This window comes from Microbacterium aoyamense (assembly GCF_023155855.1).
GTDB lineage: Bacteria > Actinomycetota > Actinomycetes > Actinomycetales > Microbacteriaceae > Microbacterium > Microbacterium aoyamense.
The window spans coordinates 284,671-342,341 of record NZ_JAKNUT010000002.1; the positions used below are offsets into that span (position 1 = coordinate 284,671).

The 57,671-nt window shown below is 69.4% G+C and carries 54 protein-coding genes (2 of these 54 only partly in view); 42 read left to right on the forward strand and 12 right to left on the reverse strand.

Annotated features, from left to right (window positions below; all coding sequences use genetic code 11):
• Together ftsR and MA876_RS08150 are read left to right on the forward strand one after the other, a co-directional pair.
• Positions 1-683: the 3' portion of a transcriptional regulator FtsR gene (ftsR, locus tag MA876_RS08145; protein WP_248147652.1), read on the forward strand. It extends 4 nt beyond the left edge of the window; 683 of the gene's 687 nt are visible here — the last part of the coding sequence; its start codon lies beyond the left edge, outside the window; its stop codon occupies positions 681-683.
• A 94-nt stretch (positions 684-777) separates the two neighbouring features.
• Positions 778-1,323 (forward strand): MerR family transcriptional regulator, encoded by a 546-nt coding sequence (locus MA876_RS08150; protein ID WP_275562319.1) that lies wholly within the window; start codon positions 778-780, stop codon positions 1,321-1,323.
• A 174-nt stretch (positions 1,324-1,497) separates the two neighbouring features.
• On the opposite strand, the gene MA876_RS08155 is transcribed toward MA876_RS08150, so the two are convergent.
• On the reverse strand, positions 1,498-2,298 hold the full coding sequence (locus MA876_RS08155) for a ParA family protein (protein ID WP_248147653.1): 801 nt from the start codon (positions 2,296-2,298) through the stop codon (positions 1,498-1,500).
• 72 nt (positions 2,299-2,370) lie between these two features.
• Between MA876_RS08155 and MA876_RS08160 the strand changes: the two genes are divergently transcribed.
• From MA876_RS08160 to def, 3 genes are all read left to right on the forward strand, one after another.
• Positions 2,371-5,778: a pyruvate carboxylase gene (locus MA876_RS08160; protein ID WP_248147654.1), complete on the forward strand. Its 3,408-nt coding sequence runs from the start codon at positions 2,371-2,373 to the stop codon at positions 5,776-5,778.
• 80 nt (positions 5,779-5,858) lie between these two features.
• Complete coding sequence (locus MA876_RS08165) at positions 5,859-7,274, forward strand: MinD/ParA family ATP-binding protein (RefSeq protein ID WP_248147655.1); 1,416 nt, start codon at positions 5,859-5,861, stop codon at positions 7,272-7,274.
• 1 nt (position 7,275) lies between these two features.
• Positions 7,276-7,767, forward strand: coding sequence for a peptide deformylase (gene def, locus MA876_RS08170; protein WP_248147656.1), 492 nt, complete (start codon positions 7,276-7,278; stop codon positions 7,765-7,767).
• A gap of 322 nt (positions 7,768-8,089) precedes the next feature.
• On the opposite strand, the gene MA876_RS08175 is transcribed toward def, so the two are convergent.
• The gene (locus tag MA876_RS08175; protein ID WP_248147657.1) at positions 8,090-9,916 is read right to left on the reverse strand and encodes an AMP-dependent synthetase/ligase; all 1,827 of its coding nucleotides are present in this window, start codon (positions 9,914-9,916) and stop codon (positions 8,090-8,092) included.
• A gap of 229 nt (positions 9,917-10,145) precedes the next feature.
• Here MA876_RS08175 and MA876_RS08180 point away from each other — a divergent pair, with 229 nt between their 5' ends.
• From MA876_RS08180 to MA876_RS08190, 3 genes are read left to right on the forward strand one after another with little or no spacing between them, the layout of a single operon-like run.
• Positions 10,146-11,090: an ROK family glucokinase gene (locus MA876_RS08180; RefSeq protein WP_248147658.1), complete on the forward strand. Its 945-nt coding sequence runs from the start codon at positions 10,146-10,148 to the stop codon at positions 11,088-11,090.
• 3 nt (positions 11,091-11,093) lie between these two features.
• Positions 11,094-11,780, forward strand: coding sequence for a lysophospholipid acyltransferase family protein (locus MA876_RS08185; protein WP_248147660.1), 687 nt, complete (start codon positions 11,094-11,096; stop codon positions 11,778-11,780).
• A gap of 49 nt (positions 11,781-11,829) precedes the next feature.
• Positions 11,830-13,167: a class II 3-deoxy-7-phosphoheptulonate synthase gene (locus MA876_RS08190; protein ID WP_248147662.1), complete on the forward strand. Its 1,338-nt coding sequence runs from the start codon at positions 11,830-11,832 to the stop codon at positions 13,165-13,167.
• Positions 13,168-13,197: 30 nt separating this feature from the next.
• On the opposite strand, the gene pknB is transcribed toward MA876_RS08190, so the two are convergent.
• Positions 13,198-15,138, reverse strand: a complete 1,941-nt coding sequence (pknB, locus tag MA876_RS08195) for a Stk1 family PASTA domain-containing Ser/Thr kinase (protein ID WP_248147664.1) — start codon at positions 15,136-15,138, stop codon at positions 13,198-13,200.
• A 69-nt stretch (positions 15,139-15,207) separates the two neighbouring features.
• The gene (locus tag MA876_RS08200) at positions 15,208-16,392 is read right to left on the reverse strand and encodes a lytic transglycosylase (protein ID WP_248147666.1); all 1,185 of its coding nucleotides are present in this window, start codon (positions 16,390-16,392) and stop codon (positions 15,208-15,210) included.
• A gap of 147 nt (positions 16,393-16,539) precedes the next feature.
• On the opposite strand from MA876_RS08200, the gene MA876_RS08205 reads away from it, so the two are divergent.
• Entirely contained in the window at positions 16,540-16,890 is a 351-nt protein-coding gene (locus MA876_RS08205) for an Rv2175c family DNA-binding protein (RefSeq protein ID WP_248147668.1), read from the forward strand.
• A 4-nt stretch (positions 16,891-16,894) separates the two neighbouring features.
• Here the strand turns inward: MA876_RS08205 and MA876_RS08210 are convergent, their stop codons facing one another.
• On the reverse strand, positions 16,895-17,989 hold the full coding sequence (locus MA876_RS08210; RefSeq protein WP_248147670.1) for a polyprenyl synthetase family protein: 1,095 nt from the start codon (positions 17,987-17,989) through the stop codon (positions 16,895-16,897).
• Positions 17,990-18,054: 65 nt separating this feature from the next.
• Between MA876_RS08210 and MA876_RS08215 the strand changes: the two genes are divergently transcribed.
• The 10 genes from MA876_RS08215 (at position 18,055) to murG (ending at position 28,841) form a co-directional block, all read left to right on the forward strand.
• Entirely contained in the window at positions 18,055-18,423 is a 369-nt protein-coding gene (locus tag MA876_RS08215; protein ID WP_248147672.1) for an SCO2097 family morphological protein, read from the forward strand.
• Positions 18,424-18,599: 176 nt separating this feature from the next.
• On the forward strand, positions 18,600-19,031 hold the full coding sequence (mraZ, locus tag MA876_RS08220) for a division/cell wall cluster transcriptional repressor MraZ (protein ID WP_248147674.1): 432 nt from the start codon (positions 18,600-18,602) through the stop codon (positions 19,029-19,031).
• 108 nt (positions 19,032-19,139) lie between these two features.
• On the forward strand, positions 19,140-20,093 hold the full coding sequence (gene rsmH, locus MA876_RS08225; protein ID WP_248147675.1) for a 16S rRNA (cytosine(1402)-N(4))-methyltransferase RsmH: 954 nt from the start codon (positions 19,140-19,142) through the stop codon (positions 20,091-20,093).
• A complete protein-coding gene (gene ftsL, locus MA876_RS08230; RefSeq protein ID WP_248147678.1) occupies positions 20,090-20,665 on the forward strand; it encodes a cell division protein FtsL in 576 nt (191 codons plus the stop codon). The genes rsmH and ftsL overlap by 4 nt, the downstream gene beginning before the upstream one ends.
• A 4-nt stretch (positions 20,666-20,669) precedes the next feature.
• Positions 20,670-22,454 carry a peptidoglycan D,D-transpeptidase FtsI family protein gene (locus MA876_RS08235; RefSeq protein ID WP_248147680.1) on the forward strand — a complete coding sequence of 595 codons (1,785 nt, stop codon included), beginning with the start codon at positions 20,670-20,672 and terminating at the stop codon, positions 22,452-22,454.
• A gap of 29 nt (positions 22,455-22,483) precedes the next feature.
• Positions 22,484-23,896, forward strand: a complete 1,413-nt coding sequence (locus MA876_RS08240) for a UDP-N-acetylmuramoyl-tripeptide--D-alanyl-D-alanine ligase (RefSeq protein WP_248147682.1) — start codon at positions 22,484-22,486, stop codon at positions 23,894-23,896.
• The gene (mraY, locus tag MA876_RS08245; protein WP_248147684.1) at positions 23,893-25,002 is read left to right on the forward strand and encodes a phospho-N-acetylmuramoyl-pentapeptide-transferase; all 1,110 of its coding nucleotides are present in this window, start codon (positions 23,893-23,895) and stop codon (positions 25,000-25,002) included. The genes MA876_RS08240 and mraY overlap by 4 nt, the downstream gene beginning before the upstream one ends.
• The gene (gene murD / locus MA876_RS08250) at positions 24,984-26,543 is read left to right on the forward strand and encodes a UDP-N-acetylmuramoyl-L-alanine--D-glutamate ligase (protein WP_248147686.1); all 1,560 of its coding nucleotides are present in this window, start codon (positions 24,984-24,986) and stop codon (positions 26,541-26,543) included. Before mraY ends, murD begins: the two co-directional genes overlap by 19 nt.
• Positions 26,500-27,759, forward strand: coding sequence for a putative lipid II flippase FtsW (gene ftsW / locus MA876_RS08255; protein ID WP_248147687.1), 1,260 nt, complete (start codon positions 26,500-26,502; stop codon positions 27,757-27,759). The genes murD and ftsW overlap by 44 nt, the downstream gene beginning before the upstream one ends.
• Positions 27,756-28,841, forward strand: coding sequence for an undecaprenyldiphospho-muramoylpentapeptide beta-N-acetylglucosaminyltransferase (gene murG, locus MA876_RS08260; RefSeq protein WP_248147688.1), 1,086 nt, complete (start codon positions 27,756-27,758; stop codon positions 28,839-28,841). The genes ftsW and murG overlap by 4 nt, the downstream gene beginning before the upstream one ends.
• A 25-nt stretch (positions 28,842-28,866) precedes the next feature.
• On the opposite strand, the gene MA876_RS08265 is transcribed toward murG, so the two are convergent.
• Positions 28,867-29,112: a helix-turn-helix domain-containing protein gene (locus tag MA876_RS08265; RefSeq protein ID WP_248147689.1), complete on the reverse strand. Its 246-nt coding sequence runs from the start codon at positions 29,110-29,112 to the stop codon at positions 28,867-28,869.
• A 144-nt stretch (positions 29,113-29,256) separates the two neighbouring features.
• Between MA876_RS08265 and MA876_RS19305 the strand changes: the two genes are divergently transcribed.
• Positions 29,257-31,893, forward strand: a complete 2,637-nt coding sequence (locus MA876_RS19305) for a LuxR family transcriptional regulator (RefSeq protein WP_248147690.1) — start codon at positions 29,257-29,259, stop codon at positions 31,891-31,893.
• A 138-nt stretch (positions 31,894-32,031) separates the two neighbouring features.
• Positions 32,032-32,448 carry a hypothetical protein gene (locus MA876_RS08275; protein ID WP_248147691.1) on the forward strand — a complete coding sequence of 139 codons (417 nt, stop codon included), beginning with the start codon at positions 32,032-32,034 and terminating at the stop codon, positions 32,446-32,448.
• Here MA876_RS08275 and MA876_RS08280 read toward each other — a convergent pair.
• The gene (locus tag MA876_RS08280) at positions 32,445-32,810 is read right to left on the reverse strand and encodes a GntR family transcriptional regulator (RefSeq protein WP_248147692.1); all 366 of its coding nucleotides are present in this window, start codon (positions 32,808-32,810) and stop codon (positions 32,445-32,447) included. The two genes, MA876_RS08275 and MA876_RS08280, sit on opposite strands and share 4 nt — an antisense overlap.
• Positions 32,807-33,730 (reverse strand): hypothetical protein, encoded by a 924-nt coding sequence (locus MA876_RS08285; protein WP_248147693.1) that lies wholly within the window; start codon positions 33,728-33,730, stop codon positions 32,807-32,809. Before MA876_RS08285 ends, MA876_RS08280 begins: the two co-directional genes overlap by 4 nt.
• A gap of 97 nt (positions 33,731-33,827) precedes the next feature.
• Here MA876_RS08285 and murC point away from each other — a divergent pair, with 97 nt between their 5' ends.
• From murC to MA876_RS08335, 10 genes are all read left to right on the forward strand, one after another.
• A complete protein-coding gene (gene murC / locus MA876_RS08290) occupies positions 33,828-35,237 on the forward strand; it encodes a UDP-N-acetylmuramate--L-alanine ligase (RefSeq protein WP_248147695.1) in 1,410 nt (469 codons plus the stop codon).
• Positions 35,238-35,241: 4 nt separating this feature from the next.
• A complete protein-coding gene (locus MA876_RS08295) occupies positions 35,242-36,288 on the forward strand; it encodes a cell division protein FtsQ/DivIB (RefSeq protein ID WP_248147697.1) in 1,047 nt (348 codons plus the stop codon).
• A 140-nt stretch (positions 36,289-36,428) separates the two neighbouring features.
• The gene (ftsZ, locus tag MA876_RS08300; protein ID WP_248147699.1) at positions 36,429-37,574 is read left to right on the forward strand and encodes a cell division protein FtsZ; all 1,146 of its coding nucleotides are present in this window, start codon (positions 36,429-36,431) and stop codon (positions 37,572-37,574) included.
• 6 nt (positions 37,575-37,580) lie between these two features.
• Positions 37,581-38,267 (forward strand): YggS family pyridoxal phosphate-dependent enzyme, encoded by a 687-nt coding sequence (locus MA876_RS08305; RefSeq protein WP_248147701.1) that lies wholly within the window; start codon positions 37,581-37,583, stop codon positions 38,265-38,267.
• Between the two features lie 32 nt (positions 38,268-38,299).
• Positions 38,300-38,761, forward strand: coding sequence for a cell division protein SepF (locus tag MA876_RS08310; protein WP_248147703.1), 462 nt, complete (start codon positions 38,300-38,302; stop codon positions 38,759-38,761).
• Between the two features lie 3 nt (positions 38,762-38,764).
• Positions 38,765-39,067: a YggT family protein gene (locus MA876_RS08315; protein ID WP_248147705.1), complete on the forward strand. Its 303-nt coding sequence runs from the start codon at positions 38,765-38,767 to the stop codon at positions 39,065-39,067.
• Between the two features lie 124 nt (positions 39,068-39,191).
• Positions 39,192-39,794 (forward strand): DivIVA domain-containing protein, encoded by a 603-nt coding sequence (locus MA876_RS08320; protein ID WP_248147707.1) that lies wholly within the window; start codon positions 39,192-39,194, stop codon positions 39,792-39,794.
• 7 nt (positions 39,795-39,801) lie between these two features.
• Positions 39,802-40,536, forward strand: coding sequence for a signal peptidase II (gene lspA, locus MA876_RS08325; RefSeq protein ID WP_308221648.1), 735 nt, complete (start codon positions 39,802-39,804; stop codon positions 40,534-40,536).
• 1 nt (position 40,537) lies between these two features.
• A complete protein-coding gene (locus tag MA876_RS08330) occupies positions 40,538-41,458 on the forward strand; it encodes an RluA family pseudouridine synthase (RefSeq protein WP_248147708.1) in 921 nt (306 codons plus the stop codon).
• A gap of 32 nt (positions 41,459-41,490) precedes the next feature.
• Complete coding sequence (locus tag MA876_RS08335; protein ID WP_248147710.1) at positions 41,491-42,057, forward strand: GNAT family N-acetyltransferase; 567 nt, start codon at positions 41,491-41,493, stop codon at positions 42,055-42,057.
• A gap of 163 nt (positions 42,058-42,220) precedes the next feature.
• On the opposite strand, the gene MA876_RS08340 is transcribed toward MA876_RS08335, so the two are convergent.
• Positions 42,221-42,706, reverse strand: a complete 486-nt coding sequence (locus tag MA876_RS08340; protein WP_248147712.1) for an NUDIX hydrolase — start codon at positions 42,704-42,706, stop codon at positions 42,221-42,223.
• Positions 42,707-42,876: 170 nt separating this feature from the next.
• Here MA876_RS08340 and dnaE point away from each other — a divergent pair, with 170 nt between their 5' ends.
• The 5 genes from dnaE (at position 42,877) to MA876_RS08365 (ending at position 50,343) form a co-directional block, all read left to right on the forward strand.
• Positions 42,877-46,347, forward strand: a complete 3,471-nt coding sequence (gene dnaE, locus MA876_RS08345) for a DNA polymerase III subunit alpha (RefSeq protein WP_248148017.1) — start codon at positions 42,877-42,879, stop codon at positions 46,345-46,347.
• A 119-nt stretch (positions 46,348-46,466) separates the two neighbouring features.
• Positions 46,467-47,504, forward strand: a complete 1,038-nt coding sequence (locus MA876_RS08350) for an ECF transporter S component family protein (RefSeq protein WP_248147714.1) — start codon at positions 46,467-46,469, stop codon at positions 47,502-47,504.
• A 3-nt stretch (positions 47,505-47,507) separates the two neighbouring features.
• Positions 47,508-48,818, forward strand: coding sequence for a histidinol dehydrogenase (gene hisD, locus MA876_RS08355; RefSeq protein WP_248147716.1), 1,311 nt, complete (start codon positions 47,508-47,510; stop codon positions 48,816-48,818).
• Between the two features lie 12 nt (positions 48,819-48,830).
• On the forward strand, positions 48,831-49,307 hold the full coding sequence (gene nrdR / locus MA876_RS08360; protein ID WP_248147718.1) for a transcriptional regulator NrdR: 477 nt from the start codon (positions 48,831-48,833) through the stop codon (positions 49,305-49,307).
• 10 nt (positions 49,308-49,317) lie between these two features.
• Complete coding sequence (locus tag MA876_RS08365; protein WP_248147720.1) at positions 49,318-50,343, forward strand: quinone-dependent dihydroorotate dehydrogenase; 1,026 nt, start codon at positions 49,318-49,320, stop codon at positions 50,341-50,343.
• A gap of 18 nt (positions 50,344-50,361) precedes the next feature.
• Here the strand turns inward: MA876_RS08365 and MA876_RS08370 are convergent, their stop codons facing one another.
• Positions 50,362-50,952, reverse strand: a complete 591-nt coding sequence (locus MA876_RS08370) for a DUF3043 domain-containing protein (protein ID WP_248147722.1) — start codon at positions 50,950-50,952, stop codon at positions 50,362-50,364.
• 47 nt (positions 50,953-50,999) lie between these two features.
• On the opposite strand from MA876_RS08370, the gene MA876_RS08375 reads away from it, so the two are divergent.
• From MA876_RS08375 to MA876_RS08400, 6 genes are all read left to right on the forward strand, one after another.
• Positions 51,000-52,394: a dipeptidase gene (locus tag MA876_RS08375; protein WP_248147724.1), complete on the forward strand. Its 1,395-nt coding sequence runs from the start codon at positions 51,000-51,002 to the stop codon at positions 52,392-52,394.
• Between the two features lie 67 nt (positions 52,395-52,461).
• Complete coding sequence (gene erpA / locus MA876_RS08380) at positions 52,462-52,827, forward strand: iron-sulfur cluster insertion protein ErpA (protein WP_248147726.1); 366 nt, start codon at positions 52,462-52,464, stop codon at positions 52,825-52,827.
• Between the two features lie 159 nt (positions 52,828-52,986).
• A complete protein-coding gene (gene ctaC, locus MA876_RS08385; protein ID WP_248147728.1) occupies positions 52,987-53,874 on the forward strand; it encodes an aa3-type cytochrome oxidase subunit II in 888 nt (295 codons plus the stop codon).
• 2 nt (positions 53,875-53,876) lie between these two features.
• Positions 53,877-55,640 (forward strand): aa3-type cytochrome oxidase subunit I, encoded by a 1,764-nt coding sequence (gene ctaD / locus MA876_RS08390; RefSeq protein WP_248147730.1) that lies wholly within the window; start codon positions 53,877-53,879, stop codon positions 55,638-55,640.
• Positions 55,641-56,105, forward strand: coding sequence for a cytochrome c oxidase subunit 4 (locus tag MA876_RS08395; RefSeq protein ID WP_248147732.1), 465 nt, complete (start codon positions 55,641-55,643; stop codon positions 56,103-56,105).
• Between the two features lie 4 nt (positions 56,106-56,109).
• On the forward strand, positions 56,110-56,898 hold the full coding sequence (locus MA876_RS08400; protein ID WP_248147734.1) for a PP2C family protein-serine/threonine phosphatase: 789 nt from the start codon (positions 56,110-56,112) through the stop codon (positions 56,896-56,898).
• A 3-nt stretch (positions 56,899-56,901) separates the two neighbouring features.
• On the opposite strand, the gene MA876_RS08405 is transcribed toward MA876_RS08400, so the two are convergent.
• Positions 56,902-57,309 (reverse strand): rhodanese-like domain-containing protein, encoded by a 408-nt coding sequence (locus MA876_RS08405; protein WP_248147736.1) that lies wholly within the window; start codon positions 57,307-57,309, stop codon positions 56,902-56,904.
• Positions 57,310-57,383: 74 nt separating this feature from the next.
• Positions 57,384-57,671, reverse strand: the 3' end of a protein-coding gene (gene qcrB / locus MA876_RS08410) for a cytochrome bc1 complex cytochrome b subunit (RefSeq protein WP_248147738.1). Its footprint extends 1,554 nt past the window's final position; the window shows 288 of its 1,842 coding nt (coding positions 1,555-1,842); its start codon lies off the right edge, out of view — the gene reads right to left on this strand; it ends in the stop codon at positions 57,384-57,386.

The following is a 57,671-nucleotide window of genomic DNA, read 5'->3' on the forward strand; positions in this document are numbered from 1 at the left end:
CGGCGGTTTCACCCGGCGAACGGTCTTCGTCCGCCGGTCTCTTGAGCATCGGTCAGGTCCTCGCGCGGCTCTCGCCGGACTTTCCGGGGCTGTCGGCGAGCAAGCTGCGCTTCCTCGAGGTGCAGGGCATCATCAGCCCGACCCGGACCGAGTCGGGCTACCGCAAGTTCTCGCCCGCCGACCTCGACCGTCTGCGCCTCGCGCTCACCCTGCAGCGCGACCACTTCATGCCGCACAGCGTCATCCGCGACTACCTCGCCGACCTCGACGCGGGCCGCGATCCCGTGCAGCCCTCGGCCGTGCCCTCCATCGTCCCCGCGCCGCGTCGCTATCGCCGCGAAGAGCTCCTCGCCGCGGCAGGCGCCGCGCCTCAGCTGCTCAACGACGCGATCAGCACGGGCGTCATGGTGGGCACCGACGCCTACACCGACGAGTCCGTCGCGCTCCTGCGCGCCCTCGTCGCGCTCGATCGGCACGGCATCGAGCCGCGCCACGTGCGGGCGCTGCGCCAGAGCGCGGAACGCGACGTCGCCCTCGTCGAGTCGGCGCTCTCGCCCCTGCTGCGGCGGACGGATGCATCGTCTCGCGGCCGGGCGGCCGAACTCGCTCCCGAGCTCGCGAAGCGGCTCGAAGACGTGCGAGGGATCTTCGCCCGCGCGGCGATCGAGAAGCTGCTCGGCTGAACAACTCGGCGCGACACGCCCGAAGCGGATGTCGTTGCCGCGAGGTCGGTGCTGATCTAGCGTTGAGGTGTCCGATGTCGGAAGGGGGATGAGCATGAATGCTCGTGAAGTGACAGGCGAGGCATCCTTCGCCGACGACCTCCTGTTCACCGACGGTATGCCGCAGATGGATGACGAGGTCGGCTACCGCGGCGCGGTAGCCGCGCGCGCCGCCGGGATCACCTACCGTCAGCTCGACTACTGGGCACGCACCGAGCTCGTGGTGCCGACGGTGCGCGGCGCATCCGGATCCGGCTCGCAGCGCCTGTACGGCTTCCGCGACATCCTTGTCCTCAAGCTGGTCAAGCGACTCCTCGACACCGGCATCTCGCTGCAGCAGATCCGCACGGCCGTCGAGCAGCTGCGTGCCGCCGGCATCCGTGATCTCGCCGGCACGACGCTCATGAGCGATGGGGCATCGGTCTACCTCTGCACGTCGAACGACGAGGTCATCGACCTCGTGAGCCGCGGTCAGGGCGTCTTCGGCATCGCGGTCGGCAAGGTGTTGCGCGAAGTCGAGACGACGCTGGTCGAGTTCGACCCGCAGGCGCCCGATGTGCAGGACGAGCTCTCGGCTCGCCGCGCGGCGCGCTCCGCCTGACGTTCCGACGCTCCGTCTCTTCCGCTCTTCCGCGTGGGCGGAATGCGTTTCGGTCGGAGAATCGCTCTTCGGTCGGAGCATCCCGTCGACGATCTTCCGACACCGGTGACATTCTCCGACCGAAGATGTCAGGGCGCGGGGTCGGGACGACGGGTGAGCGTGGGGCGCAGCGGGTCAGGCGCCGGGCGTGGGGATGCGGCCGGTGCGCATGACGCGGTCGAGCAGCGCGTCGAAGTCGGCCGCGAGCTCCTGAGCGGAGTCGCCGGGCCAGATGTGCAGGGGCTTCGCGGCGCCCTGCGCCTGCTGGAGAGAGGTGCGCTCGGGCAGCTGCGGCGAAAGCACGAGCGGGCCGAACATGTCGCGGAGCTCCTTGATGCGGAACTGGTGCTCGATGGACTGAGGCCGCACACGGTTCACGACGATGCCGAGCGGCTGCAGACGCGGGGAGAGGCCACGACGGATCTCTTCGATCGCGCGCAGCGCGCGGTCGGCGGCGGCGACGGAGAAGAGCCCGGGCTCGGTGACGACGATCACGCGGTCGCTGGCCGCCCACGCCGTGCGGGTGAGGGCGTTGAGTGACGGAGCGCAGTCGATCAGGACGAGGTCGTAGTCGGGTTCGATCGTGGCGAGCGCCTCTTCGAGCTTCCACACGTCGCGCACGCTGGGGTGCGGACCGTCGAAGTTGATGGCCGACGGGCTGCCGATCATGACGTCGATCGTGCCCGGATGCACCTTCGCCCATCCGCTCGAGGTGATCGCCTGGCGGACGACCTTCTCTTTGGGGTTGGCGAGGACGTCGGCGACATTGAGCCGGCCGGCGACCTGGATGTCCATGCCTGTCGAGACATCCGACTGGGGGTCGAGATCCACCACGAGGGTCCGGACGCCCCGCGCAAAAGCCGCGGATGCGAGCCCCAGCGTCACGGTCGTCTTGCCGACCCCGCCTTTGAGCGAGCTGACGGAGAGTACGTGCACAAGCGACTACGTTACCGTCCAATAGGCTGTGTTCACACTCAGCCCCGCCGGTGGGCCTGTCTGCGAGGTGTCATGTTCCGCAAGATCCTGGTCGCCAATCGGGGCGAGATCGCCATCAGGGCCTTCCGCGCCGCATACGAACTCGGTGCCAAGACGGTCGCCGTCTTCCCGTTCGAGGATCGCGGTTCGCTGCACCGCCAGAAGGCCGACGAGTCCTACGCGATCGGCGAGCCGGGGCATCCCGTCCGCGCCTATCTCGACGTCGAGGAGATCATCCGCGTCGCCCTCGAGTCGGGCGCCGACGCGATCTACCCGGGTTACGGATTCCTCTCCGAGAATCCGCAGCTCGCCGCGCGAGCGGCCGAAGAGGGCATCACGTTCATCGGACCGCCGTCCCGGGCGCTCGAGATGGCGGGCAACAAGGTCACCGCGAAGGAGCACGCGATCGCGGCGGGTGTTCCCGTGCTGAAGTCGACGGATGCCTCGGACGACGTCGACACGCTCGTCGCGCAGGCGGCGGACATCGGCTTCCCGATCTTCGTGAAGGCCGTCGCCGGCGGTGGCGGTCGCGGTATGCGCCGGGTCGAGACGCCCGGCGACCTGCCGCCCGCGATCGCCGAGGCGATGCGCGAGGCGGGCGCCGCCTTCGGCGACTCCCGCGTGTTCCTCGAGCAGGCAGTGGTGCGTCCGCGGCACATCGAGGTGCAGATCCTGGCGGATGCCACGGGCCACACGGTCCACCTGTTCGAGCGCGACTGCTCCGTGCAGCGCCGCCACCAGAAGGTCATCGAGATCGCGCCCGCGCCCAACATCTCGGAAGAGCTGCGCGCCGCGCTGCATCGCGATGCCGTCGCGTTCGCCGAGTCGATCGGCTACGTCAACGCCGGCACGGTCGAGTTCCTCGTCGACACCGCGGGCGAGCGCGCCGGCGAGCACGTCTTCATCGAGATGAACCCCCGCATCCAGGTCGAGCACACGGTGACCGAGGAGGTCACCGACGTCGACCTCGTGCAGTCGCAGATGCGCATCGCGGCGGGCGAGACCCTCGACGACCTCGGTCTCGCGCAGGACCGGATCGTGCTGCGCGGCGCGGCCCTGCAGTGCCGCATCACGACCGAGGATCCGTCGCAGGGCTTCCGTCCCGACACGGGGCGCATCACGACGTACCGCTCGCCGGGTGGCGCCGGCATCCGTCTCGACGGCGGCACGACGGCCGCGGGCTCGCAGATCAGCCCCCACTTCGACTCGATGCTGGCCAAGCTCACGTGCCGCGGGCGCGACTTCCCGGCAGCCGTCGCCCGTGCCAAGCGCGCTCTCGCCGAGTTCCGCATCCGCGGCGTCGCGACGAACATCCCGTTCCTGCGTGCCGTGCTGGATGACCCCTCGTTCGTCGAGGGCGACCTCTCGACCGCGTTCATCGAGGAGCGTCCGAAGCTGCTGACGGCCAACCCTTCGCGCGACCGCGCGACGAAGCTGCTCAACTGGCTCGCCGACGTGACCGTCAACCGCCCCTACGGCGAGAAGCCGCTGTCGGTCTCGCCGGGCAGCAAGCTCCCCGAGATCGACCTCGCGGCCGCGCCGCCGGCGGGCAACGTGCAGCGGCTGCGCGAACTCGGCCCGGAGGGCTTCGCGAAGGCGCTGAGGGTGCAGACCGCTCTCGCCGTGACCGAGACGACCTTCCGCGATGCGCACCAGTCGCTGCTCGCCACCCGAGTGCGCACTCGTGACCTCGTGCGGGTCGGCCCGCACGTCGCCCGCATGACGCCCGAGCTCCTCTCGGTCGAGGCCTGGGGTGGTGCGACCTACGACGTCGCGCTCCGCTTCCTCGCGGAGGACCCGTGGGAGCGCCTGGCCGCCGTCCGCGAGGCGATCCCCAACATCCCGATCCAGATGCTGCTGCGCGGCCGCAACACCGTCGGCTACACGCCGCGACCCGTCGAGGTCACCGACGCGTTCGTGCGGGAAGCGGCGGCGACCGGCGTCGACATCTTCCGCATCTTCGACGCGCTCAACGACGTCGACCAGATGCGGCCCGCGATCGCATCGGTGCTCGAGACCGGAACGGCCGTGGCCGAGGTCGCGCTCTGCTACACGTCCGACCTCCTCGACCCGAACGAGAAGCTCTACACGCTCGACTACTACCTGCGCCTCGCCGACGACATCGTCTCGTCGGGTGCGCACATCCTCGCGATCAAGGACATGGCGGGCCTGCTGCGTCCCGCAGCCGCCGCGAAGCTCGTGACGGCGCTGCGCGAGCGGTTCGATGTGCCGGTGCACCTGCACACCCACGACACCGCGGGCGGGCAGCTCGCGACGCTGCTCGCCGCGAGCGCGGCGGGAGTGGATGCGGTGGATGCCGCGGCCGCGCCGCTGTCGGGCACGACCAGCCAGCCCTCGCTCTCGGCACTCGTCGCAGCCCTCGCGCACACCGACCGCGACACGGGAATCGACCTGCAGGCGGTGAGCGACCTCGAGCCCTACTGGGAGGCCGTGCGCCACCTCTACCGGCCGTTCGAGTCCGGTCTCCCGGGCCCCACGGGCCGCGTCTACCACCACGAGATCCCGGGCGGGCAGCTGTCGAACCTGCGCCAGCAGGCGATCGCGCTGGGCATGGCCGACGACTTCGAGCGCATCGAGGACATGTACGCCGCAGCCGACCGCATCCTGGGTCGCATCCCCAAGGTCACGCCGTCGTCGAAGGTCGTCGGCGACCTCGCTCTCGCGCTGGTCGCAGCGAAGGCCGACCCGGCGGACTTCGCCGAGAACCCGCAGAACTACGACATCCCGGACTCTGTCGTCGGCTTCATGGCGGGCGAGCTGGGCGATCTGCCCGGGGGGTGGCCCGAGCCGTTCCGCACGAAGGTGCTCGCGGGCAAGCAGATCTCCATCGAGATCCCTCCGCTCACCGCTGAGGAGGCCGAGGGCATCGCGGGCGATGCCGCGACCCGTCGCCGGACGCTCAACCGGCTGCTCTTCCCCGGACCGGCGAAGGAGTTCGAGAAGAACCGGGAGACGTACGGCGACCTCTCGGCGCTCGGCACGCCGGACTACCTGTACGGCCTGAAGCCGGGGGAGGAGCACGTCGCCGAGATCGACCCGGGCGTGCAGCTCTACGTGGGCCTCGAGGCGATCGGCGAGGCCGATGCGAAGGGCATCCGCACGGTCATGGCGATCCTCAACGGACAGCTTCGGCCGGTGTACGTGCGCGACCGGAGCATCAAGGTCGAGTCGAAGCAGGTCGAGAAGGCGGACACCTCGAAGCCCGGTCAGGTCGCAGCCCCGTTCTCGGGCGTCGTGACCGTCAAGACCGCGGTCGGCGACACCGTCACGGCCGGGCAGCCCGTCGCATCCATCGAAGCCATGAAGATGGAGGCGGCCATCACCGCCCCCGTCGACGGGGTCGTCGAACGGCTGGCGATCGGCGCGACCCAGCAGGTGGATGCGGGCGATCTTTTGGTCGTCATCCGCCCTGCCCATTAGCCTGGGGGCGGCCCACTGCGCGCCGCGAACGAGTTCGCGGGCGACGTGAGCCGCCCTCGAACCGCTTGGAGTACCCCGCAGTGACGCCCGATCGCCCCGAAAAGCCGCTCGACGACGACGCCGAGAACGGCGTGCTCGCCGACACCGGAAGCCTCGACACGACGGGGCTCGGGATCATCGGCAACGCGACCGCGCAGGTGAGCGTCTCCCTCCCCGAGGAGTCGGAGGACGACTTCTCGGACGACGACGTCGTCGACGACGAGGTGCCCTACTCCGATGTCGCCGCCAGCCAGCCGTTCGTCGTGACGATCGACACGGCCGAGGCCGAGGTCGTAGAACCGGTCGACGACGTCTCCGTGAGCGTGGATGACGATGTCGTGACGGTCGAGCCGATCACCGAGCCCGCTCCGGCGCCGGCACCCGCGTTTCGTCGCGAACCGGCCCCGCGGCCCGAGCCCGTCACGCGACCCGCCGCCGTCGAGCGCTCCGCGTATCCCGTGGCGGAGGTTGCGCTCACGTCGAAGCGCATCGGCGAGTTCGAGCCCGACCGCGAGACGGCGGACCTCCTGACGGCGGACCGTCTGCTCGACCCGCACCAGGTCGTCAAGCCCGAGCCCGAGGGTGCGTGGCAGCACTTCGTCTACTCGATCAGCGGACGCCGCATCAACCTCGGCGACGGGAAGCGCGCCAAGGCGCGCAAGGAGCTCGATCGCCGCATCGCCGCCCCGCTCGCGGGCGGTGCCCGATTCGTGCCGGTGCTCTCGCGCAAGGGCGGCGTCGGCAAGACGACGATCACGACCCTGCTCGGCATGGCCCTCGCCGACGCGCGTGACGACCGTGTGATCGCCGTCGACGCGAACCCCGACCGCGGGACGCTCGCCGAGCGCGTCGCGCGCCCGAGCGGCAAGACCGTCCGCGATCTGGTCCGCATCCACGGCGATGTCGTGGGGTTCAACGACCTGTCGGCCATCGTCGCGCGGGACGAGACCCGTCTCGATGTCGTCGCATCGGACTCCGATCCCCGGGTGTCCGAGGCGTTCAGCGACCAGGACTACGAGGACGTGGCATCCATCGCCGCGCACTACTACTCGATCGTGCTCACCGACACCGGCACGGGCATCGTGCACTCCGTCATGGGCGCGACGCTCGCGCGTGCGAACGAGCTCGTCATCGTGTCGGGTCTCAGCGTCGACGAGGCGCGTCTCGCGTCCGAGACGCTCACCTGGCTCGAGACGAACGGATACGCGGATGCCGTGCGCGGCGCTGTCGTCGTGCTCAACAATGCGCGCCCCGGTGTGCCGCTCGTGAAGCCCGAAGAGCTCGACGCGCACTTCCGCACGCGCGTACGCTCGGTCGTGCGGATGCCCTACGACCCGCACATCGCGGCCGGCAGCGCGATCACGTTCCGTGACCTCCAGCCCGAGACGCGGCAGGCCGCTCGCGAACTCGCGGCGGCGGTCGTGGAAGGGCTGCGCGCCCTCGCGCCGGCGGCCTGACGTGGCTGTCAGGCCCATCCGGGTCTTCGGCGACCCGGTCCTGCGCTCGGCGTGCGCGCACGTCGGGACGATCGACGAGGGGACCCGCGCACTCGTGCAGGACCTCATCGACACCGTCGAGCTGCCCGGCCGCGCCGGCGTCGCAGCGAATCAGATCGGTGTGGGCGTCCGCGTCTTCAGCTACAACATCGACGGCGACATCGGGTACCTCATCAACCCCGAGCTCGTCGAGGTCTCGGGCGAGCCCGAAGCCATCGGCGAGGGATGCCTGTCGGTTCCGGGTCTGTGGCACGACACCGTGCGCTACCCCCGTGCGACGGCGCGCGGCATCGATCTCGACGGCAACGAGGTCGTGCTCGAGGGCGAGGGGCTGCTCGCCCAGGCGCTGCAGCACGAGATCGACCACCTCGACGGCAAGCTCTACATCGACCGCCTCACCCCCGAGACGCGCCGGATCGCGATGCGCGAGATCCGCGAGTCCAGCTGGTTCTGACGGCAGGGTCGAGGGCTTCGCTCGAGCCGTCGCGATGGGTCGGATGGATGCCGTTCGGGTGGCCGTTCGCGACGGTTCGCTGCGACGGTGCCCGTCGTGGGGTGCTCGAGCCGTCGCGATGGGTCGGATGGATGCCGTGCGGGTGGCCGTTCGCGACGGTTCGCTGTGACGGTGCCCGTCGTGGGGTGCTCGAGCCGTCGCGATGGGTCGGATGGATGCCGTGCGGGTGGCCGTTCGCGACGGTTCGCGGCCAGCGCGTGGATGACGGAACGACGAAGCCCGGACCTCCGTAGAGGCCCGGGCTTCCGGCATCCGTCCGCTCTTACGAAAGCGAGACGTTCGTCGTATTGACGGGCACCGCGTAGATCTCCTCCACGTCGCCGGCGAAGTCGTCCATGATGACGTTGCGCTTGATGCTCATCTTGGGCGTCAGGTGGCCGCTCGCCTCGGTCCACTCCGTCGGGAGGATCGTGAACTTGCGGATCGACTCGGCGCGCGAGACGTTCTTGTTGGCGATGTCGATCGCGCGCTGGACTTCGGCGCGCACGGCGGGGTTCTTGGCGGCATCCGCGAGTGACATGTCGCCGGGCAGCTCATTGTTCGCGAGCCACGTCGGGAGCATCTCGGAGTCGAGAGTGACGAGTGCCGCGATGAACGGCTTCTGGTCACCGACGACGACGACCTGGCCGACGATCGGGTTCGCGCGGATCGGGTCTTCGAGCGCGGCGGGGGCGACGTTCTTGCCGCCGGCCGTGACGATGATCTCCTTCTTGCGGCCCGTGATCTTGAGGAAGCCCTCATCGTCGAACGTGCCGATGTCGCCCGTCTTGAACCAGTCACCGTCGAACGCCGCGGCCGTGGCCTCGGGGTTGCGCCAGTACTCCTTGAAGACGTTGATGCCGCGGACCTCGACCTCGCCGTCGTCCCCCAGACGGACGCCCACACCGGGGAGCGCGGGGCCGACGGTGCCGATCTTCGACTTCTTGGCGAGGTTGACCGTCGCGGGAGCGGTCGTCTCGGTGAGGCCGTAGCCCTCGAGGATCACGACGCCGAGGCTGTGGAAGAAGTGGCCGAGGCGCGGCCCCAGCGGCGCCGAGCCCGAGATCGCGTAGACGACACGGCCGCCCATGGCCTCGCGCAGCTTGCTGTAGACGAGCTTGTCGAACAGCGCGAACTTGATCTTCGTGCCGAACGGGACCTTCTTGCCCTCTTCGAGGAGCTTCGAGTGCTCGATGGCGGTCGCGGCGGCGGCGCGGAAGATCTTGCCCTTGCCGCCGGCTTCGGCCTTCTGCTCCGCCGAGTTGTAGACCTTCTCGAACACGCGCGGGACCGCGAGGAGGAAGGTCGGCTTGAACGAGCCGAGAGCGGGGAGCAGCTGCTTCGTGTCGGGCTGGTGGCCCGTCTTGACGCCGGCGTGGATGTCGAGGATCGAGATGAAGCGCGCGAAGATGTGCGCCGTCGTGATGAACAGCAGCGTCGACGCATCGGGGACCGTGAGGACCTCTTCGAGCGACTTGGACGAGTTGCGCACGAGCTCGACGAAGTTGCTGTGCGTCAGCACGCAGCCCTTGGGTCGACCTGTCGAACCGGAGGTGTAGATGAGGGTCGCGATGTCGGCGCCGTTCGCGATGCTGCGTCGGCGCTCGATCTCTTCGTCGGTGACGTCCTTGCCCTGCGCGACGAGCTTCTCGAGGTCGCCGGTGTGCATCGCCCACACGGAGCGGATGAGGGGGACCTCGTCGCGGATCTCGTCCAGTCGGGCGGAGTGGTCGGCGGATTCGACGATGCAGGCGACGGCGCCCGAGTCGGTGAGGTTCCAGGCGATCTGGGCGGGGGAGCTGGTCTCGTAGATCGGGACCATCACGGCGCCGGCGAAGAAGAGCGCCATGTCGACGAGCGTCCACTCGTACGTCGTGCGCGCGATGAAGCCGACCTTGTCGCCGGGTTCGATGCCGCCTGCCGTGAAGCCCTTCGCGAGGGCGATGACCTGCTTGTGGAACTCGGCGGCGGTGATGTCGCGCCAGCCTGCGCCGTCCGGCACGGCGAAGAGGGCCAGGTTCGGCGTCTTCTTCACGCGCTCCACGAGCAAGTCGGTCACGTTCGCCTGCGGGTCGGCAGGCACGATGGCGGGGACTTCGAACTGAACCACGGCAGCTCCTTCGGTGTCGGGTAACGATCCTTTTCGAGTCTAACCCGGCACGGTCTTCGTCGACGGGCCGATCTGCTGAGACTCGATCCCAGTGTACGTGACCCTCCGTGCCACTCCGCGCGGAGCTTCGGCGCCGGGGACTGCGCGCGGATAGACTGCAAGGCGCCGTCGCGCGCATGTCGACCGGCCCCGGCGCCGGAGTCGTGCGCCTACGAGAGGACACCAGGCAGTGCTCAAGGTCGGCATCGACATCGGCGGAACCAAGATCGCCGGAGGCGTCGTCGACGCCGACGGCCGCATCGTCGAGAAGCTCCGCGTCGATACCCCCACTGACACCGGCGAACTCGCGCGGGCCGTCATCGACATGGCGAAGCACTTCATCGCCGAGCACGACGTCAGCGCCGTGGGCGTCGCGGCGGCCGGCTTCGTCGACGCCGACCGCGCGACCATCATCCACGCGCCGAACATCGCGTGGCGCAACGAACCGCTCAAGGCCGTGCTCGAGGCCGGCATCGGCATCCCCGTCACGATCGAGAACGACGCCAACGCGGCAGGCTGGGCCGAGTTCCGCTTCGGCGCCGGCCGCGATGCCGAGCACATGATCATGCTCACGATGGGTACGGGAGTCGGCGGCGCCGTCGTGCTCAGCGGTGAGCTCTACCGGGGCGGGCACGGCATCGCGGCCGAGCTCGGCCACACTCGTTTCACCCGCGACGGACTGCCCTGCGGCTGCGGGCAGAACGGATGCATCGAGCAGTACGCCTCGGGTCGTGCCCTGCAACGCGAGGCGAACGCGATCGCCGACGGCGGGGGCATCGGTGAAGGCCTCGCTGCTCTGCGGGCGGAGAAGGGCACGATCAAGGGCCCTGCGATCTCGCGGCTCGTCCTCGCGGGTGATCCGGGAGCCGTCGAGGCGCTGCGTCGGGTGGCGACGGCCCTCGGCGAGGCGTGCGGCGGGTTCCAGGCGATCCTCGATCCCGAGCTCTTCGTCATCGGCGGGGGCGTGGCGCAGCTCGGCGAAGAGCTGCTCGCGCCGGTTCGCATCGCCTACGAGACCTCGCTGCCCGGCTACGGCGATCGGCCGACGGCATCCTTCGCCATCGCGGAGCTCGGCAACGACGCGGGACTCATCGGGGTCGCCGACCTCGCGGTGCCGTCCGGAGAGGTGGCGTAGCCGATGTTCTACTGGCTCATGAAGTACGTCGTGATCGGGCCGATCGTCAAGGCGATCTGGCGCCCGTGGATCATCGGGCGTCGCAACGTCCCCGCCGAGGGCGCGGCGATCCTCGCGAGCAATCACCTGTCCGTCATGGACTCGGTCTTCCTCCCGCTCATGATCGATCGCCGCATGTCGTTCCTCGCCAAGAGCGACTACTTCACGGGCAGGGGCATCAAAGGCTGGTCGACCCGCATGTTCATGAAGGCGACGGGGCAGATCCCCATCGACCGGTCGGGCGGCAAGGCATCCGAAGCATCGCTCAACACGGGGCTCCAGGTGCTCGGCCGCGGCGACCTGCTCGGCATCTATCCCGAGGGCACGCGGAGTCCGGACGGACGGCTGTATCGCGGACGCACGGGACTTGCGCGGATGGCGCTCGAAGCGCGTGTGCCCGTCGTGCCGGTCGTCATGGTCGACACCGAGACGATGCTTCCCATCGGGCACACGATCCCGCGCGTCGTGCGCATCGGTGTCGTGATCGGCGAGCCCCTCGACTTCTCGCGCTTCGCCGGCATGGAGGGCGATCGCTACATCCTTCGCTCGGTGACCGACGAGATCATGGTCGCGCTCCAGCGACTCGGCGAGCAGCAGTACGACGACGTGTACGCGTCGACCGTGAAGGACCGGCTTCCCGCGAAGGCGTGACGGCCGCAACACGGCCAGCGAGGCATCCTGACGCCGATAGACTTGGCGGATGCTTCAGCACCTCGACGCGCTCGACCACTGGCGGACTCTGCCGATCAAGCAGCAGCCCTCGTGGCCCGACGCCGATGCGGTGGCCGCCGTCTCCGACGAGATCAGCAGCCTCCCCCCGCTCGTCTTCGCGGGCGAGGTCGACAACCTGCGCGATCGGCTCGCACGCGCCGCGTCCGGCCAGGCCTTCCTGCTGCAGGGCGGCGACTGCGCCGAGACCTTCGCGGGTGCGACCGCCGAGCAGATCCGCAACCGCATCAAGACGATCCTGCAGATGGCGGTCGTCCTGACGTACGGAGCGTCGATGCCCGTCGTCAAGATGGGCCGGATGGCGGGCCAGTTCGCCAAGCCCCGGTCGAGCGACTCCGAGACGCGCGGCGACGTCACACTCCCGGCCTACCGCGGGGACATCGTCAACGGCTACGACTTCACCGAACTCTCGCGCCAGGCCGACCCGCAGCGACTGCTGAAGGGCTACCACACCGCGGCATCCACCATCAATCTCATCCGCGCGTTCACACAGGGCGGTTTCGCCGACCTGCGCGAAGTCCACTCGTGGAACAAAGGCTTCGCCCAGAACCCGGCCAACCAGCAGTACGAGCGGCTCGCGACCGAGATCGACCGCGCCATCAAGTTCATGGAGGCGGCGGGCGCCGACTTCGACGAGCTCAAGCGCGTCGAGTTCTACACGGGCCACGAGGGCCTGCTGATGGACTACGAGCGTCCCATGACCCGCATCGACTCGCGCACGGCGACGCCGTACAACACGTCGGCGCACTTCCTGTGGATCGGCGAGCGCACGCGCGATCTCGACGGCGCTCACGTCGACTACTTCTCGAAGATCCGCAACCCCATCGGGGTCAAGCTCGGACCCACCACGTCGACCGACACGGCTCTCGCGCTCATCGACAAGCTCGATCCCGAGCGCGAGCCCGGCCGCCTGACGTTCATCACGCGCATGGGTGCGGGCAAGATCCGCGACGCGCTTCCGCCGCTCCTCGAGGCCGTGCGCGACTCGGGCGCGACCCCGCTGTGGGTCACCGACCCGATGCACGGCAACGGCATCACGACGCCGACGGGGTACAAGACCCGCCGCTTCGACGACGTCGTCGACGAGGTGCGCGGCTTCTTCGAGGCGCACCGGGCGGTCGGAACGTTCCCCGGCGGCATCCACGTCGAACTCACGGGCGACGACGTCACCGAGTGCCTCGGCGGCTCGGAGGAGATCGACGAGGCCGCACTGGCGACGCGCTACGAGTCGCTGTGCGACCCGCGCCTGAACCACATGCAGAGCCTCGAGCTCGCGTTCCTCGTGGCCGAGGAGCTCGAGAAGCTCTGACGCGTCGAGCGCCCACGCGATCGCGTCAGGTCAGTTCGACTCGATCGCGAGGGAGACGACCGTGCCTTTGACGCGCATCGCATTCGCTCCCGGATCCTGCGCCTCGACGCGGGTCGCGCCGTTCGGGAAGAGGTCCCACGCGGTGAAGTAGGACACCTTGAATCCGGCATCGGCCAGCTTCTGCTTCGCCTCGTCGCGCGTGAGTCCGACGACGTTCGGCACGGCGAAGAGCGGAGGGCCGGACGAGACGATGAGCGGCACGCTGTTGCCCGGGCTCCACGACGTCCCCTCGGGGGGAGCGCCGATCCCGATGACGCGCCCCTCCTCGATCGACTCGCTGGCTTCCTGGCTCGTGCCCGATACCGTCAGCTCGACGGCGGCGAGAGCCGCGGTCGCGTCTTCGACGCTGGCGCCCGCGACATCCGGCAGCTGCCCCGCCGAGACCGTCAGTGTCGCCGTGTCGCCCTGGTGGACCGTGCACGCGACCGTGCAGTCGATCGGGTCGCCGCCGGCTGCGGGGACGATGGATGCCGTGAGCACGACATCCACCGCGACGTCGGCCGAGAAGACGCGGGACGCGTCATCCTCCACCGAGACGCTGTTCTCCTGCAGATACGTGCGCGCCTGATCCTCGCTCATGCCGGCGAGCGGGTTGAGGGACACCTCGGCCGGGCCGAGTGAGACGTACACCTCGACCGGTGCGTTCTTGTCGACGCGCGTGCCGGCTTCGGGCACGGTGCGGATGACAGTGCCCGCCGCGACTTCGAGGCTGTTCTCGCTCTTCTCGACGGCCACCAGCGTGTCCTGCAGCAGACGATCCGAGGCCTGCTGGAAGGTCCCGCCCGAAACGTCGGCGACCGCCACCATGGAGCCCGGCCCGGAGCCGAACCACCAGCCGGCTCCGCCGGCGGCGCCGGCGAGCAGCAGCACGAGCACCAGCATCCACCAGCCGCGCACCGACCGCTTCTTCGTCGCCCGACGCAGGCGCGTCGCGTTGTCCGCGGCATCGAGCGGAGCTGTGGCGGTCGAGCCCGTGACGGGGAGGACCTGCGTGAGCTCGCCCGACGGGATGCCCTCGTCGCGGATCGTGCCGACGGGCGGGGTGCGGGTGATCTGGGGCGAGATGCCGAGCTCGCGCTCGATCTCGCGCAGTCGGTCGAGCATCACGCGCGCATCGAGCGGGCGGTCGTCGGGGGAGCGTTCGGTCGCCCACAGGACCAGCTCGTCGAGCTGCTCGGGGACGCCGGGGTTCTTGACGCTCGGCCGCGGCACCGAGTCGGTCGCATGCTGGAAGGCGATCTGCATCGGCTGCTCGCCCTTGTAGGGCTGCTCGCCCGTGAGCATCTCGTACAGCATGATTCCGAGCGCGTAGATGTCGCTGCGGGCATCGGCCGTGCCGCGGGTGACGAGCTCCGGGGCGAGGTAGGCGATCGTGCCGAGGAGCTGGGCCCCGGTGGCGGTGTTCGCGGTCGTGGCGCGCGCGAGTCCGAAGTCGCCGATCTTGACGCGGCCGTCCTCGGCGAGCAGGACGTTCTCGGGCTTGACGTCGCGATGGACGATGCCGGCGCGGTGGGCGGCGGCAAGACCCGAGAGGATCGCGTCCATGATCGTCACGGCCTGCGGCACCGTGAGCCGCCGCTGTTCGCGCAGCAGGTCGCGCAGCGTCACGCCGGGCAGGTACTCCATGACGAGGTACGCCATCTCGCCGTCCTGGCCCTGGTCGAAGACGTTGACGACGTGCGGGTCGGCCAGTCGCGCCGCGGCACGGGCCTCCTGGATGAAGCGGCTCTGGAACACGGAGTCGTCGCTCAAGTGGCCGTGCATGACCTTGAGGGCGACGCGACGCTCGAGGCGCAGATCGGTCGCGACGTAGACGGTCGCCATCCCTCCGCGAGCGATGCGGGCGCGCACGCGGTATCGGCCGTCCACCAGACGGCCGATCAGCGGGTCTGCCTGCTGACTCGTGCTCACGACGAAAGTCTACGGAGCGGAAGGGGCGACTCCTGGCAGCGGCTCACCTGCACGGCAGGCCCGCGTGACTCAACCGAGGGCTGCGAGCCAGGCGTACGCGGGCTGCTCCCAGCGCGCATAACGATCCGGGAACGCCGAGATCTGCACGGCTTGGGCGGCCTGCGCGAACGACATGCCCTCCCAGCCGGGAATGTCGAGGAGGCCGCGCGTCCGCGAGCCGTTGGGGTCGGATGCCCCACCGAAGAACACCTTCGTCGCGCGCACGGGGTCGAGGATCTCGCCCGGCGTCCCCCAGCCGGTGCTCGGACGCTGCTGGAAGAGGCCCAGCGAGTCCCTGTCGCCCCAATCGAGGTTGCGGATCCAGGACTCCTGCATCGCTGCGCCGAGCGCGATCGCGATGCCGCGATCGGAGACGCCGAGCTCGCGTCCGACCTGGATGATGATGCGGGCGTTGGCGACCTGCTCGGCGTCGAGACCGTCGACCGAGGCGGCGGGTGCGGCAGCCGGCGCTGCCGCGAGCGCCGCGGCGCCCGGGATCGCGAGGGTCTGCCCGGGGTAGATGATCGACGACCAGCCGAGTCCGTTGGCGTCGAAGACGGCCTTCAGGGTGACGCCGTACTTCTGCGCGATGCCGCTCAGGGTGTCGCCGCCGCCGACGGTGTGGGTCGTGGATGCCGCGGGAGCCGCCGGTGCCGAAACGGGCGCGGGGGCCGGCGCAGCCGCCGGCGCGGAGCCGCCGGGGATCGCGATCGTCTGTCCGGGGTAGATGACGGAGCTGTACCCGAGCCCGTTGGCGTCGAAGAGGGCCTTGAGCGTCACGCCGTGACGCTGCGCGATGCCGATGAGCGTGTCGCCTCCGCGGACCGCATAGGTGGATGCCGCGGCCGGCGCCGGCGCGGGGGCGGCGGCACCGACGAGGGTGAGGGTCTGCCCGGGGTAGATGACCGATGACCATGACAGACGGTTGAGTGCGAGCACGTCGGCCGTCCGCAGACCGAATCGCTGCGCGATCGTGCTGATGGTGTCGCCGGCGACGACGGTATACGTCGCGGGTGCAGCGGTCGCCTTGACGGCGCCGTGGAGGACGGATGCCGGGATCGCCGCGAGCGTGAGGCCGCGCGTGCTCTCGGGCTCGGCCGGGACCGCCTGCGCGGGCGCCGCACTCATCATGAGCGCGATGGAGCCCGCGAGCGCCGCGGGCACGGTGAGCGTGCGCGCCGGCTGCGACGAGCGGAACACGGTGTCGAACGGCATAAGGTCCCCCCTTTTCCGACTCACACACCGTGTCACGGAAGTGAATAGGAGTCAACAGATGCTATGAGAAGTGACTCATGTGATCTGTGTGACGAATGTGACTCGATCGACCGTGCTGCGCGCGGCGCCGAGTGGGATAGTGGGGGAGTGACCGATGACCTCGCGCGGCAGCATCCGACCGCCTGGCTCTCCCTCCCCGAACTCGCCGATGTGCTCGACGAACCCGTAGGCCGCGTCAGGCGGCTCATCGAAGACCTCCATCTGGTCGGCTCGCGCCGCCACGGCGCGATCAGCGTGCCCGCGGTGTTCATCAAGGACGGCGAGCCACTGACGTCGCTGCGCGGGACCGTGATCGTCCTGCACGATGCGGGCTTCAGCGATGACGAGGCGATCGACTGGCTGCTCTCGCCCGACGACTCGATCGGGATGCCGCCTATCGACGCCCTGGTAGCGGGGCGCAAGGCCGAGGTCCGGCGCGTGGCGGCGACCCTCGCCTGAGAGCTCAGGTCGTGCGCACCGTCGCGGCGCGCGCGAGGTCGCGAAGTTCGCCGACGGCGGCGTTGCCGAGCCGGGCGCCCGACAGGGCGCGCTCGGCCTGTCGGGCGTAGTCGGCGATGAGCGCTTCGACGCGCTCGAGGGCTCCTGACTCGACGATCGTCCGCTGCAGCGACGCGATCTGGTCCGCGTCCAGGAGCGGATCGCCCACGAGCTCGTCGACGATCCGGCGCGCCGGCAGGGGAAGAGCCTCGCGCGTGTACGCGATGAGCACGGTGCGCTTGCCCTCGCGCAGATCGTCACCGGAGGGCTTGCCCGTCGCGCTCTCGTCGCCGAAGACGCCGAGGACGTCGTCGCGCAGCTGGAACGCCATCCCGACCGGATGACCGAATGCGCGAAGCGCGTCGACCTGCGCCGCATCCGCCCCCGCCAAGGCCGCACCGATCGCGAGCGGCTGCTCGATCGAGTAGCGCGCCGACTTGAGCGAGGCGACGCGCAGTGCGCGCTCGGCGTGACGTTCGTCGGGTTCCGTGAGGAATGCGGACTCCTCGGCGATGTCGAGGAACTGGCCGATCGTGACTTCGCGGCGCATGATCGCGTACTGCGCGCGGGCCGCGGAGGCGATGGATGCTTCGCCTCCCGACAGGGCGTCCTCGAGCAGATCGTCGCTCCAGGCGACGAGCAGATCGCCGAGCAGGATCGCGCCGGACCGCCCGAACGCCTCGGCATCGCCCGTCCAGCGCGCCGCGCGGTGTGCGGCCTCGAGGGAGCGGTGGGCGGCGGGACGACCGCGACGGGTGTCGGAGTTGTCGATGACGTCGTCGTGCACGAGCGCGGCCGCGTGGAAGACCTCGAGCGCTGCGGCTGCGCCGACGACGGAGTCGGCCAGCGGGGCGTGCGTGCCCGTGGCATCCTCCACTGCCCTCCACCCGCCGATCAGGAAGCGGCCGCGCAGTCGTTTTCCGCCCCGCAGAGCCTCGGCGGCGGCGTCGACGAAGAGCGCTGCTTCGGGGCCGAAACCCCGGGTTTCGGACTTCTGAACCGTGACGAAGTTGTCGAGTCGCTGGGAAACCGCTTCGATCGCATCCGAGGAGGGTGACACGGGCCTAGCCTAGTGATCGACGCGAGACGTAGAATCGTGCAAGACATAGCACCAGAGGGGGATGCATGCCACTCTCCGAACAGGAGCAGCGCCTGCTGGACGAGATGGAACGCCATCTCATGCGCAACGACGCGGACGTCGTGAGCGCGCCCAGGGACGGCCGCACTCTCAGCTATCGCAACATCGTGTACGGCACGGTCCTCGTGCTCCTCGGTCTCGGCGGCCTGATCGTCGGCGTCGCAGCCCCGCTCATCGTCGTCGGGGTCATCGGCTTCGTCGTGATGCTCGGCGGCGTCATCCTCGCCGTCACTCCGACGCGGGGCCTCGGCAAGATCCCGACGGCTGAGCCGGACCGACCGGCAAAGGCGAAGACCAACACCTCGTTCATGGATCGCATGAACGACCGGTGGGACAAGCGCCAGGGCGACCACTGATCTCTGCCGCTCTCCGCGGCCACCACTGAAAAGCACCGACCTCCGGGTCGGTGCTTTTTTGCGTGCCCGGGGCGCGCAGGGGAGAAGTTCGACGGCATTTCGATAGCGATGTGGAGGAAAGTGGAGTAGCGTGGAGCCATATCCCGCGGGGGCCGGACGAAGGGGGGTGGCGACCGATGCTGTTGGGCACGCACACTCCCAAGCTCGACGACAAGGGCCGCGTCATCCTTCCGTCGAAGTTCCGCGACGACCTCGGCGCCGGCGTCGTCATCACCCGCGGGCAGGACCGCTGCCTCTACGTCTTCAGCACGCAGGAGTTCGAGCGCGTGCACGAGCGCATCCGCGAGGCCCCCCTCGCGAACAAGCAGGCCCGCGACTTCCTGCGCATGTTCCTCTCGGGCGCGAGCGCCGAGAAGCCCGACAGCCAGAACCGCGTCACGATCCCGCCGCCCCTGCGCGCCTACGCGGGGCTCGAGAAGGAACTCGTCGTGACGGGCGTCGGCGCCCACGCCGAGATCTGGGACGCGGAGGCCTGGAACGCCTACGCCGCCGCCAACGAAGAGAGCTATGCCGAACTGGAGCAGGAGGTGATCCCGGGCCTGTTCTGAGGCCCTTCGGTCCTGACTCCCAGCCGCTCACCCCTGGCGCACCTTCCCCGGTGCCAGGTCGGAGCGGATGGGGATCAGGACCGAAGGACCACCGGATCCCGCAGCACCATGAGCCTCCGCGACATCCACACTCCCGTTCTGCTCGAGCGCTGCCTCGAGCTGCTGGCGCCTGCGCTCGAGCGCGACGGCGCCGTCTTCGTCGACGCGACGCTCGGCATGGGCGGCCACTCCGAGGCGTTCCTCGAGCGTTTCCCGGGTCTGCGCCTCGTCGGCCTCGACCGCGACACCGACGCTCTGCGGATCGCGGGGGAGCGTCTCGCGCGCTTCGGCGACCGCGTGACGCTCGTGCACACGGTGTACGACGGCATCGCCGAGGCGGTTGCATCGGCGGGATTCGCCGCGGCCGACGGCATCCTCTTCGATCTCGGCGTGTCGTCGCTGCAGCTCGACGAGGCGGAGCGCGGCTTCGCGTACTCGAAGGATGCGCCGCTCGACATGCGCATGGACCAGACGGCCGGCACGACGGCCGCCGACATCCTCGCGAGCTACGGCGAGGGCGACCTGCGGCGCATCTTCGAGCGGTACGGCGAAGAGAAGCTCGCAGGACGCTACGCGAGGGCCATCATCGCGGCCCGCGACGACGCCGCGATCGAACGTTCGGGACGGCTCGTCGAGATCCTGATCGCGGCGACGCCGTACGCCGCCCAGCGGTCGGGGCACCCTGCCAAGCGCGTCTTCCAGGCGCTGCGCATCGAGGTCAACCGCGAGCTGTCGGTGCTCGAGCGCGCCGTTCCGGCTGCTCTCGGCATCCTTCCCGTCGGCGGTCGCATCGTCGTGCTCGCTTATCAGTCGCTCGAGGACCGCCTCGTCAAGCGCGAGTTCGCCGACGCAGCGGCCTCCACGACGCCGCCCGGTCTGCCGGTCGAGCTCGAGGAGCACGCGCCGCGCTTCCGGCTGCTTGTCAAGGGCGCCGAGCTCGCGTCCGACGAGGAGCGCGAACGCAACCCGCGCGCGACGCCTGTGCGGCTGCGCGCCGCCGAGCGCATCAGGGAGGCGCGATGAGCGCCGTCCCCGCCGTCGCGCCGGCTCCGGCGAAGAAGAGCGCCCCGCGCCGGCGCTTCGGACTCGCACCCGTCGCGAAGAAGCGCCGTCGCCCGCGCCTGATGTACGGCATCATCGCGGTCGCGGGTGCGTTCGCGATCGGTGCGGCGCAGATGTCGCTCTCGATCCTCACGACGCAGACGTCGTACGAACTGACGAAGCTCACCAGCCAGCAGCGCGAGCTCACGTGGCAGAAGCAGATCCTGGCCGACGACGTCGCGGGTCTCGGTTCGCCGCAGTACCTCGCGGCGAACGCCGCGGCCCTGGGCATGGTCATCAACGAGTCGCCCAGCTACCTGCGGCTCAGCGACAACGCACTCCTCGGCTCGGGGCAGGCTGCGGCGTGGACGTCGTCCGTCGACGCGATCGGCCGCGGAGCGGTCGCCAACTCCCTCATCACCTCGACTCCGCTCGTCACCGTCGAGGACGCCACGATCGAGGGCGTCACGCCGCCGCCCGCGGATCTGACGACCGGAGACCCCAACACACCGCCGCCGATCACCGACGGACTGCCCACTCCGAGCACACACTGAGTACATGACGACGAGAGCAACCCGAAGCCCGCGCCGTCGGACGGTCGTGGCCCTGACCGTCGTGCTCGCCGTCCTGGCGGCGTTCTTCGTGCGACTCGTCGACATCCAGGTCGTCAACGCCGACGATCACGTCGCGGACTCGCTCGACAAGGCGCTCGCGGGCTCGCAGCCGCTATACGGCACACGCGGGTCGATCGTCGACGAATCGGGCCAGACGCTCGCCGGCAGCATCCTGCTCTACGACTGCCAGCTGAGCCCGCTGCTCATCACGCAGATCGACGCCGACATCGCGAACGGGACGTCGGAAGCCGAGCCCTGGTCGCAGGTGTCGACCGAGATCGCGTCGATCACCGGCTCGACCCCCGAAGACGTGCAGGCGATCGTGTCGACGGCTCTCGCCGAAGACGCGTCGTCGCAGTACGCGAAGCTCGGCAGCGGACTGTCGACCGAGCAGTTCCGAGCCCTCGCCGACCTCGACGCCCCGTACCTCGCGTGCTTCTCGCATCCGGCGCGGACGTATCCCGACGGCGCCGTCGCCGGCAACCTCATCGGCTTCGTCGGATCCGACGGCGAACCGCTCGAGGGCATCGAGTCCATGGAGGACTCGTGCCTCGCGGCGACCGACGGCTCGCTGTCGTACCAGAAGGGCAAGGACGGCGTCATCATCCCGGGCACCGAGCGCGAGGTGCCCGCCGTCGACGGCGGCACGCTGCAGCTCACGATCAACCGCGACCTCAACTGGTACCTGCAGCAGCTCATCGCCGAGCAGACGCAGGACATGGGCGCGCAGAGCGGGTCCATCCTCGTGGTCGAGACCAAGACGGGCAAGATCCGCGCGGCGGCCGAATACCCGACCGTCGACCCCAACAACGTCGACGGCGCCGGGCCGAACGATCGCTCGAGCCGCATCTTCCGCGCGACGTTCGAGCCCGGGTCGACCTTCAAGACGCTGACGGCGGCGACGGTGATGGATGCCGCGGGCCAGAACCCCCTGTCGACCGTCGTCGCCTCGGGGCGCGAGACGTTCGCCAACGGCGCGCGCGTCAACGACGCCTTCGGCCACCCCGCGTACACCTACACGCTCGCGGGGGTGCTGATGGACTCGTCCAACGCCGGCATCTCGAAGTTCAGCGAGCGCGCCGACGTGCCGACGCGGCAGAAGTACCTCGAGAACTTCGGCATCGGCGCGGGCACGGCCGTCGGGTTCCCCGGCGAGGCGAAGGGCGATCTGCCGCCGCTCGACCGCGACAACCAGACGATCTACAACACCGCGTACGGCCAGGGCCTCACCACGACGATGGCGGAACTCGCCGGCGCGTACGCCGCGATCGGCAACGATGGACTGCGGATGCCGCTCTCGCTCATCGAGTCGTGCACGAAGGCCGACGGCACGGTCGTCACACCCGATCTGCCCGACCCCGTACAGGTCGTGAGCGCCGACACCGCCGCCAAGACGCGGGAGATCCTCGAGAGCGTGTTCCTGCAGAGCGGCGTGTCGAAGCCGCTCCTGGACGCGGGATACCGCGTGGGCGGCAAGACGGGAACGGGTGAGAAGCCCGACCCCGCGACCGGTGGCTACAAGAACGGCGTGTATTACACGACGATGATCGGCCTCGCGCCGATCGAGGACCCGGAGTTCGTCGTCGTCGCCACCCTCGACGAGCCGCTGAAGGTAAAGTCGTCTGCGGCCAACGCGACCGCGTTCCAGAAGGCCGTCGCCCAGGTGCTCAAGACCTACCGGGTGCTGCCTTCCACGACGGCGCCGACGCTGCTCCCCAAGTTCGGCTGAGCGGCGCCCGATCCGGCCACGGAGACCTGATGATCGCCCTGACCCTCGAACACCTCGCCGACGCCGTGCGCGGCGCCCTGCATCCGTTCGGCGACGACACCGCCGACACGATCGTCGAGGGCGCCGTCGACACCGACTCGCGCCTCATCGAGCCCGGCGGTGTGTTCGTCGCCAAGCCCGGCGACGAGACCGACGGCCACCTCTTCGTCGGCGCGGCGATCGAGCGGGGCGCCGTCGTCGCGATCGTCGAGCGTCTCGTCGAGGCCCCCGTCTCCCAGATCGTGGTTGCGGATGCCGTGGCCGCGCTCTCGGACCTCGCGCGCGTCGTCGTGGCCGAGGTGCGCGCCGCGGGCGTCCTGCGGATCGTCGGGATCACGGGGTCCAACGGCAAGACCACGACGAAGAACCTGCTGGCCCGCATCCTCGAGGGCGAGGGCGAGACCATCGCGCCGAAGGCGTCGTTCAACAACGAGGTCGGCGCACCGCTCACGATGCTGCGGGTCACGGCCGACACGCAGTACCTCGTGAGCGAGTTCGGTGCGAGCGGCCCCGGCGCGATCGCGCATCTCGCGGGTCTCGTCGAGCCCGATGTCGGTGTCGTTCTCATGGTCGGCATGGCCCACGCCGGGGGCTTCGGTGGACTCGAGGGCACGTTCGAGGCGAAGTCCGAACTCGTGCGCGCACTGCGCCCCGGCGGCGTCGCGGTTCTGAACGCCGATGACGCGCGCGTCGCGGCGATGGCGCCGATCGCGGCGGAGCGCGGCGTCGCCGTGCGCTGGTTCGGGCGCGGCCCCGAAGCGGCCGTGCGCGCCGACGACGTCGTGGTGACGGCATCCGGCACCTCCTGCGTCATCACGGTCGACGGCGCGTCGCTGCCCCTGCACCTCAAGGTCCTCGGCGAGCACCACGTCATGAACGCACTCGCGGCGATCGCGGCCGCCACGACGCTCGGCGTGTCGCTCGCCGATGCCGTCGGGCGCCTCGAGACGGTCGAGATCGCGGAGCGCTGGCGCATGCAGCCGATGGGCTCCGATCGCGTGCGCATCATCAACGACGCCTACAACGCCTCGCCCGACTCGATGGCGGCGGCGCTGCGCACACTCGCGCAGATCACGGGGCCCGATGAGCGCATGGTCGCCGTGCTCGGCGCGATGAGCGAACTGGGGGAGTACGCGGGAGAAGAGCACGACCGCGTGGGCGAGCTCGCCGTGCGCCTGCGCATTCCGCGCATCGTCGTGATCGGTGCCGAAGCCCGTCGCATGTTCCTCGCCGCCGTCGCGCAGGGGTCATGGGACGACGAAGCGGTCTTCTTCGCGACGGCGGACGAAGCGTACGACTACCTCGTGGACGAGTTGCGCGACGGCGACCGCGTGCTCGTGAAGTCATCGAACGCGTCGGGTCTGCGTTTCCTGGGCGATCGTCTGGGAGAATCGTTCTCGTGAGATCACTCCTGACGGCAGCCGCGATCTCGCTGGCCTTCACGCTCTTCCTCACCCCCGTGTTCCTGCGGCTCTTCCGCAAGTGGGGCTGGGGTCAGGTCATCCGCACGCCCGAGAACGTGCACAACCCGAGCCATGGTGAGAAGCGCGGCACTCCGACGATGGGCGGCACGATCTTCATCGTCGGCACGCTCGTCGGCTACCTCGTCGGCACCTACACGGGCAACAACCCGCCGACGATCTCGGGGTGGCTGGTCATCTGGATGATGGTGGGGCTCGGAGTCGTGGGCTTCATCGACGACTTCATGAAGGTGCGCAGCCAGCGCAGCCTAGGGCTCACCGGCTGGCGCAAGGTGCTCGGACAGGTGCTCGTGACGGTGCCCTTCGGCATCGCCGCCCTCATGTTCCCCGACGCGGCCGGGCAGACGCCCGCATCGCCCTACATCTCGATCTTCCGCGACGTTCCGTGGCTCGGCTTCATGACGCTCGGCCTCGTGATCGGGTGGATCCTCTACCTCCTCTGGGTGACGTTCATCGGGGTGGCGTTCTCGAACAGCGTCAATGTCACCGACGGCCTCGACGGTCTCGCCGCCGGCTGCGCCATCTTCGTCGTCGGCGCCTACAGCCTGATCGCGTTCTGGCAGTTCAACCAGGCATGCAGCGGCGGCGCGCTCTCACCCGATCTCGACTCCGCGTGCTACCAGGTGCGCGACCCGTTCGACCTCGCGATCATCGCCGCGGCGTTCGTCGGCGCGCTGGTCGGGTTCCTGTGGTGGAACGCTCCCAAGGCCGAGGTCTTCATGGGGGATGTCGGTTCCCTCTCGATCGGCGGCGTCATCGCGGCGCTCGCGATCCTCACCCGCACCGAGCTGCTCGCGGTGCTCGTGGCCGGTGCCTTCATCATCGGGCCGGGGTCGGTCATCCTCCAGCGCATGTACTTCAAGGCCACGCGCGGAAGGCGGCTGTTCCTGATGAGCCCGTTCCACCACCATCTCGAGATGCGCGGGTGGTCCGAGATCTCGATCGTGATCCGGATGTGGATCATCGCCGGCCTCCTGGCCGTCTCGGGCATCGGATTCTTCTACGTCGAGTGGCTGTCGCGCACGTGAGTGCCGCGCGCCTCGACGGCCTCACGAGCTGGCACGCGGACTGGAAGGGTCTGCGCGTCGCCGTGCTGGGCCTCTCGGTCACGGGCTTCTCCGCCGCCGACACGCTCGCCGAGCTCGGCGCCGACGTCGCCGTCTTCACGGAAGAGGCGAGCGAGGAGTACGCGGGACTCGTTCCCGTCATCGGTGCGACGCTGTGGACGGGATCGCTCGCGCAGCCGCCCGCCGCGCTCGTCGAGTTCGCGCCCGACGTCGTCGTCGCCTCGCCGGGGTTCGCGCCGCATCATCCCGTCATCTCGTGGGCGCTCGATGCGGGCATCGCGCTGTGGGGTGACGTCGAGCTGGCGTGGCGTGTCCGAGACAAGGTCGTGCGGGACGACGGCACGCCCGCCGACTGGATCCTCGTGACCGGGACGAACGGCAAGACCACGACGACGCGGCTGACGGCGACGATGCTCGTGGCCGGCGGCCTGCGAGCCGCGCCGGTCGGGAACATCGGCACGCCGGTGCTCGACGCCGTCCGGGACCCGGCGGGCTTCGACGCCCTCGTCGTCGAACTGTCGAGCCATCAGCTCTGGTACCTCGGGCTGCAGACCGGGCCCGAGCCGCTGTCGCCCCATGCGGCCGTGTGCCTCAACCTCGCCGACGACCATCTCGAATGGCACGGATCGCCCGACGCCTATCGCGCCGCGAAGGCCCACGTCTACGACAACACCCGCGTCGCCTGCGTCTACAACAAGGCGGATGCCGCGACGCGCGAAATGGTCGAGGACGCCGAGGTCGTCGAGGGCGCGCGGGCCATCGGCTTCGATCTCGGGGTGCCCGGGCCGAGCGATCTCGGCCTCGTCGACGGCATCCTCGTCGACCGCGCCTTCCTCGAGGACCGCCGCACCAGCGCCCTCGAGCTCACGACACTCGCAGACCTCGCCGCGCGCGGGCTCGCAGCCCCGCACATCGTCGCGAACATCCTGGCGGCGGCGGCGCTCGCGCGCTCGCTCGACGTTCCCCCCGAGGCGATCCGCGAGGCGCTGGACGGATTCCGTCTCGACCCGCATCGCATCGAAGTCGTCGCCGTCGCTTCGGGTGTGACGTGGGTGGATGACTCGAAGGCGACGAATCCGCATGCCGCCGCGTCCTCACTCGCCGCGTACCCGGGTGCCGTGTGGGTCGTCGGCGGGCTGCTCAAGGGCGTCGACATCGCGGACCTCGTGGCCTCGCGCGGATCGAGCGCGAAGGCGGCGATCGTCATCGGCTCCGACCGGTCGGCCGTCGTCGCGGCGTTCTCGCGACACGCGCCCGAGGTGCCGCTGTTCGAGGTCGACGGCGCTCAGACTGAAGACGTCATGGCGCAGGTCGTCGAGACGGCGATGAGTGTCGTGCAGGACGGAGACGTGGTGCTCCTGGCGCCTGCCGCGGCATCCTTCGATCAGTTCTCGTCGTACTCGGACCGTGGCCGGCGCTTCGCCGCAGCAGTGAACGATCGTCTCGGGAGGGGGAGCGATGGCGGGAACGACCGCGACACGCACCCCCCGGCCGACGCCTGACCCCGCTCCGGAGACCAAACGCGGCCTCGCCGCGCGCGTCTCGCTGGGGCGGGTCTTCGCCCCCGTGCCGAGCGAATTTTTGCTGATCGCCTCGACGGCACTGCTGCTGACGGTGTTCGGACTCGTCATGGTGCTGTCCGCGACGTCGGCGACGGCGACGGCCGCGGGCGAGCCTCCGTACGAGGCCATGATCAAGCAGGGCGTCTTCGCAGTCATCGGCGTGCCGCTCATGTTCGTCGCGAGCCGCCTGCCGATCACGTTCTGGAAGCGGGTCGCCTGGCCGTCGCTCATCCTCGCGACGCTGTTCCAGCTGCTCGTCTTCGTACCCGGCCTCGGCGTCGAAGCCCACGGAAATCGCAACTGGGTGCAGATCGCGGGCTTCCAGTTCCAGCCCGCCGAGTTCCTGAAGCTGACCCTCGCACTGTGGCTCGGCTACGTGCTCTTCCGCAAACAGACGCTGCTCGCCTCGTGGAAGCACGTCGCGATCCCGATCGTGCCCGTCGCCTTCCTCGTCATCCTGACCGTGCTGATGGGCGGTGACCTCGGCACGGCGATGGTGCTCGTGCTCATCGCGCTGGGCGCGCTGTTCTTCTCGGGCGTCAAGCTGCGGATCTTCCTGGTGCCGCTGATCCTCGGCGGCATCCTCGTCGCGGTCTACGCCATCACGAGCCCCAACCGCATGGCGCGCATCATGAGCCTGTTCAACGAGAACTGCCTCGACGACTACCTGACGAGCTGCTACCAGCCGCTGCACGGCATGTGGGCGCTCGCGAGCGGGGGCATCTTCGGGCTGGGTCTGGGCAACTCGCGCGAGAAATACGACTGGCTGCCCGCGGCGGCGAACGACTACATCTTCGCGATCGTGGGCGAAGAGCTCGGGCTCATCGGCTGCGTCGTCGTCCTGGCCCTCTTCGCCCTGTTCGCCGTCGGCGCGTTCCACGTCATCCGCAAGACGAACGACCCCTTCGTGCGCATCGTGTCGGGCGGCATCACGGTGTGGATCGTCGGTCAGGCGCTGATCAACGTCGGCGTCGTGTTGCGCGTCTTCCCCGTGCTGGGTGTGCCGCTGCCGTTCATGTCGCAGGGCGGCACGTCGCTGCTGTCGGTGCTCGTCGCGTGCGGTGTGCTCCTGTCGTTCGCCCGCTCGCTTCCGGCGCCGCGCACCCCCGGCTCGCCGCGGGCATCCACGCGCACGCGTGCGAAGATCGCTGAGTGAGTTCTCCCCGCACGTACCTTCTCGCCGGCGGTGGCACCGCGGGTCACGTCAATCCGCTGCTCGCTGTCGCAGACGCGCTGCGTGAGCGCGAGCCCGATGCCCTCGTGCTGGTGCTCGGCACCCGTGAGGGACTCGAGGCGCGCCTCGTCCCCGAGCGCGGCTACGAGCTCGTGTTCGTCGACAAGGTCCCCTTCCCGCGGCGTCCGAATCGGGATGCCGCGGGCTTCCCCGCGCGCTTCCGGCGCGCTATCGCGCAGGTGCGGACGATCATCGCGGAGCGCGGGGTCGACGTCGTCGTGGGGTTCGGCGGCTACGCCTCGGCCCCCGCGTACGTCGCGGCGCGCCGCGCGAGGGTGCCGTTCGTCGTGCACGAGGCCAACGCCAAGCCCGGGCTCGCGAACATCCTCGGTGCGCGGTGGGCAGCGGCATCCGGCGTCGCTTTCGACGGCACATCGCTGCGCGGCTCGCGCGTCGTGGGCATGCCCCTGCGGCGGGAGCTGATGGAGCTCGACCGCGCCGCGGTGCGCGCCGAGGGCGCCGCCCACTTCGGCCTCGACCCCGCGAAGCCCACGCTGCTCGTGTTCGGGGGTTCGCTCGGCGCCGCGCGGCTCAACGCCGCGTTCGAGGGCGCGTGGCAGGACGTCCTCGACGCGGGGTGGCAGCTGCTGCACGTCACGGGGGAGAGGTCGGAGCTCGAGGATCCGGATGCCGCGGGCTACGCCCTGCGTCGCTACGTCGACCGCATGGACCTCGCCTTCGCCGCGGCCGACTTCGTCGTCTCGCGCGCGGGAGCCGCGACCGTGAGCGAGATCAGCGCCCTCGGCATCCCCGCGGTCTACGTGCCGTACGCCGTCGGCAACGGCGAGCAGGCGCAGAACGCGGCCTCGGCCGTCCGCGCGGGGGCCGCGCGTCTCATCCCCGATGCCGAGTTCACGAGCGATCGCGTCCGGAGCGAGATCGTGCCGCTGCTGACCGACTCCGGCGCACGCGACCAGATGGCGGAGGCCGCGGCATCCATCGGCGAACGGCACGGCACCGAGAACGTCGTCGCCCTCGTCGACGAGGCGCTGAGCGCAGGGTAGGTCGACCGAGAGGCCGCACGTCTCCTCAGGACAGCGGCGTGGCACCGACGAAGGCGAGGACGGCGAGGACGCGTCGATGGGCGTCTGCGCCCGCTGAGATGGCGAGTTTGGCGAAGACGCTCGTCACATGGCTCTCGACTGTCCGCTCCGAGACCCAGAGCCGTCGCGCGATCGCGCGGTTGGTGAGACCGTGCGCCATCAGCGACAGCACGTCCCGCTCACGAGCGGTCAGGTGCGCGGCGCTCAGGACTGGTTGGTCGACCGTGGACATCTCCCTCTCCTCACGTCGGTGCGTCGGAAGCCCAGCTTCCCCCGGGAGCCCGCAGCCCGCACGCGTAGTCACTACTCGTTCTCGCCGATCGCACGCAGGTCGCGGACGATTGCAGGTGTGACCGCCCCGCGGTAGCTTGCCAAGGTGGACCTCCGCGCGGCGGCATCTGCCTCTCTCAGGGCTTGGACGGTCGCAGGTCGCGAGTCCGAACTCGGCCGCATGGACGACGCGCTCTCCGTCGCCGGCGGCGGTGTCATGCTGGTCGGCGCACCCGGGGTCGGCAAGACCCGTCTCGCTCGAGAGGCACTGGAGCGACTCTCGTCGCGAGGCGTGCCGACCGCCTGGGCGGTCGGCTCCGAGTCCTCCCGTGAACTGCCGCTGGGAGCGTTCGCCGGGATGCTGTCACGGTGGGAGGACGCGGCGCCGTCTCAGAGCGTGACAGAGCGCCTGGCCGAAGCGATCCGCAACCTCGCACCGCGCCAGGGCGCGCTCGTGCTCGGCGTCGACGACGTGAACCTGCTCGACCAGGCCTCGGTGGTGCTCGTCCACCAACTCGCCACCCAGGGGGTCATTCGGGTGGTGATGACGCAGAGGGCGTGCACACCGTCCCCCGATGCCGTGTCCGCGCTCCTGCGGAGCGAGCGCATGATCCGGATCGACCTGGCCGAGATCCCGTCGGACATCGCAGACGGTCTGATCGACGCGTCGTTGGACGCGCCCGTCGATCGCGCCGCGCGGCGTGCGCTGCGTCGAGCTGCGGGCGGGAATCCCCTCTATCTCCGAGAGCTGCTCCGAGGGGGTCTCGAAGAGGGGTGGCTCGCGTACGCGGACGGCCTGTGGCAGCTCACGAGACCACTTCGGCTGCCGTCCAGTCTCGTCGAGCTCGTCTCGGATCGCATCGGAGCAGTCGAGGGCGACGTCGGCGAACTGCTCGACATCCTTGCACTCGCGGAGCCTCTCTCGATCGACCTCTCCGAGCACCTCGTCGGCGGCGACGTCGTCGAACTCGTCGAGACGCACGGCCTCGTGAGCATCCAGCGATCCGCGGACGATCGTGACTTCGTCCGACTTGCGCACCCGCTGTTCGGTGAAGCGCGTCGGGCTGTACTCGGCGCGGCGCGGGCGAGGCGTCTGCGGCGTCGGGCCGCGGGCGCGATGGCCGACCCGGCGCTCGGTCACTCCGGCGACGTCATGCGCCGCGCCGTGCTGGAGCTCGACGCCGGCGACCGGCCTCAGCTCGAGCTGCTGCTCGCGGCAGTCGACCGCGCCGCCGACCTGGTCGACGTGCCGCTCGCGCACCGGCTCGCCACCGCGGCGATCGGGGCCGGTGCCGGTTTCGAGACGCAGGCCTACGTCGCGAACCTCGCTGCTCTGGTGCCCGGCGAAGACCCGGTGGCCGAGCTCGACCGGCTCGAAGCTCTGGCCGGCGACGAGGTCGAACGCGCACGAGCCGCGGCGATGCGCATCGCGCACATCGCCTGGGAGCGCAATGGTCCGCAGGAGGCCGAGGCCGAGCTCCGCCGTGCGCGGAGCGCTCTGAGCGATCCGATCGCGATCGCCCACATCGATGCGATCGGCGCACTCTTCGCCGAGCGGCTCGCGCGATCCGCTGAGGCGAGTGCGACCGCCGAGCGATTGCTCGCCATGCCGGGGCTCGATCGGGACAGCGTCGCGCTCGCCACCTCCGCACTCGTCGCGGCGCGCGCGGGATCCGGCCGGGTCGAGGGACTCGCTCCCTTCATCGAGCGAGCACTCGCGGACAGTTCGACTCTCGCGCGAGGAGCCTTCCGGACGCCGCTCATAGCGTCGTACGCGCTCGGACTCGAGTGGGCGGGGCGTCTGGATGCAGCCGAGCAGACGAAACGCGACCTGGTCGGCGGCCTGCGCGACAGCGGCCCGGTGAGCGCGGTCGCCGCCTATCTGCTGGGCGCCAACGAGCTGGCACGCGGACGGCCCCGCTCGGCTGTCGCGCTGCTGCGGGAGGCCAAGGCGGGGTTGATCTATTTCGGCGGCTGGAAGTACGCGACTCAGATCGCCGTGACGCGCGCTCTCGCGCTGTGCGGCACGCCCGGGGAGGCCGTCGCAGCGCGCGATGAGCTCAACGCCCGGGTACTGGAATCCATGCGTCATTGGGAGCCGGATCGGCTCCTGGCGAACGCGATGGTCGAGGCCCGCCTCGGAGCGGTCGCTGCGGCGATCGCGCTCATCCATCAGGCGGCCCGGTTCGCGAGAGAGCACGGACTGTTCGCCAACGAGGTCATCGCGCTGCAGATGCGGGTGATGCTGGGACGATCCGGCGCAGACCGAAGGCTGTCGGAACTCGCCGGGATCGTGGACGGCCCCCGGGTCGGTCTGGCACTCGCGCACGATCGCGCGCTCTCCACCTCCGACCCGGGAGCACTGCTGAGCGTGTCGGACGCGTGGGACGAGATGGGTGATCAGCTCGCTGCGGCGACGGCGAGTGCACAGTCGTTCCGTCTCGCATCACGTGGGCGGCAGTCGGCCGCCGATCGACGGCATGTTGCTCGGGCCCGCATCCGCACGATGGAGCTCCTCCTGCGTTGCGAGGAGGCCAACACGCCGGAACTGGATCGCTTCGCGCGGCCGTCGCCCCTCACGGACCGGGAGCGGGAAGTGGTGCACCTCGCTGCGACCGGCAAGTCGAACCGACAGATCGCCGGACAGCTGGGCGTCTCCGTCCGAACCATCGAAGGCCACGTCTACCGAGCGACGGACAAGCTGGGGCTCACGCGCGCCGAGTTCTCCCAGTATCACGGCTGACACGGATGCGCGGCGAGGAGCATCGGCCCTAGGTTGTGCTCCAGTCGTCGGCTGCAGCACAGGAGAACCATGTCGGGTTCGTACACGCACGAAACACCCTCCGTCCCTCCGCGCGCGCTGGCGTTCGGGACACCCGAGATGGGAAGGACGCTCCGTCGGGAACGCGAAGCTTTCCGTCGTGGGGGCGACGCGAGCGCCACGCTGCGAAGCATTCTGGACGACGCGGTCGAGCTGAGTGCACTGAGCACTCGAGATGCCGATCGGATCTCGGTCTACGCCGGTCGCACAGAAGGTCGTGAAGGCATTGCGAATCGCTACTACCGCGAGGCGCTGGATGATGCCGAGGCGTCTCCGCTGCTGGGCGTGCTCTTCGGCGTCGCGGCGACGGTCTGTGAGAGCGGGGACCGAGGAGATGAGCCGGGACTGCGGGATGAGGAGATCGCCTCGTTCGTCAGCGGTTGGACGACCTTCGGGCCGGCCGTCGGCACAGGCATGCTTCTCGGAATGGTGTTCGGTCGGTCGGTCGGCGCCCCTGTCGACGAGGGGCGCGCCTAAGTCGCGGGCTCGGACTTCAGAGCCGCGGCGACGAGCGCGAGCGCCTCGTCTGCGTCGAGGCGGAGCAGTCGCACCTGCTCCGCGAACCGCGCCGCGGCGCGCTGGGCCTCCTGCCGCGCGGGGTCGCCGTACAGCGCGACGAACGTGCCGTTGCGTCCGCGGGTCTCGATGACGCGGGATGCCTCCAGCTCGCGGTACGCGCGGGCGACCGTTCCCGGCGCGAGCCCGAGGTCTTCCGCGAGGCGTCGGACCGTCGGAAGCCGCGCGCCGGCGGCGAGCTCGCCGGACGTGACGGCCTCGAGCAGCTGAGCGCGCAGCTGCTCGTACGGCGGCACGGGGGAGCGGGGATCGACGACGATCATGAGGTGCTGCCGGCGGGAACGGGATGGCGGAGCCAATCCGGATAGAGCGCCGCAGGCAGGGGGCGCCCGGTGCTCGCGGGGTAGATGAAGCTGAGCGCGATGATTCCCCACGTCGGGATCTGCGTGGCCCAGCTGCTCCACAGCGTGTCCAGGGGCGTCGTCAGCGAGATGATCGCGAACGACAGGACGAGCCATCCTGCGATCGCGCACGACAGGCGGAGCGACATGATGGTCGCCGCGCGCAGCGCGTCGTCCCACGCGAGTTCGAGCGAGTGCGAGGCCGGCTGCGGCTGATCGAGGACCAGCCGCTCGAGGCGTGGAAGAGCGATGAAGACGCCGGCTGCGACGACGCCGAACACGGCGGCGGCGATCGCGGCGGACGCCTGGACGCGGGTCGGTGCGGCGATCGCGACGACTCCGACGGCAACGGCCGCGACGGCGGCCGCGCCGGCGATCACCCACGGGATCCGGAGGCGCGCCGGACCGAGGTAGTCCGCCGCCGTCATCACCCGCGCCCGCGCGACGCGGGGCGCGTCGGGCGCCGGATGGAAGAGTCGCTCGTGGACGGCGACGATCGTGGTGCCGATCACGTTGCCGACGACGACTCCCGTGAGGAGCGTGTAGAAGATGAAGAAGGCACTCGTCGCGAGCGGTGTGAGCAGGAGCAGGGCGGCCATCGCGGCCCCCGCGACTATCGCCCACGCGCCGGCGATGGCCCGCGCCCGCAGAGCGCGGGCGACCGAAACCCGCGTCTGGTCCGAGCCGTAGGGAAGGCGCACACCCATCGAGAACCGGTCGGCGCGCGCCCGGCCCGAGGACCTGTCCCACATCGCGACCAAGAAGCACACGGCGATGATGGCGACGATGATCGTCAGGACGATGTTCATTCCGCGGGTGATGTCAGGGTAGAGGCCGTCCATCCCTCTTTTGTACGTCGTTTGTATCAATGTGTCAATACAATGCGCCACCGCGCGCCGGGGCCTGCCTCTCCGACCACCGACCTAGACTTGACCGGTCATGATTCGACCCGACTTGAGCCTTCCCATCCCCGAGAACATCGAGGCCGCGCACTTCATCGGCATCGGCGGTTCCGGCATGTCGGGCCTCGCCCGCATGTTCCTCGAGCGCGGCATCCGCGTCTCGGGATCCGACCGTGCCGACAGCCCCGGCCTTCGCCAGCTCGAGGCACTGGGTGCGACCGTCTACGTCGGGCACGAGGCGTCGAACCTCGGCGACGACGTCGACACGGTCGTGCACACGGGAGCCATCTGGCCCGAGAACCCCGAGTTCGTCCTGGCGAAGCAGCGCGGGCTGCACGTCATCCATCGCTCGCAGGCGCTGCACTGGTTCATCGGCGGCCGCCGGCTCGTCTCGATCGCGGGGGCGCACGGCAAGACCACGTCGACGGGCATGGTCGTCACCGCGCTGCAGGCACTCGGAGTCGACCCCACCTTCGTCAACGGCGGCGTCATCGCGCAGCTCGGCGTCTCGAGCGGGAGCGGCGCCGACGACGTGTTCGTCATCGAGGCCGACGAGTCCGACGGCACGTTCCTCCTCTACGACACCTCGATCGCGCTCATCACCAACGTCGATCCCGACCACCTCGATCACTGGGGCTCGCGCGACGCATTCGACGCCGCGTTCGCCGAGTTCGCCAACAGCGCGCGCGAAGCCGTCGTCATCTCGTCCGACGACGAGGGCGCCGTGTCGGTGCGCGCACGCCTCACGCACGAGAACGTCGTCTCGTTCGGAGAGGCGGCGGATGCCGACATCCGCGTCACCGACATCGTGACCGACGGCCCGGTGCGCTTCACCGTGCGCCACGGGGTCGCCGCCGCCGAGATCCAGCTCGCCGTGCCCGGTGCGCACAACGCGATCAACGCGGCGGGCGCGATCGGCGTGCTCGTCGCGCTCGGCCACGGGTTCCTCGACGCCGCTCGCGCGGTCGAAGGCTTCGCCGGCACGGCCCGCCGCTTCGAACTGCACGACGTCGTTCGCGGCGTGAGCGTGTACGACGACTACGCGCATCACCCGACCGAAGTGGCGGCCGCACTCGCCGCCGCACGGACCGTCGTCGGTGACGGGCGCATCATCGCCCTGCATCAGCCGCACACCTATTCGCGCACCCAGGCGATGTTCCAGGAGTTCGCCGACGTGCTCGAATCGCACGCCGACCACACCGTCGTCCTCGACGTGTACGGCGCGCGCGAAGACCCCGTCGAAGGTGTGACGGGCGCCCTCGTCAGCGAGGCGTTCGCCGAGCCCGAGCACGTGCACTTCGTCGCGGACTGGCAGGATGCCGCGGACTACACCGCGTCCGTCGCCCGTGACGGCGACTTCGTCATCACACTCGGCTGCGGCAACGTCAACCTCATCGTGCCCCAGGTGCTCGACGCCCTCGCGCGCACGTCGTCCGCGGGGGAGTAGCCGGATGCGTCGGCCTTCGCCGCTGCCGCAGTCGGCGGTGCCGCGCGCGCCGGCGCCCGAGGTCGACCCCTCGGCGGACGAGCGCGAGGAGTCCCTCGCCGACAGCCCGGCCGCGCCCGACGCCGCGATCACCGAGCCGATCCCGATCATCCGCGATCCGGACGCCGCGCCGGCGCCGGAGACTGCCCCCCTCGCGCCGCCACGGCCGATTCCGATCGCCGTGCCCGACGATGCCCCGGCCGATCCCGCTGCACCGGCGGAGGCCGAGGCGCCGAATCCCGCGACCCCCGTCGGTCTTCGTGCCGTGTGGTCCGCGGCCCGTGCGCGGCGCAAGGCCCTGCGCGCCGAAGTGCGCCGCTTCACAGTGCGCCAGCGCCGCCGGCGGGCGACGTGGATCGGAGTCGCGGCATCCTTCGTCCTGCTCGTGCTCGCGACGCTCGGCGCGGCGTACAGTCCGCTCTTCGCGGTGGAGCAGATCCGCATCGTCGGGGCCTCGCAGCTCGACGCGGATGCCGTCGAGGCCGCGCTCGACGGCCAGATCGGCACGCCGCTGCCGCTCGTCGACGAGAGCGAGGTCAAGGCCGCCCTCGTCACGTTCCCGCTCGTCGAGTCGTACACGCTCGAGGCGCGTCCTCCGCACGAGCTCGTCGTGCGCATCGTCGAGCGCACACCCGTCGGCTACCTGGAGACTCCTGCCGGGTTCTCGCTCGTCGATGCCGCCGGCGTCGTCCTCTCGACCGCACCGACCCCGGGGAGCGAGGGGCCCATGCTGACGATCGCGGGCGGTTCCGACACGCCGGCGTTCGCCGCGGCCGGCGCCGTCATGCGCGCACTCCCCCTGAGCATCCGCGCGCAGGTGACGGCGGTCGCGGCATCCACCCCCGACGATGTGACCCTCACCCTCGGCGGCACGAACACGACGGTCGTGTGGGGGAGCGCCGAGGAGTCGGCGCTGAAGGGCGTCGTGCTCGCCAAGGCGATGGCCGCCCGGCCGCCCGAGACGGTGAGCGAGTATGACGTCTCGTCGCCGCGGGCCGTCGTCGTGCGCTGATCGGCCGGCTAATCCCCGACACGCCCATGTCGCTCCACGGTGTGCGGCGGCATCCGCCTACTTTCGATCTAGGAATTGCATACCGAGCAATTCTTTAAACCTCTACATGAGGTTGAAGGTTGGGTCAGACGGAGGCCGGCATGAGCCAGAACCAGAACTACCTCGCGGTGATCAAGGTCGTCGGAGTCGGTGGCGGCGGCGTCAACGCCGTCAACCGCATGATCGACCTCGGTCTGCGCGGCGTGGAGTTCATCGCGATCAACACCGACGCGCAGGCGCTCCTCATGAGCGACGCCGACGTCAAGCTCGACGTGGGTCGCGAACTCACGCGCGGTCTCGGCGCGGGCGCCGACCCCGAGGTGGGTCGTCGCGCGGCGGAAGACCACGCGGAAGAGATCGAAGAGGCCCTGCGCGGCGCCGACATGGTCTTCGTGACCGCCGGAGAAGGCGGTGGCACGGGCACCGGTGGCGCGCCCGTCGTCGCGAAGATCGCGAAGTCGATCGGCGCCCTCACGATCGGCGTCGTGACGAAGCCGTTCTCGTTCGAGGGGCGACGTCGTCAGCAGCAGGCCGAGACGGGCGTCGGCAAGCTGAAGGAAGAGGTCGACACCCTCATCGTCGTGCCGAACGATCGCCTGCTCGAGATCAGCGACCGCGGGATCTCGATGATCGAGGCGTTCGCGACCGCCGACCAGGTGCTCCTCGCCGGTGTGCAGGGCATCACCGACCTGATCACGACCCCGGGCCTCATCAACCTCGACTTCGCCGACGTCAAGTCGGTCATGCAGGGCGCGGGCTCCGCGCTCATGGGCATCGGCTCGGCACGCGGTGCCGACCGCGCGATCAAGGCGGCCGAGCTCGCCGTCGAGTCGCCGCTGCTCGAGGCCTCGATCGAGGGTGCGCACGGCGTGCTCCTGTCGATCCAGGGCGGGTCCAACCTCGGCATCTTCGAGATCAATGACGCGGCGCAGCTCGTGAAAGAGGCCGCGCACCCCGAGGCGAACATCATCTTCGGAACCGTCATCGACGACACGCTGGGCGACGAGGTGCGGGTCACCGTCATCGCGGCCGGCTTCGACGGAGGCGAGCCGTCGCTGCGGATCGACCCCGTGAACGCCTCGCGCGTCGTGACGCCGCCCGCGCTGCCGTCGACGGACGCGACGGCCGACGACGTCGTGCGCGAGTTCGACACGCCCGAGCCCGTCGCGGTCGCGGCGGTCACCGACAGCGGCTACGACTCCGCGTTCGGCGACGACGACCTCGACATCCCCGACTTCCTCAAGTAACGCTCGATGGACCGCGATCTCGCCGCCCGTCTCGACGAGGTCGACGGTCGCATCGCGCAGGCCGCGAGCGACGCCGGGCGCGATCCGGCGTTGCTCACGCGCATCGTCGTGACGAAGTTCCACTCCGCCGAGCTCGTCCGCGAGCTCGCGGCGCTCGGGGTGCGCGACGTCGGCGAGAACAAGCAGCAGGAGCTCACCGCCAAGCGCGCGGAACTGCCCGACCTCGATGCGAACTGGCACTTCATCGGCCAGATCCAGACCAACAAGGCGCGCGCGGTGCGGGCCGCGGCATCCATCGTCCACTCGGTGGACCGGGCGAGACTCGCCGACGCACTCGATGCCGCCGCACCCGACGACGAATCGGTGCTCGACGTCCTGCTGCAGGTCAATCTCACGGACGACCCGGGACGCGGCGGTGTGGAGCCTGCCGAACTCGAATCGCTCGCCGAGCACGTCGACGGGTGCCGCACCCTCCGGGTCCGGGGAGTCATGGCCGTCGCTCCGCTGGACGAGGAGCCTGCGTCCGCCTTCGCGCGCCTGCGCGCGTACAGCGACCGGCTGCGTGCGGTCGTGCCGGACGCCGATTGGATGTCGGCGGGGATGACCGCGGACTTCGTCGAAGCGATCGCCGCCGGCGCGACACACCTTCGGATCGGGTCGGCAATCACGGGTCCGCGCCCGATGCACGGTTAACCTCGGAACAGACGAGCGATCAGGAGGATGCGATGTCGAACCCGCTCAAGAAGACCATGGTGTACCTGGGCCTCGCCGACGAGGAAGAGGTGTACGAGGAGCAGACGCCGCAGCCTCGCGGACGCCGCACCGAGGCCGTGGTCGAGAAGGCCGCACCCGTGACGCCGATCCACCGGCCGACCGTCGTGCGCCAGCCCTCGCCCACCGCGATCAGCGAGATCCTCACGGTGCACCCCAAGCAGTACCGCGATGCGCAGGTGATCGCCGAGAACTTCCGCGAGGGGATCCCGGTCATCATCAACCTGTCGCAGATGAGCGACGCCGATGCGCGCCGCCTGATCGACTTCGCGAGCGGCCTCTCGCTCGGGCTCTACGGACGCATCGAGCGGGTCACCAGCAAGGTGTTCCTGCTCTCGCCCGAGAACGTCGCCGTATCGGGCGACGGCGCCGTGGCGCAGGCCGACCCCGAGTCGGTTCCGTTCTCGCAGCACTGACCCGTGGACATCGTCCGCCTCATCGCGGCGATCCTCAACGCCGCGCTCGTCATCTACGTCCTCGTGCTGCTCGCGCGGCTGATCCTGGAATGGATCCCGTTCTTCAACCGGGAGTGGCGCCCGCGCGGTGCCGTTCTCGTGATCGCCGAGATCATCTACACCGTCACGGATCCGCCCATCCGCTTCTTCCGTCGCTTCATCCCGCCCCTGCGGGTCGGGGCGATCGCGATCGACTTCGGATTCGCGCTCACGATGCTCCTGTGCTTCGTGCTGCTCGCGGTCACCCGCGTTTTCGCGAGTTCGTGACACGAACCGACCCGACTTCCACACAGGCGCGACGGCGCGACTATGCTTGCCTGATACGGCCCGCCCCCACTGGGCCCGCCACAGACAGCTGCCAGCGACCTGAGCGCTCGAAAGAGGAACCACCATGGCATTGACCCCCGATGACGTCGTCACCAAGCAGTTCCAGCACGTCCGATTCAAGGACGGCTTCGACCCCGACGAGGTCGACGACTTCCTCGACGAGATCGTCGTGGAGTGGCGCAAGGCCCTCGCCGAGAACGAAGAGCTGAAGGCGAAGCTCGCGGCCTACGAGTCCGGCGCATCCGCCCCCGAACCCGCCGCAGCACCGGCCGCGGCACCGGTCGTCGAGACCGCCGCCCCCGAGCCGGTCGTCGCCGAAGCCGCCGCCGTCTCCACGGGCGCCGGAGCCTCTGCCGGCATCATCGAGCTCGCGCAGCGTCTGCACGACGAGCACGTCGCCGAGGGCATCGCCCAGCGCGACCAGCTCATCTCCGAGGCCAAGTCGCAGGCCGCCGCGATCGTGACCGACGCCGAGACGCGCGGCCGCGAGGAGCTCGCGAAGCTCGACCGCGAGCGCAGCGTGCTCGAGACGCGCATCACCGAGCTTCGGAACTTCGAGCGCGACTACCGCTCGCAGCTGCGCAGCTACATCGAGGGCAAGCTCCGCGACCTCGAGACCACCGCGACCTCGTCAGGATCGACCCCGGTCTCTGCCATCGGCCTCTAAGGTCGGCGTGTCCGAACGCCAGCCTCTGCGTCATTCGTCGGCCGGCGCCATCATCGCGGTTCTCGCGGTGCTGGTGCTGGCCGCCGACCAGTTCACGAAGTACCTCGCGCTGCAGAACCTGCCGCTCGAGGAGCCGGTGAAGATCCTCGGCGACTTCCTGATCTTCTACCTCGTCAAGAACCCCGGCGCCGCCTTCTCTCTCGGCGAGGGTGTCACGTGGATCTTCACGATCGCGCTGGCGGTCGTCGCGATCGCGATCGGCTGGCTCGCCGTACGTCGGGTGCAATCGCGACTCTGGGCAGTCGTGCTGGGCCTCCTTCTCGGAGGCGTGCTGGGCAACCTGACCGATCGACTGTTCCGCGAGCCGGGATTCCCCGTCGGTCACGTCATCGACTTCATCAACACCCCGTGGATGATGCCGGCGATCTACAACGTCGCCGACATCTTCATCGTGTGCGACATGATCCTGGTCGCACTGCTCGTCGTCGTAGGAGTGCACATGGACGGAACACGCGAACCCCGCCGGGCGCGCCAGGACGAAGAGACGATCCTGGGCGAGGGAGACGAGACGCCGCCGGACGGTCCCATCGCCGGCTTCGGCGACGAGTTCCCCGTTGCGGATCCGGATGCCGGCATCCCCGCCGATGAGCGTGGGCTGCCTCCGCTCAGCGAGGCGGATCAGCGGGCCGTCGAAGCCGAGGCCGACCGCGAAGCGCGGGGCGAGCGCCGCTCCGACGACTGACATGCCCTCTCGGCTGCTTCCCGTTCCGGACGGGCTCGAGGGCGCGCGCGTCGATCAGGCGCTCGCGAAGATGCTCGGCTTCTCGCGCACCTTCGCGGCCGACGTCGCCGAGCAGGGCGGCGTGCAGCTCGACGGTCGCTCTGTCGGCAAATCCGATCGCGTGACGGCGGGCTCGCTGCTGGACGTGACGTGGACCGACAAGCTCGAGCCGCAGATCGTGCCGATCGCGGTTCCCGAGCTCGGCATCGTCTACGACGACGACGACATCGTCGTGATCGACAAGCCGTCCGGCGTCGCCGCGCATCCCTCACTCGGGTGGGAGGGCCCCACGGTGCTCGGAGCCCTCGCCGCGGCGGGGTTCCGCATCGCGACGACGGGTGCGGCCGAACGCCAGGGGATCGTTCATCGGCTCGACGTGGGTACGAGCGGTCTCATGGTCGTCGCGAAGAGCGAGCGCGCGTACACGGCACTCAAGCACGCGTTCAAGGCGCGCGAGGTCGACAAGATCTACCACGCCGTGGTGCAGGGGCATCCCGACCCGCTCGCGGGGACGATCGATGCGCCGATCGGGCGGCATCCGTCGCACTCGTGGAAGTTCGCCGTGACGCCCGAGGCCAAGGACTCCGTCACGCACTACGAGACTCTCGAGGCGTTCCGAGGGGCATCCCTCCTCGAGATCCACCTCGAAACCGGACGCACGCACCAGATCCGCGTGCACATGGCCGCGCACCGTCATCCGTGCGTCGGCGACCCGCTCTACGGCGCCGATCCGACGCTGTCCGCACGCCTGGGGCTCACCCGCCAGTGGCTGCACGCGCACGAGCTGTCGTTCTCGCACCCGGCCACGGGGGAGTGGGTCACGTTCACCTCGGCGTACCCCGCCGACCTCGCGCACGCCCTCGAGGTGCTGCGGGAGGAGTGACGGATGTCGCATGCCGGTGCCAAGGTGTCGGTATGTCGATCGAGATCCGGCCGGCCGAGACATACGCCGACGTCAAGACGATGGTGGGGCCCAAGAGCCCCGACGCCGATGTCTGCTGGTGCCTGAGCTACCGGCTCACGTCCAAAGAGAACCAGTCGCTGCACCGCAAGGCCCGCGGACGCAAGATGTCCGCGCTTCTCCGGCAGGGTCCGCCCGGAGTGCTGGCGTACGACGGTGACGAGGTCGTCGGCTGGGCGGCGGTGCACCGGCGGGCCGACACGTCGTTCGCGACCAACCGCCGCATCCCGCACGTCGACGACCTCGACGTCTGGAGCATCTGGTGCATCCGCGTGCGTCCGGGGCATCGCGGCGAGGGCATCTCGCACGCGCTCCTGCAGGGCGCCGTCGATTTCGCCCGTGACAACGGTGCTCCCGCGATCGAGGGGTACCCGGTCGACAATCGGGGCGAGAAGGTCGACCTCACGATGGCCTACGTCGGCACGAAGGCGGGATTCCGCAAGGCGGGATTCCGCAAGGCGGCCGACACCGAGTCGGTTCTGAACGGCTTCCCGCGCGTCCTCATGCGCCTCGACCTCTGACCTGGTTGCGACGCCGGTCCGGGTGACATCCCCCACGGACTCCTCGGTCCCGGCGTCGCACTTCCACCGTACGAAGCAGCCTGGGGCGGAGCGGCGGACGCGGCAGGATGCCGTACTCGAGCGCCGTACTTGCGTAGTCGATCGCCGATTCTGCGTGGTCGGATCACGCCGGTGCCGTGCCGCCTTCGAATCGGGTCGGCAGATCCGCGCCGAGTGCGAGGTCGATCCGCCGGCGCATGTCGGCGAGTTCGAGCTCGGGGAGTCCGTCGAGGTCGTACCAGCCGACGTCGGTGAGCTCGCCGTCGGCCGGGTGCGGATCGCCCTCGATCCATTCGCAGCGGAAGACGAGACCGAGATAGTCGCACTCGTCGCCGTTCGGATACGTCACCCTCGGGATCTGGTGCACCCACGCGAGTCGCTCAGCCCGCACCCTGACGCCGGTCTCCTCGAGCGTCTCGCGCACCGCCGCGTCGGCGGGCTCCTCGCCCGGGTCGACGATCCCCGTCGGCGGTGTGAGGGCGCCGTTGTCACTGCGGCGCCCGAGCAGGATGCGACCATCCCGCACGACGATCGCGGTGACACCGGCGAGGAAGAGCGGAGCGTGGCCGATGCAGGAGCGCATCGACAGGACGTAGTCGGGGGTAGGCATCCGGCCACGCTACCCGCACCCGTCCCGACCCCAGTCTCACCCTCAACTCGAGGGTGAGACGACCTCGACGACCCGCGCCGCCCTCGGGCGACCGATGTCGGAGCCGTCCGTAGACTCGATCCGTGGCATCCGACTCCTTCGTTCATCTGCACGTGCACAGCGAATACTCGATGCTCGACGGGGCCGCGCGCATCAAACCCATGGTCGAAGAGGCCGTACGGCAGCAGATGCCCGCGATCGCCGTGACCGACCACGGCAACACCTTCGCGGCGTTCGAGTTCTACAGGACCGCGAAGGACGCCGGCATCAAGCCGATCATCGGCATCGAGGCGTACGTCACACCGGGCACCCACCGATCCGACAAGGCGCGCGTGCGCTGGGGAACGCCCGAGCAGAACGACGACGACGTCTCGGGCTCCGGCGCGTACACCCACATGACGCTGCTCAGCGAGACGACGGCGGGCATGCACAACCTGTTCCGCCTCTCGTCGAAGGCGAGCATGGAGGGCTACTACTTCAAGCCGCGCATGGACCGCGAGCTCTTGCAGACCTACAGCGGCGGTCTCATCGCGACCACGGGCTGCCCCGGTGGCGAAGTCCAGACGCGACTTCGGCTCGGGCAGTACGACGCCGCCCGCGCGGCGGCCGCCGAGTTCCAGGACATCTTCGGAAAAGACAACTACTTCGCCGAGATCATGGACCACGGTCTGTCGATCGAGCGGCGCGTGCAGGCCGATCTGCTCAAGATCGCGAAGGACCTCGACATTCCGCTCGTCGCGACCAACGACCTGCACTACACGCACCAGCACGACGCGGGCAGCCACGCGGCGCTGCTGTGCGTGCAGTCGGGCTCGACGCTCGACGACCCGAAGCGGTTCAAGTTCGACGGTGACGGCTACTACGTCAAGACGCCCGCCGAGATGCGCCAGATCTTCCGCGACCACCCCGAGGCGTGCGACAACACCCTGCTCATCGCCGAGCGGTGCGAGGTCGAGTTCAACACGAGCGCGAACTACATGCCGCGATTCCCGGTGCCGCAGGGCGAGACCGAGGACTCCTGGTTCGTCAAAGAGGTCGAGATCGGTCTCGAGAAGCGCTATCCCGGTGGCATCCCCGACCACGTCCGCAAGCAGGCCGAGTACGAGACCGGCGTCATCCTGCAGATGGGGTTCCCCGGCTACTTCCTCGTCGTGGCCGACTTCATCAACTGGGCCAAGCGCAACGGCATCCGCGTCGGCCCCGGCCGCGGGTCGGGTGCCGGTTCCATGGCGGCGTACGCGATGGGGATCACCGACCTCGATCCGCTGCAGCACGGCCTCATCTTCGAGCGATTCCTCAACCCCGACCGCGTCTCGATGCCCGACTTCGACGTCGACTTCGACGACCGTCGCCGTGGCGAGGTCATCACGTACGTCACCGAGAAGTACGGCGACGAGCGCGTCGCCCAGATCGTCACGTACGGCACGATCAAGGCGAAGCAGGCTCTGAAGGATGCCGGGCGCGTGCTCGGGTTCCCCTTCAGCATGGGCGAGAAGCTGACGAAGGCCATGCCGCCCGCCGTCATGGGCAAGGACATGCCGCTCGAGGGCATGTTCGACAAGGAGCACCCGCGCTTCAAAGAAGCGAGCGAGTTCCGCGCGCTCATCGATACCGACCCCGAGGCCAAGACGGTCTTCGACACGGCCCTGGGCCTCGAGAACCTCAAGCGCCAGTGGGGCGTCCACGCCGCCGGCGTCATCATGTCGTCCGAGCCGCTGATCGACATCATCCCGATCATGAAGCGGGAGCAGGACGGCCAGATCGTCACGCAGTTCGACTATCCGTCGTGCGAGGCGCTCGGCCTCATCAAGATGGACTTCCTGGGGCTGCGCAACCTCACGATCATCAACGATGCTCTCGACAACATCGAGGCGAACCGCGGCACCAAGCTCGTGCTCGAGGATCTCGGACTCGATGACGCGGCGGCGTACGAGCTGCTGACCCGCGGCGACTCGCTCGGAGTCTTCCAGCTCGACTCCGGCCCGCTGCGCAGCCTCATGCGGCTCATGCGGCCCGACAACTTCGAAGACATCTCGGCGCTCATCGCGCTCTACCGCCCGGGCCCCATGGGGGCGAACTCGCACATCAACTACGCGCTGCGCAAGACGGGGCAGCAGCCGATCACGCCGATCCACCCCGAGTTCGCCGAGAGTCTCTCCGACATCCTCGACACGTCCTACGGTCTGATCATCTATCAGGAGCAGGTCATGGCGATCGCCCAGCGGGTGGCCGGATTCTCGCTCGGTCAGGCCGACATCATGCGGCGCGCGATGGGCAAGAAGAAGAAGTCCGAGCTCGACAAGCAGTTCGAGGGCTTCGAGGCCGGCATGAAGGCGAACGGGTACTCCGAAGAGGCCATCACGACACTGTGGGAGATTCTGCTCCCCTTCTCTGACTACGCCTTCAACAAGGCCCACTCGGCCGCCTACGGTCTCGTGTCGTACTGGACGGCGTATCTCAAGGCGCACTATCCCGCCGAGTACATGGCCGCCCTGCTGACGAGCGTCGGCGACTCGAAGGACAAGATGGCGGTCTACCTCAACGAGTGCCGCCGCATGGGCATCAAGGTTCTGCCGCCCGACGTCGGCCAGTCGATCCGCTACTTCGCCGCCGTGGGGGAGGACATCCGCTTCGGGCTCGGCGCCGTCCGCAACGTCGGCGCGAACGTTGTCGACGGCATCGTCGCCGCGCGCGCCGACGACAGCTTCGTCAGCTTCCACGACTTCCTCACCAAGGTGCCCATGCACGTGGCCAACAAGCGGACGGTCGAGTCGCTCATCAAGGCCGGCGCGTTCGACTCGCTGGGCTCGACCCGGCGGGCGCTGATGGAGATCCACGAGGACGCCACCGAGGCCGCCGTCGAGACCAAGCGCAAGGCGGCGACCGGGGCCATCGGGTTCGACTTCGACTCCCTCTACGACGAGGCCGAGGAGATCCAGCCCGCCAAGGTGCCCGAACGCCCCGAATGGACCAAGAAGGACAAGCTCGCGTTCGAGCGCGAGATGCTGGGGCTGTACGTGTCGGACCATCCGCTCGCGGGCCTCGAGATCCCGCTCGCGAAGCACGCATCCCTCACCATCCACGACCTGCTCTCCTCCGAGACGATCGACGACGGAGACCAGGTCACGGTGGCGGGGCTCGTCACGAGCGTGCAGCACCGCGTCGCGAAGCAGAGCGGCAATCCCTACGGCATGATCACCGTCGAGGACTTCAACGGCGAGGTGACGGTCATGTTCATGGGCAAGACCTACACCGAGTTCCAGTCCATGCTGCAGGCGGACTCGATCCTCGTCGTGCGCGGGCGCGTGTCCCGACGAGACGACGGGTTGAACCTGCACGCGCAGGCGGCGTTCTCTCCGGATCTGGGGACGATGGATGCCGCGGGCCCGCTCATGCTCGTCATGCCCGAGCATCGTGCGAGCGAGGCCGTCGTGAACGACCTCGCCGAGGTTCTGCGGCGTCATCAGGGCGATACCGAGGTCACACTGCGCCTCTACAAGGGCTCGGCGGCGAAGGTGTTCGAGGTGCCGATGCCCGTCTCGGTGAGCGCCGACCTGTTCGGCGAGCTCAAGGGTCTGCTCGGCCCCCAGTGCTTGGGCTGACGCTGTTCTCGCGCTGCCGTACCCGAAACCCCTCTGACACACCGCGACCCGCGACCTGGCGCGCATAGGCCCTCCGAGTAGGATCGGCTCCACGCGCCCGAGCCGAAAGGACCCCCATCGTGAGCGACCAGCTGGACGAGACCCCCGCACTCACCGAATTCGACGGCGAGACGTTCGAGACCGTCGAAGAGCCCCCGCAGTACGGTGTCGGGCCCTTCTCGATCCGCGAGGTCGCCCTCGCCGGCGTCTGGGTCGCAGCGTTCGTCGTGTCGTTCTTCCAGGTCGCCGCGTTCATCAGCGGCCCAGGGCAGACTCTCCTGTTCGGCTTCGGATCCGTCTGGACGTCCGGACTCGGCTGGATCCTGACGATCGGTCTGCCGACCGCCGCCGTGTTCCTCCTGGCTCTGCGCCGGCTCTCACCCGATGGCATCCGCCGAGTCGGCTCGCTCGGCATCGACCAGTTCGCGTCAGTCGCCTTCTCGGTGTCCGCCGTCATCTGGCTCCAGCTCGCCTGGGAGACCGTCGCGTTCTCGATCGCGGGCGGTGGCTGGCTCCGGTCGTGGGTCGTCTGGGTCGAGCTCGTCCTCATGCTCATCGGCGTCGTGCTGACGGTGTTCGCTCCGTTCATCCCGCCGTTCGACGAGGACTTCCGTGGTCGTGCCGAGGTTCCCGCACACCGCAACGCGCGCCCGATCCGCGCCGTCTCGCCGCGTCCGGCCCGCGAGCCGCGGCCGGCGCCCGCTCCCGCCGAGGAGTTCGCCCCTCCGGCGGAGTACACCGCGGGCGACGACGCGCAGACCGGCGAGTACGCCCCGTATGCCCCTGTGCAGGAGCAGGCGGCCTATGACGCGAGCACGCAGGGCGAACCCGTCTACACGGCCGAGCCGGTCGACGAGTCGGGCGAGGCGTGGACGCCGCCGCAGACGCGTGGCACCTACGAAGCACCCGTCGAGCAGGCACCCGTGCGGCACCAGGCTTTCTGGGCGCTCGCGCCCGTCGAGCGTGACGTCGTCGACGAGAACGGCGTCCCGCTGTTCCGCATCGGTCCGACCGCGTGGGCGCTCGTCATCGAAGACCACGGCAGCCGCTTCGTCGTGCGCCACGAGGACGGCCGCGTCGGCTACCTGCTCGATGTGACCGACGTCACGCGGGGGTAGCTCTTGCTCCGCACGATCGACCTCCGCGGGCGCGACCTTTCGCCCGCAGAGCTTCTCGCAGCTGTCCCGCGGGCGACCGCCGCGCGCGATGAAGCGCTCGCTTCGGCGGCGCGGCTCGTCGCCGATGTCGCGGCCGATGGCGAGCGCGCGCTGCGCGCGCAGGCCGAGCGCTTCGACGGCGTGACCGATCACGAGATCCGTGTGCCGTCCGAGCACCTCGACGAGGCGCTCGCGCAGCTCGATCCGTCGGTGCGCGCGGCGCTCGACGAGGCGATCTCGCGCGTGCGCGCCGCATCCCGCGCCCAGGTGCCCGCGCCCGTCGTCACCGAGCTCGGGCCCGGTGCCCGCGTCTCGCAGCGCTGGCAGCCCGTGCGCCGCGTGGGGTTGTACGTGCCGGGCGGCAAGGCGGTGTACCCGTCGAGCGTCGTCATGAACGTCGTGCCCGCGCAGGTCGCCGGTGTCGAGCGCATCGCCCTCGCCTCGCCGCCGCAGCGTTCGCACGGCGGACGCGTGCACCCCGTCATCCTCGCCGCCGCACGTCTGCTCGATATCGACGAGGTCTACGCGATGGGCGGCGCGGGCGCGATCGGCGCCTTCGCCGAGGGCGTCGCGTCGCTCGGGCTCGATCCCGTCGACGTCGTGACGGGCCCGGGCAACAACTACGTCGCGGCGGCCAAGCGCGCCGTCGCCGGGCGGGTGGGGACGGATGCCGAGGCCGGCGCGACCGAGATCCTCGTCGTGGCGGATGCCGCGGCCGACGCGCGGCTCATCGCGTTCGACCTCGTGAGCCAGGCCGAGCACGACGAACAGGCCGCGGCCGTGCTCGTGACGGACTCGCCCGAGCTCGCCGGCGCTGTCGACGCCGAGACGCGCCTTGCGGCGACGGCGACGCACCACGCGGCGCGAGTCGCGGTGGCGCTCGCGGGCCCGCAGTCCGCGATCGTCCTCGTCGACGACCTCGCAGCGGCGACGGCGTTCAGCAACGCGTACGCGCCCGAGCACCTCGAGCTGCACCTCGTCGACCCCCGCCCCCAGGACTTCGTGCACGCGGGGGCCGTCTTCGTGGGTCCCGACTCGCCCGTGAGCCTCGGCGACTATCTCGCGGGCTCCAACCACGTGCTCCCGACCGGCGGTCAGTCGCGCTACGCGTCCGGGCTCTCGGCGGCGACCTTCCTGCGGCCCCAGCAGGTGATCGAGTACGACCGCGCGGCCCTCGCCGACGTCCGCGACGCGATCGTGACCCTCGCGGAAGCCGAACAGCTCCCGGCGCACGGTGAAGCGATCACGGCCCGCTTCACCGGCGCGCAGGCGTAGTCTCTTCCTGCCATGCATTGCCCGTTCTGCCGTCATTCCGACTCGCGCGTCATCGATTCGCGCACCAGTGACGACGGCCTCAGCATCCGTCGCCGTCGTCAGTGCCCCGAGTGCGGCGGACGCTTCACGACCGTCGAGACGGCGAGCCTCAACGTCGTCAAGCGGTCCGGTGTCATGGAGCCGTTCAGTCGCGAGAAGGTCATCTCGGGCGTGCGCAAGGCGTGCCAGGGGCGTCCCGTGACAGACAGCGACCTCGCCGTGCTCGCCCAGACGGTGGAGGAGACGCTCCGACAGACCGGCGCCTCGCAGCTCGACGCGAACGAGATCGGTCTCGCGATCCTCGGCCCCCTGCGCGAGCTCGACGAGGTGGCCTATCTGCGGTTCGCGAGCGTCTACCAGGCGTTCGACTCGCTCGAGGACTTCGAGTCCGCGATCGAGGCGCTGCGCGCCGACCACCCGCGTCGCGTCGTGAGCGATCTCGACCGATAATCTGGACGGGATGTATCCCCTCCTCTTCCGCGTCGTGCTCTCGCGCATGGATCCCGAATCCGCGCACCATGCCGCGATGACCGTCATCCGCATCCTCGGCCTTCCCGCGTTCGCGTGGGCCGCTCGAGCGATCGCCAAGCCCGATCGCTCGCTCGAGACGACGGCCCTCGGTCTGACCTTCCCGTCGCCGTTCGGCGTCGCGGCGGGCTTCGATAAGGACGTCAAGGGCGCGCAAGGCCTGTGGGCTCTCGGCTTCGGCCATGTCGAGGTCGGCACACTCACGGCCATCCCGCAGGACGGCAATCCGCGCCCGCGCCTCTTCCGGCTCATCCCTGATCGCGCGGTCGTCAACCGCATGGGATTCAACAACCGGGGAGCGGATGCCGCGGCCGCCCGCCTGCGGCCCCTCCGTGCCCGCGACAACAGGGCCGTGATCGGCGTCAACATCGGCAAGAGCCGGGTCGTCGACGTGGCCGACGCGACGGCCGACTACGTGCGCAGCGCATCGCTGCTCGCGCCCCTCGCGGACTATCTCGTCGTCAACGTCTCCTCGCCCAACACCCCGGGCCTGCGCGGTCTGCAGGCCGTCGAGACGCTCCGCCCGCTGCTGGATGCCGTGCGCGCCGCCGCCGGTGCGACGCCGCTCCTCGTGAAGATCGCGCCCGACCTCGCGGACGACGAGGTCCAGGGCATCGCGCGTCTCGCGGTCGATGCCGGACTCGCGGGCATCATCGCGACCAACACGACGATCTCGCGCGCAGGGCTGCGCACCGACCCGGCAGTGATCGACGCGGCGGGGGAGGGCGGCCTCTCAGGCGCTCCGCTCAAGGCACGCGCTCTCGAAGTGCTCGCGCTCGTTCGTGCCGTCGTCCCACCCGAGTTCTGCGTCATCTCCGCCGGTGGCGTCGAGACCGCCGCAGACGTTCAGGAGCGGATGGATGCCGGAGCCACCCTCGTGCAGGGCTACACCGCATTCCTCTACCGCGGGCCGCTGTGGGCCCGGCAGATCAACCGGGGGCTGAAGCGCTCCCGTTGACCGGGATCGCGATACGGCCTACGCCGGGCGCTGGCCGCGCTTGACCTGAGGCTTCGGCAGGCGCAGGAACCGCATCTGGATCGACCGCATCGCGGCGTACCAGCCGAGGCCCTTCTCGACCTTGTCGCCCCACTTCGCCTTCGTGGCGCGCTTGACGCGGATCGACGTGATGATCATGTCGCCGATCACGAAGAAGATGAAGATCCAGAGGGCGACGAACGACCAGTACTGGATCCCGAGCACGGGGATGAAGGTCGCGACGATGACGACGACCATCGCGGGCATGACGGCCTCGCCGAGGTGCCAGCCCGAGTCGACGAAGTCGCGCACGAACTTGCGCTGCGGACCCTTGTCGCGGGCCGGGAGGTACTTGTCCTCGCCGGCGGCCATGCCGATGCGCGCCTTCTCGCGCTGCGCGTTGAGGTCGGCGCGGGCGCGGGCCTTCGCCTCCTTCGTGTCGGGCACGAGCGGGCGCTTGCGGGCGGCCTCCTGCTCGGCGCGCGAGGGCGTCGCGCGCCCCTTGCCGGACGCACCCACGGGCACGCCGTTCAGGGTCGTCCCCTCGGACGGCGCGTCATTGGGAGCCGGAGCGGCGGGAGTCTTGGCCACGATGATCCTCGGGAGAGCGGGACGGGTTCGCCCTTAAGATTACCCGCATGACCACTGAGCTCTCTCGTCCCCAGGCAGTGCGGGATGCCGCGGCCGCCGCGGTCCCCGCCGCCCTCGCCGATCTCGGCACCCTCGTGCGCATCCCGTCCATCGCGTTCCCGGGCTTCGACCCGGCCGACGTCCGCCGCAGCGCAGAGGCAGTGGCATCCCTCGCCGAAGGCCTCGGCATCTTCGACAGCGTCGAGATCCGCGACGCGGCGATCCCGGGCACGGACGAGCGCGGCATGCCCGCCGTCCTCGCGTCGCGCGCGGCGCGCAACGGTCGGCCGACGATCCTGCTCTACGCCCACCACGATGTCCAACCCACGGGCGACGACGCGCTGTGGGAGTCGCCGCCGTTCGAGCCCACGGTGCGCGACGGTCGCATCTTCGGGCGCGGCGCCGCCGATGACAAGGCCGGCGTCATGGCCCACATCGGCGCCCTGCGCGCCCTGAAGGAGGCGTTGGGGGAGGACTTCGACCTCGGCGTCGCGCTCTTCATCGAGGGCGAGGAGGAGGCGGGCTCGCGCTCGTTCGCACAGTTCCTGTCGGACAACGCCGACGCGCTGCGCGCCGACGTCATCGTCGTGGCGGACTCCGGCAACTGGGACGACAAGACCCCGGGGCTCACGGTGTCGCTGCGCGGCAATGTGCGCTTCACCCTGCGTGTGCGCACGCTCGACCACGCCTCGCACTCCGGCATGTTCGGCGGCGCCGCGCCCGACGCCATGATGGCCACGATCACGCTCCTGGCGACACTGTGGGCGCAGGACGGCTCGGTCGCGGTCGAGGGGATGACGTCGCGGGATGCCGCGACCCCCGAGTACTCCGAGGAGACCCTGCGCGACGAGGCGGGCCTGCCCGCCGGTGTCGAGCCGATCGGGCACGGCAGCATCCTGGACCGCATCTGGAATCAGCCCTCCATCACGGTCACGGGCATCGATGCGCCGAGCGTCGTCAACGCCTCGAACACGCTGAGCCCCGAGATCTCGGTCGTGCTGAGCGCGCGGATCGCTCCCGGGCAGCCCGCGCGCGAGGCGTACGAGGCCCTCGAGCGGCACGTCCGCGCCCACGCGCCGTTCGGCGCCCAGGTCGAGATCATCGACCTCGACCTCGGCGACGGGTTCCTCGTCGACACGAGCGGCTGGGCCGTCGAGACGGCACGCGAAGCCCTCGCGGAGGGCTACGGCGCGGCATCCCTCGACCTCGGCGTCGGCGGGTCGATCCCGTTCATCTCCGACCTCGTGCGCGAGTTCCCCTCGGCGCAGATCCTCGTGACGGGGGTCGAGGACCCGCACGCCAAGGCGCACAGCCCGAACGAGTCCCTGCACGTCGAGACGTTCCGTCACGCCCTGATCGCCGAGGCGCTCCTGCTCGAGAAACTCGACGCGAGGACTCTGTGACCGGCCCTTTGCCAGGATCCCGGCGTAGAATCGAGGCATCCCGTCGCTCTTCCACCGGAGGAACCACATGACCGACACGACACTCGCGACCGAGGTCGCGGCTCCCGCCCACGGCGTCTCGCTCACCGAGGCCGCCGCGCGCAAGGTGCGAAACCTCCTCGAGCAGGAGGGCCGCGATGATCTGCGTCTGCGCGTCGCGGTGCAGCCGGGCGGATGCAGCGGCCTGATCTACCAGCTGTACTTCGACGAGCGCTTCCTCGACGGCGACCAGGCCGTCGACTTCGACGGCGTCGAGGTCATCGTGGACGACATGAGCGTGCCGTACCTCGACGGCGCCTCGATCGACTTCAAGGACACGATCTCCGAGCAGGGTTTCACGATCGACAATCCCAACGCAGCGGGCAGCTGCGCGTGCGGCGACAGCTTCCACTGAGCCGAGAACTTCAGACCGGGTCCGGCCGCTCGTTTCGAGCGCCGGGCCCGGTCTTTTCCTGTCCGAAACGACGCGACAACCTGAGCGGATGGCCTGAATCCGCTGGATGCTTGCTCTAGACTGACGAGAGTCCTGTTCGCGATCCGGAAAGGTGCATCCGTGCCCTCGAAACGCCGCTTCCGCTGGGCCGTTCTCCCCGTCGGGATCGCAACGGCAGTCGTACTGGCGGGGTGCACCCCGACCGAGCTGAACGGCTATCTGCCCGGCTTCCTGGCTGACGAGCCCAACACCACCAATCACACCGGCATGGTGTCGGGCCTGTGGGTCAACTCCTGGATCGTGCTGCTGGCCGTCGGTGTCATCACGTGGGGCCTCATGGGCTGGGCGGCGATCGCCTACCGCCGTCGTCGCGGTCAGAGCGGCCTGCCGGTGCAGCTGCGCTACAACATGCCGATCGAGATCTTCTACACGATCGTGCCGCTCATCCTGGTCATCGGCTTCTTCGCCTTCACGGCACGCGACCAGACGATCCTCGAGACGCAGACCGAGGATCCCGACGTGTCGATCACCGCGATCGGCAAGCAGTGGGCGTGGGACTTCCAGTACGACGGCGACTCCGAAGAGGACACCGTCTGGTCGATGGGCGTCCAGGCCGAGACCGACGACGCGGGCAACATCGTCAGCAAGCTTCCGACGCTCTACCTCCCGGTGGGCGAGACGGTGAAGATCAAGCTGCAGTCGCGCGACGTCATCCACTCCTTCTGGATCATCGACTTCCTGTACAAGAAGGACATGTACCTCGGGCGTGACAACTACTGGTCGTTCACGCCGACCCGCGAGGGCGAGTACGCCGGCAAGTGCGCCGAGCTCTGCGGCGAGTACCACTCGATGATGCTGTTCAACGTCAAGGTCGTCAGCGCCGAGGAGTACGACCAGTACCTCGACTCGCTGCGTGCCGCCGGTCAGACGGGCGACATCAACGACGAATACGACAGGCTGGGGAACCTGCCCGGAACGGACGGCGAAACGTCCGAGGGAGAGCACTGATCATGGCGACGACACTTCCCCTCAACGAGCCGGCCAACGGCCGCCCCACGACGCTGCCGCCGCGCCAGGCCGCTCTGCTCAGCTCCTCGCGGGTCGAGCAGAAGGGCAACATCGTCGTCAAGTGGATCACCTCCACCGACCACAAGACGATCGGGTACATGTACCTCATCGCCTCGGTGATCTTCTTCATGCTCGGCGGCGTGATGGCCCTCATCATCCGGGCCGAGCTCTTCGAGCCCGGGATGCAGATCATCCCCACCAAGGAGCAGTACAACCAGCTGTTCACGATGCACGGCACGATCATGCTGCTGATGTTCGCGACGCCGCTGTTCGCCGGGTTCGCCAACGTCATCATGCCGCTGCAGATCGGTGCCCCCGATGTCGCGTTCCCGCGACTGAACGCCTTCGCGTTCTGGCTCTTCCTCTTCGGCTCGACGATCGCCGTCGCCGGCTTCCTCACGCCGCAGGGCGCCGCGGCGTTCGGCTGGTTCGCGTATCAACCTCTCGCCAGCGCGACGTTCTCACCGGGCGTGGGAGGAAATCTCTGGATGCTCGGCCTCGGCATGAGCGGTTTCGGCACGATCCTCGGCGCGGTGAACTTCATCACGACGATCATCACGATGCGCGCGCCGGGCATGACGATGTGGCGCATGCCGATCTTCACGTGGAACACGCTCATCACGAGCATCCTCGTGCTGATGGCCTTCCCCGTCCTCGCCGCAGCCATCCTCGCCGCCGCCGCGGACCGCGTGCTGGGCGCCCACATCTACGACCCCGCCAACGGCGGTGTGCTCCTCTGGCAGCACCTCTTCTGGTTCTTCGGCCACCCCGAGGTCTACATCATCGCGCTGCCATTCTTCGGCATCGTGTCCGAGATCTTCCCGGTCTTCAGCCGCAAGCCGATCTTCGGCTACAAGACGCTCGTGTACGCGACCATCGCGATCGCGGCGCTGTCCGTCGCGGTGTGGGCGCACCACATGTACGTCACGGGTGCTGTGCTCCTGCCGTTCTTCGCCCTCATGACGATGCTCATCGCGGTGCCGACGGGTGTGAAGATCTTCAACTGGATCGGAACCCTCTGGCGAGGGTCGGTGACCTTCGAGACGCCGATGGTGTTCGCCCTCGGCTTCCTGGTCTCGTTCGTGTTCGGTGGTCTGACGGGCGTCATCCTCGCCTCGCCGCCGTTGGACTTCCACCTCTCCGACTCGTACTTCGTCGTCGCCCACTTCCACTACGTGGTGTTCGGCACCGTCGTGTTCGCGATGTTCGCCGGCTTCTACTTCTGGTGGCCCAAGTGGACGGGGCGCATGCTCAACGAGCGCCTCGGCATGGTGCACTTCTGGATGCTGTTCATCGGCTTCCACATGACGTTCCTCATCCAGCACTGGCTGGGCGTCGAGGGCATGGTGCGTCGCTACGCCGACTACTCGGCGGCCGACAACTTCACGTGGCAGAACCAGATCTCGACGATCGGCGCGATCCTGCTCGGTGCCTCGATGATCCCGTTCCTCTTCAACGTCTGGATCACGGCACGCAAGGCGCCGAAGGTCACGGTCAACGACCCGTGGGGCTACGGCGCATCGCTCGAGTGGGCGACGTCGTGCCCGCCGCCGCGCCACAACTTCACGTCGATTCCGCGCATCCGCAGCGAGCGCCCCGCATTCGATCTCAACCACCCCGAAGCGGGCGTGCCCGTGGGCGTGGGCCCGGCGAAGGATGCCCCCGATGCCCCCGTTGTGGACGCCGAGACGCGAGAGGTCAAGTAAGTGAAGACCAATACCGGCCTCTGGTGGCTGCTGAGCGCATTCTTCTTCCTGATGTTCGTGGTCTACACGATCTGGAACGTGCTCGCGCACTGGGACACACACGCGGCGCCCGACGTCAGCGGGTGGGAGGTCTTCACGCTTTCGACCGAGTGGGTCGGCACCGTCGCGCTGCTCTTCGTGACACTCATGGCGGCGTTCATCGCGTTCTACATCGGGCGCGTGCACAAGGCCCAGCGTGGTGAGCTGCCCGAAGACATCCTGACGGCCGACATCGACGACGGCGACCCCGAGGCGGGCGAGTTCAGCCCGTGGTCGTGGTGGCCCATCGTCCTCGCGGCTTCGGCAGCGGTCGGCATCCTCGGTCTGGCTGTCGGCGTCTGGATGTTCCCGATCGGTCTCGCGATCTTCGTCGTGGCGATCGTCGGCTGGGTCTACGAGTACTACCGGGGCTATTTCGCGCGCTGATCCCGTGATCCGCCTCGACGTCGGTGGCGCTTCGGATGTCGGTGCGCATCGCACGGTGAATCAGGACGCCGCATTCACGGCGCCCTGGGGCGCTGGGGTCGCCGACGGTGTCGGTGGTGGGCCGTCGGGCGATCTTGCGTCAGCGACGCTCCTGCACCGTCTGGTAGCGGGTTCTGCTCCGGGTCTGGATGCCGAGCAGCTCGCTGAGATGCTACGGATCGCGAACTGGGACCTCCGGGCTCGTGTCGAACGAGACGGCTCCCTGCGCGGAATGGCGACCACCTTCACGGGAATCTTCGTAGGCAGCGAGGGTGATCTGCTGCTCGCGCACGCCGGCGACTCGCGCGCCTACCTTCTGCGCCACGGTGGACTGCGTCGTGAGACGCGGGACGACTCGTACGTGCAGGCGCTCGTCGACCGCGGTCTCGTCGCTCCCGAGGCCGCTCAGTCTCACCCGCAGCGCAACATCATCATGTCCTCCTTCGCCGGCGGCGAGGCCGACCAGTCGAGCGTCGCGACCCGCGAGGCGCGCGTCGGGGATCGATGGATGCTGTGCAGCGATGGGCTGACGGACTACGTCCCCGAGCCCGACGTCGCAGGGCTCCTCGAACGTGGAACGCCGAGCGAGGCGGCACGCGCTGCCGTCAACCTCGCGCTCGAGGCAGGGACGCGCGACAACGTCACCGTCCTCGTCTGTGACGTCGTGGAGGGTCCACCGCATCCTGAACGGCCCGTCTTCTACGGGAGCGCCGCGAATCGATTCACGGAGGAACTGGGGAGCGCTTCAGCGTAGGTGTTACGGCCTGACGACCATGACCTGTGAGTCGAAGACGCGGGGGAGGGGACCCTCGTCGTTCTCGGTCGGCTGACCCTCGCGTACCCAGTACTCGTATCCGCCGATCATCTCGCGTACCTGATAGCCGAGCTTCGCGAACGCGAGGGCGCCCTTCGCGCCGCCGTTGCAGCCGGGGCTCCAGCAGTAGACGACGACCGGCACCGCGGGATCGAGTTCGACGGGCGCTCGTGCGGCGATCTCCTGGTGAGGGATGTGCACGGCGCCGACGATGCGGCCCTGCGTCCAGGCATCCATCCCTCGCACGTCGACGAGCACGAACTCGTCACCGCTCTTCTGCGCAGCGTAGACGTCGGAGGCGTCGGTCTCGAGAGCGAGCTTTGCGGAGAAGTACGTGATCGCATCGGTCATGGCTCCACGGTAGGACACGAAAGTGGCGCCCCCCGATTCGGGGAGCGCCACTCTCAGTTCGATTCCTGCCGCCCTTACGAGCCGCCGTCCTTCTCCTTGTTGCGAGGAGGCTTCGTGCCGGGCTCGGGCTCGGGCACGATGACGTTCGAGGGCCGCACGGCGGTCTCGGAGTGCACACCATCGTCGATCGGCACGTGCGGGGCATCCGGAACACCGGCGCGCTCGTGGGCGCCCTGGATCTCGGCGTCTTCCTCGTGCGCGATGTGCTCGAGCTCGTGATGCTGGTGGGCGAGTGCCGCATCGACCTCGGCCTGCGTGACCGGGATCAGGCGGTCTTCGAAGAACCAGCGCGAGACGACGGC

Excerpts from the sequence above, each read along its gene's own strand:
- MA876_RS08265 (WP_248147689.1), bottom strand. The coding sequence starts at position 29,112 with ATGTCCACGGTCGACCAACCAGTCCTGAGCGCCGCGCACCTGACCGCT.
- MA876_RS08190 (WP_248147662.1), top strand. The coding sequence starts at position 11,830 with ATGCTTCAGCACCTCGACGCGCTCGACCACTGGCGGACTCTGCCGATC.
- MA876_RS08200 (WP_248147666.1), bottom strand. The coding sequence starts at position 16,392 with ATGCCGTTCGACACCGTGTTCCGCTCGTCGCAGCCGGCGCGCACGCTC.
- MA876_RS08375 (WP_248147724.1), top strand. The coding sequence starts at position 51,000 with ATGACCACTGAGCTCTCTCGTCCCCAGGCAGTGCGGGATGCCGCGGCC.
- ctaD (WP_248147730.1), top strand. The coding sequence starts at position 53,877 with ATGGCGACGACACTTCCCCTCAACGAGCCGGCCAACGGCCGCCCCACG.
- MA876_RS08150 (WP_275562319.1), top strand. The coding sequence starts at position 778 with ATGAATGCTCGTGAAGTGACAGGCGAGGCATCCTTCGCCGACGACCTC.
- MA876_RS08365 (WP_248147720.1), top strand. The coding sequence starts at position 49,318 with ATGTATCCCCTCCTCTTCCGCGTCGTGCTCTCGCGCATGGATCCCGAA.
- MA876_RS08335 (WP_248147710.1), top strand. The coding sequence starts at position 41,491 with ATGTCGATCGAGATCCGGCCGGCCGAGACATACGCCGACGTCAAGACG.
- MA876_RS08235 (WP_248147680.1), top strand. The coding sequence starts at position 20,670 with ATGACGACGAGAGCAACCCGAAGCCCGCGCCGTCGGACGGTCGTGGCC.
- ftsZ (WP_248147699.1), top strand. The coding sequence starts at position 36,429 with ATGAGCCAGAACCAGAACTACCTCGCGGTGATCAAGGTCGTCGGAGTC.
- rsmH (WP_248147675.1), top strand. The coding sequence starts at position 19,140 with ATGAGCCTCCGCGACATCCACACTCCCGTTCTGCTCGAGCGCTGCCTC.
- MA876_RS08405 (WP_248147736.1), bottom strand. The coding sequence starts at position 57,309 with ATGACCGATGCGATCACGTACTTCTCCGCAAAGCTCGCTCTCGAGACC.
- MA876_RS08215 (WP_248147672.1), top strand. The coding sequence starts at position 18,055 with ATGCCACTCTCCGAACAGGAGCAGCGCCTGCTGGACGAGATGGAACGC.
- MA876_RS08310 (WP_248147703.1), top strand. The coding sequence starts at position 38,300 with ATGTCGAACCCGCTCAAGAAGACCATGGTGTACCTGGGCCTCGCCGAC.
- mraZ (WP_248147674.1), top strand. The coding sequence starts at position 18,600 with ATGCTGTTGGGCACGCACACTCCCAAGCTCGACGACAAGGGCCGCGTC.
- MA876_RS08320 (WP_248147707.1), top strand. The coding sequence starts at position 39,192 with ATGGCATTGACCCCCGATGACGTCGTCACCAAGCAGTTCCAGCACGTC.
- dnaE (WP_248148017.1), top strand. The coding sequence starts at position 42,877 with ATGCTCGACGGGGCCGCGCGCATCAAACCCATGGTCGAAGAGGCCGTA.
- MA876_RS08160 (WP_248147654.1), top strand. The coding sequence starts at position 2,371 with ATGTTCCGCAAGATCCTGGTCGCCAATCGGGGCGAGATCGCCATCAGG.
- nrdR (WP_248147718.1), top strand. The coding sequence starts at position 48,831 with ATGCATTGCCCGTTCTGCCGTCATTCCGACTCGCGCGTCATCGATTCG.
- MA876_RS08240 (WP_248147682.1), top strand. The coding sequence starts at position 22,484 with ATGATCGCCCTGACCCTCGAACACCTCGCCGACGCCGTGCGCGGCGCC.
- MA876_RS08185 (WP_248147660.1), top strand. The coding sequence starts at position 11,094 with ATGTTCTACTGGCTCATGAAGTACGTCGTGATCGGGCCGATCGTCAAG.
- MA876_RS08305 (WP_248147701.1), top strand. The coding sequence starts at position 37,581 with ATGGACCGCGATCTCGCCGCCCGTCTCGACGAGGTCGACGGTCGCATC.
- MA876_RS08275 (WP_248147691.1), top strand. The coding sequence starts at position 32,032 with ATGGGAAGGACGCTCCGTCGGGAACGCGAAGCTTTCCGTCGTGGGGGC.
- MA876_RS08340 (WP_248147712.1), bottom strand. The coding sequence starts at position 42,706 with ATGCCTACCCCCGACTACGTCCTGTCGATGCGCTCCTGCATCGGCCAC.
- MA876_RS08280 (WP_248147692.1), bottom strand. The coding sequence starts at position 32,810 with ATGATCGTCGTCGATCCCCGCTCCCCCGTGCCGCCGTACGAGCAGCTG.
- MA876_RS08330 (WP_248147708.1), top strand. The coding sequence starts at position 40,538 with ATGCCCTCTCGGCTGCTTCCCGTTCCGGACGGGCTCGAGGGCGCGCGC.
- MA876_RS08295 (WP_248147697.1), top strand. The coding sequence starts at position 35,242 with ATGCGTCGGCCTTCGCCGCTGCCGCAGTCGGCGGTGCCGCGCGCGCCG.
- erpA (WP_248147726.1), top strand. The coding sequence starts at position 52,462 with ATGACCGACACGACACTCGCGACCGAGGTCGCGGCTCCCGCCCACGGC.
- MA876_RS08285 (WP_248147693.1), bottom strand. The coding sequence starts at position 33,730 with ATGGACGGCCTCTACCCTGACATCACCCGCGGAATGAACATCGTCCTG.
- ftsW (WP_248147687.1), top strand. The coding sequence starts at position 26,500 with ATGGCGGGAACGACCGCGACACGCACCCCCCGGCCGACGCCTGACCCC.
- murC (WP_248147695.1), top strand. The coding sequence starts at position 33,828 with ATGATTCGACCCGACTTGAGCCTTCCCATCCCCGAGAACATCGAGGCC.
- ftsL (WP_248147678.1), top strand. The coding sequence starts at position 20,090 with ATGAGCGCCGTCCCCGCCGTCGCGCCGGCTCCGGCGAAGAAGAGCGCC.